General features: G+C 71.7%; 55 protein-coding genes, 1 tRNA gene and 1 pseudogene (2 of these 57 cut by a window edge). 30 read left to right on the top strand and 27 right to left on the bottom strand.

Annotated features, from left to right (window positions below; genetic code table 11):
• Positions 1–61: the end of a YiaA/YiaB family inner membrane protein gene (locus ACGFYH_RS07820; RefSeq protein WP_393802228.1), read on the top strand. It extends 254 nt beyond the left edge of the window; only the last 61 of its 315 coding nucleotides appear in the window; the start codon falls outside the window, past its left edge; the stop codon is at positions 59–61.
• A 61-nt stretch (positions 62–122) separates the two neighbouring features.
• Positions 123–764 carry a TetR/AcrR family transcriptional regulator gene (locus ACGFYH_RS07815; protein ID WP_393802227.1) on the top strand — a complete coding sequence of 214 codons (642 nt, stop codon included), beginning with the start codon at positions 123–125 and terminating at the stop codon, positions 762–764.
• Here ACGFYH_RS07815 and ACGFYH_RS07810 read toward each other — a convergent pair.
• The gene (locus ACGFYH_RS07810; protein WP_393802226.1) at positions 761–1,222 is read right to left on the bottom strand and encodes a MaoC family dehydratase; all 462 of its coding nucleotides are present in this window, start codon (positions 1,220–1,222) and stop codon (positions 761–763) included. The two genes, ACGFYH_RS07815 and ACGFYH_RS07810, sit on opposite strands and share 4 nt — an antisense overlap.
• Before the next feature lie 135 nt (positions 1,223–1,357).
• On the opposite strand from ACGFYH_RS07810, the gene soxR reads away from it, so the two are divergent.
• Positions 1,358–1,879, top strand: coding sequence for a redox-sensitive transcriptional activator SoxR (gene soxR / locus ACGFYH_RS07805; RefSeq protein ID WP_393802225.1), 522 nt, complete (start codon positions 1,358–1,360; stop codon positions 1,877–1,879).
• Between the two features lie 253 nt (positions 1,880–2,132).
• Here soxR and ACGFYH_RS07800 read toward each other — a convergent pair whose 3' ends face one another.
• Both ACGFYH_RS07800 and ACGFYH_RS07795 read right to left on the bottom strand, forming a co-directional pair.
• Positions 2,133–2,870, bottom strand: coding sequence for a 3-keto-5-aminohexanoate cleavage protein (locus ACGFYH_RS07800; RefSeq protein ID WP_393802224.1), 738 nt, complete (start codon positions 2,868–2,870; stop codon positions 2,133–2,135).
• Positions 2,871–2,967: 97 nt separating this feature from the next.
• A complete protein-coding gene (locus tag ACGFYH_RS07795) occupies positions 2,968–3,570 on the bottom strand; it encodes a hypothetical protein (protein ID WP_393802223.1) in 603 nt (200 codons plus the stop codon).
• 221 nt (positions 3,571–3,791) lie between these two features.
• On the opposite strand from ACGFYH_RS07795, the gene ACGFYH_RS07790 reads away from it, so the two are divergent.
• On the top strand, positions 3,792–6,599 hold the full coding sequence (locus tag ACGFYH_RS07790) for a penicillin acylase family protein (protein ID WP_393802222.1): 2,808 nt from the start codon (positions 3,792–3,794) through the stop codon (positions 6,597–6,599).
• A gap of 16 nt (positions 6,600–6,615) precedes the next feature.
• On the opposite strand, the gene ACGFYH_RS07785 is transcribed toward ACGFYH_RS07790, so the two are convergent.
• Complete coding sequence (locus ACGFYH_RS07785) at positions 6,616–7,872, bottom strand: exo-beta-N-acetylmuramidase NamZ domain-containing protein (RefSeq protein ID WP_393802221.1); 1,257 nt, start codon at positions 7,870–7,872, stop codon at positions 6,616–6,618.
• 175 nt (positions 7,873–8,047) lie between these two features.
• Here ACGFYH_RS07785 and ACGFYH_RS07780 point away from each other — a divergent pair, with 175 nt between their 5' ends.
• The 3 genes from ACGFYH_RS07780 to ACGFYH_RS07770 are packed head-to-tail and all read left to right on the top strand — an operon-like array spanning position 8,048 to position 11,112.
• Positions 8,048–8,818, top strand: a complete 771-nt coding sequence (locus tag ACGFYH_RS07780) for an SDR family oxidoreductase (RefSeq protein WP_393802220.1) — start codon at positions 8,048–8,050, stop codon at positions 8,816–8,818.
• The gene (locus tag ACGFYH_RS07775) at positions 8,815–10,485 is read left to right on the top strand and encodes a class I adenylate-forming enzyme family protein (protein ID WP_393802219.1); all 1,671 of its coding nucleotides are present in this window, start codon (positions 8,815–8,817) and stop codon (positions 10,483–10,485) included. Before ACGFYH_RS07780 ends, ACGFYH_RS07775 begins: the two co-directional genes overlap by 4 nt.
• A gap of 33 nt (positions 10,486–10,518) precedes the next feature.
• Positions 10,519–11,112: a TetR/AcrR family transcriptional regulator gene (locus ACGFYH_RS07770; protein WP_393802218.1), complete on the top strand. Its 594-nt coding sequence runs from the start codon at positions 10,519–10,521 to the stop codon at positions 11,110–11,112.
• Between the two features lie 43 nt (positions 11,113–11,155).
• Here the strand turns inward: ACGFYH_RS07770 and ACGFYH_RS07765 are convergent, their stop codons facing one another.
• The 6 genes from ACGFYH_RS07765 to ACGFYH_RS07740 form a co-directional block, all read right to left on the bottom strand.
• Positions 11,156–12,370 carry an acyl-CoA dehydrogenase family protein gene (locus ACGFYH_RS07765; RefSeq protein WP_393802217.1) on the bottom strand — a complete coding sequence of 405 codons (1,215 nt, stop codon included), beginning with the start codon at positions 12,368–12,370 and terminating at the stop codon, positions 11,156–11,158.
• A gap of 5 nt (positions 12,371–12,375) precedes the next feature.
• Positions 12,376–13,401 (bottom strand): phosphotransferase family protein, encoded by a 1,026-nt coding sequence (locus ACGFYH_RS07760; protein WP_393802216.1) that lies wholly within the window; start codon positions 13,399–13,401, stop codon positions 12,376–12,378.
• Between the two features lie 132 nt (positions 13,402–13,533).
• Complete coding sequence (locus ACGFYH_RS07755) at positions 13,534–13,863, bottom strand: DUF202 domain-containing protein (protein WP_393802215.1); 330 nt, start codon at positions 13,861–13,863, stop codon at positions 13,534–13,536.
• A gap of 3 nt (positions 13,864–13,866) precedes the next feature.
• Positions 13,867–14,259, bottom strand: a complete 393-nt coding sequence (locus ACGFYH_RS07750) for a YidH family protein (protein WP_393802214.1) — start codon at positions 14,257–14,259, stop codon at positions 13,867–13,869.
• 126 nt (positions 14,260–14,385) lie between these two features.
• Positions 14,386–14,919, bottom strand: a complete 534-nt coding sequence (locus ACGFYH_RS07745) for an NUDIX hydrolase (RefSeq protein WP_393802213.1) — start codon at positions 14,917–14,919, stop codon at positions 14,386–14,388.
• A gap of 48 nt (positions 14,920–14,967) precedes the next feature.
• Complete coding sequence (locus ACGFYH_RS07740) at positions 14,968–15,861, bottom strand: DMT family transporter (RefSeq protein WP_393802314.1); 894 nt, start codon at positions 15,859–15,861, stop codon at positions 14,968–14,970.
• A 280-nt stretch (positions 15,862–16,141) separates the two neighbouring features.
• Between ACGFYH_RS07740 and ACGFYH_RS07735 the strand changes: the two genes are divergently transcribed.
• Both ACGFYH_RS07735 and ACGFYH_RS07730 read left to right on the top strand, forming a co-directional pair.
• Entirely contained in the window at positions 16,142–17,086 is a 945-nt protein-coding gene (locus tag ACGFYH_RS07735) for a hypothetical protein (RefSeq protein WP_393802212.1), read from the top strand.
• A 52-nt stretch (positions 17,087–17,138) separates the two neighbouring features.
• On the top strand, positions 17,139–18,677 hold the full coding sequence (locus ACGFYH_RS07730) for an APC family permease (protein ID WP_393802211.1): 1,539 nt from the start codon (positions 17,139–17,141) through the stop codon (positions 18,675–18,677).
• 301 nt (positions 18,678–18,978) lie between these two features.
• On the opposite strand, the gene ACGFYH_RS07725 is transcribed toward ACGFYH_RS07730, so the two are convergent.
• The 4 genes from ACGFYH_RS07725 to ACGFYH_RS07710 all read right to left on the bottom strand — a co-directional run bounded on the left by ACGFYH_RS07725 (position 18,979) and on the right by ACGFYH_RS07710 (position 22,847).
• Positions 18,979–20,019, bottom strand: a complete 1,041-nt coding sequence (locus tag ACGFYH_RS07725; RefSeq protein ID WP_393802313.1) for an L-idonate 5-dehydrogenase — start codon at positions 20,017–20,019, stop codon at positions 18,979–18,981.
• A gap of 17 nt (positions 20,020–20,036) precedes the next feature.
• Entirely contained in the window at positions 20,037–20,798 is a 762-nt protein-coding gene (locus tag ACGFYH_RS07720) for an SDR family oxidoreductase (protein WP_393802210.1), read from the bottom strand.
• A 34-nt stretch (positions 20,799–20,832) separates the two neighbouring features.
• Positions 20,833–22,230 carry a GntP family permease gene (locus tag ACGFYH_RS07715; protein ID WP_393802209.1) on the bottom strand — a complete coding sequence of 466 codons (1,398 nt, stop codon included), beginning with the start codon at positions 22,228–22,230 and terminating at the stop codon, positions 20,833–20,835.
• 89 nt (positions 22,231–22,319) lie between these two features.
• Complete coding sequence (locus tag ACGFYH_RS07710) at positions 22,320–22,847, bottom strand: gluconokinase (protein WP_393802208.1); 528 nt, start codon at positions 22,845–22,847, stop codon at positions 22,320–22,322.
• A 137-nt stretch (positions 22,848–22,984) separates the two neighbouring features.
• Between ACGFYH_RS07710 and ACGFYH_RS07705 the strand changes: the two genes are divergently transcribed.
• The gene (locus tag ACGFYH_RS07705; RefSeq protein WP_393802207.1) at positions 22,985–23,686 is read left to right on the top strand and encodes a FadR/GntR family transcriptional regulator; all 702 of its coding nucleotides are present in this window, start codon (positions 22,985–22,987) and stop codon (positions 23,684–23,686) included.
• Between the two features lie 42 nt (positions 23,687–23,728).
• Here ACGFYH_RS07705 and ACGFYH_RS07700 read toward each other — a convergent pair whose 3' ends face one another.
• The gene (locus tag ACGFYH_RS07700; protein WP_393802206.1) at positions 23,729–24,103 is read right to left on the bottom strand and encodes a YchJ family protein; all 375 of its coding nucleotides are present in this window, start codon (positions 24,101–24,103) and stop codon (positions 23,729–23,731) included.
• A 477-nt stretch (positions 24,104–24,580) separates the two neighbouring features.
• On the opposite strand from ACGFYH_RS07700, the gene ACGFYH_RS07695 reads away from it, so the two are divergent.
• The 8 genes from ACGFYH_RS07695 (at position 24,581) to ACGFYH_RS07660 (ending at position 29,693) form a co-directional block, all read left to right on the top strand.
• Positions 24,581–24,790 carry a hypothetical protein gene (locus ACGFYH_RS07695; RefSeq protein WP_393802205.1) on the top strand — a complete coding sequence of 70 codons (210 nt, stop codon included), beginning with the start codon at positions 24,581–24,583 and terminating at the stop codon, positions 24,788–24,790.
• The gene (locus ACGFYH_RS07690; RefSeq protein WP_393802204.1) at positions 24,774–25,286 is read left to right on the top strand and encodes a DUF6879 family protein; all 513 of its coding nucleotides are present in this window, start codon (positions 24,774–24,776) and stop codon (positions 25,284–25,286) included. The genes ACGFYH_RS07695 and ACGFYH_RS07690 overlap by 17 nt, the downstream gene beginning before the upstream one ends.
• Complete coding sequence (locus ACGFYH_RS07685; protein WP_393802203.1) at positions 25,283–26,116, top strand: helix-turn-helix domain-containing protein; 834 nt, start codon at positions 25,283–25,285, stop codon at positions 26,114–26,116. The genes ACGFYH_RS07690 and ACGFYH_RS07685 overlap by 4 nt, the downstream gene beginning before the upstream one ends.
• Before the next feature lie 301 nt (positions 26,117–26,417).
• Positions 26,418–26,540 carry a hypothetical protein gene (locus ACGFYH_RS07680; RefSeq protein ID WP_393802202.1) on the top strand — a complete coding sequence of 41 codons (123 nt, stop codon included), beginning with the start codon at positions 26,418–26,420 and terminating at the stop codon, positions 26,538–26,540.
• 76 nt (positions 26,541–26,616) lie between these two features.
• Positions 26,617–26,754 (top strand): hypothetical protein, encoded by a 138-nt coding sequence (locus tag ACGFYH_RS07675; protein WP_393802201.1) that lies wholly within the window; start codon positions 26,617–26,619, stop codon positions 26,752–26,754.
• A 14-nt stretch (positions 26,755–26,768) separates the two neighbouring features.
• Positions 26,769–27,956, top strand: coding sequence for a cupin domain-containing protein (locus ACGFYH_RS07670; protein WP_393802200.1), 1,188 nt, complete (start codon positions 26,769–26,771; stop codon positions 27,954–27,956).
• Positions 27,953–28,858 carry an aldo/keto reductase gene (locus ACGFYH_RS07665; RefSeq protein WP_393802199.1) on the top strand — a complete coding sequence of 302 codons (906 nt, stop codon included), beginning with the start codon at positions 27,953–27,955 and terminating at the stop codon, positions 28,856–28,858. Before ACGFYH_RS07670 ends, ACGFYH_RS07665 begins: the two co-directional genes overlap by 4 nt.
• Complete coding sequence (locus ACGFYH_RS07660) at positions 28,839–29,693, top strand: hypothetical protein (protein WP_393802198.1); 855 nt, start codon at positions 28,839–28,841, stop codon at positions 29,691–29,693. Before ACGFYH_RS07665 ends, ACGFYH_RS07660 begins: the two co-directional genes overlap by 20 nt.
• Before the next feature lie 23 nt (positions 29,694–29,716).
• Here ACGFYH_RS07660 and ACGFYH_RS07655 read toward each other — a convergent pair whose 3' ends face one another.
• Positions 29,717–30,139, bottom strand: a complete 423-nt coding sequence (locus ACGFYH_RS07655; RefSeq protein ID WP_393802312.1) for a recombinase family protein — start codon at positions 30,137–30,139, stop codon at positions 29,717–29,719.
• 101 nt (positions 30,140–30,240) lie between these two features.
• Between ACGFYH_RS07655 and ACGFYH_RS07650 the strand changes: the two genes are divergently transcribed.
• The gene (locus ACGFYH_RS07650) at positions 30,241–31,293 is read left to right on the top strand and encodes a hypothetical protein (protein ID WP_393802197.1); all 1,053 of its coding nucleotides are present in this window, start codon (positions 30,241–30,243) and stop codon (positions 31,291–31,293) included.
• Positions 31,294–31,381: 88 nt separating this feature from the next.
• Here the strand turns inward: ACGFYH_RS07650 and ACGFYH_RS07645 are convergent.
• Positions 31,382–31,469, bottom strand: a tRNA-Leu gene (locus tag ACGFYH_RS07645).
• A 185-nt stretch (positions 31,470–31,654) separates the two neighbouring features.
• On the opposite strand from ACGFYH_RS07645, the gene ACGFYH_RS07640 reads away from it, so the two are divergent.
• The 3 genes from ACGFYH_RS07640 to ACGFYH_RS07630 all read left to right on the top strand — a co-directional run bounded on the left by ACGFYH_RS07640 (position 31,655) and on the right by ACGFYH_RS07630 (position 34,382).
• Positions 31,655–32,980 (top strand): M20/M25/M40 family metallo-hydrolase, encoded by a 1,326-nt coding sequence (locus ACGFYH_RS07640; RefSeq protein ID WP_393802196.1) that lies wholly within the window; start codon positions 31,655–31,657, stop codon positions 32,978–32,980.
• A gap of 167 nt (positions 32,981–33,147) precedes the next feature.
• Positions 33,148–33,381 carry a chaplin ChpH gene (gene chpH / locus ACGFYH_RS07635; RefSeq protein WP_393802195.1) on the top strand — a complete coding sequence of 78 codons (234 nt, stop codon included), beginning with the start codon at positions 33,148–33,150 and terminating at the stop codon, positions 33,379–33,381.
• Between the two features lie 170 nt (positions 33,382–33,551).
• On the top strand, positions 33,552–34,382 hold the full coding sequence (locus ACGFYH_RS07630; protein WP_393802194.1) for a chaplin family protein: 831 nt from the start codon (positions 33,552–33,554) through the stop codon (positions 34,380–34,382).
• A gap of 89 nt (positions 34,383–34,471) precedes the next feature.
• On the opposite strand, the gene ACGFYH_RS07625 is transcribed toward ACGFYH_RS07630, so the two are convergent.
• On the bottom strand, positions 34,472–34,660 hold the full coding sequence (locus ACGFYH_RS07625; RefSeq protein WP_007388288.1) for a DUF5703 family protein: 189 nt from the start codon (positions 34,658–34,660) through the stop codon (positions 34,472–34,474).
• 47 nt (positions 34,661–34,707) lie between these two features.
• Here ACGFYH_RS07625 and ACGFYH_RS07620 point away from each other — a divergent pair, with 47 nt between their 5' ends.
• On the top strand, positions 34,708–35,454 hold the full coding sequence (locus ACGFYH_RS07620; protein ID WP_393802193.1) for a hypothetical protein: 747 nt from the start codon (positions 34,708–34,710) through the stop codon (positions 35,452–35,454).
• Between the two features lie 270 nt (positions 35,455–35,724).
• On the opposite strand, the gene ACGFYH_RS07615 is transcribed toward ACGFYH_RS07620, so the two are convergent.
• Together ACGFYH_RS07615 and ACGFYH_RS07610 are read right to left on the bottom strand one after the other, a co-directional pair.
• Entirely contained in the window at positions 35,725–38,076 is a 2,352-nt protein-coding gene (locus ACGFYH_RS07615) for a helix-hairpin-helix domain-containing protein (protein WP_393802192.1), read from the bottom strand.
• Positions 38,073–39,059: an aldo/keto reductase gene (locus ACGFYH_RS07610; protein WP_393802191.1), complete on the bottom strand. Its 987-nt coding sequence runs from the start codon at positions 39,057–39,059 to the stop codon at positions 38,073–38,075. The genes ACGFYH_RS07615 and ACGFYH_RS07610 overlap by 4 nt, the downstream gene beginning before the upstream one ends.
• A 113-nt stretch (positions 39,060–39,172) precedes the next feature.
• Here ACGFYH_RS07610 and ACGFYH_RS07605 point away from each other — a divergent pair, with 113 nt between their 5' ends.
• Positions 39,173–40,228 carry an LLM class F420-dependent oxidoreductase gene (locus ACGFYH_RS07605; protein WP_393802190.1) on the top strand — a complete coding sequence of 352 codons (1,056 nt, stop codon included), beginning with the start codon at positions 39,173–39,175 and terminating at the stop codon, positions 40,226–40,228.
• 227 nt (positions 40,229–40,455) lie between these two features.
• Positions 40,456–41,244 (top strand): ferritin-like domain-containing protein, encoded by a 789-nt coding sequence (locus tag ACGFYH_RS07600; protein WP_393802189.1) that lies wholly within the window; start codon positions 40,456–40,458, stop codon positions 41,242–41,244.
• A gap of 24 nt (positions 41,245–41,268) precedes the next feature.
• Here ACGFYH_RS07600 and corA read toward each other — a convergent pair whose 3' ends face one another.
• A complete protein-coding gene (gene corA, locus ACGFYH_RS07595; RefSeq protein ID WP_393802311.1) occupies positions 41,269–42,264 on the bottom strand; it encodes a magnesium/cobalt transporter CorA in 996 nt (331 codons plus the stop codon).
• A gap of 61 nt (positions 42,265–42,325) precedes the next feature.
• Between corA and ACGFYH_RS07590 the strand changes: the two genes are divergently transcribed.
• The 4 genes from ACGFYH_RS07590 to mshC all read left to right on the top strand — a co-directional run bounded on the left by ACGFYH_RS07590 (position 42,326) and on the right by mshC (position 45,879).
• On the top strand, positions 42,326–43,012 hold the full coding sequence (locus ACGFYH_RS07590; protein WP_393802188.1) for a histidine phosphatase family protein: 687 nt from the start codon (positions 42,326–42,328) through the stop codon (positions 43,010–43,012).
• Between the two features lie 79 nt (positions 43,013–43,091).
• On the top strand, positions 43,092–43,682 hold the full coding sequence (locus ACGFYH_RS07585) for a DUF3090 domain-containing protein (protein WP_393802187.1): 591 nt from the start codon (positions 43,092–43,094) through the stop codon (positions 43,680–43,682).
• The gene (locus tag ACGFYH_RS07580; RefSeq protein WP_393802186.1) at positions 43,646–44,476 is read left to right on the top strand and encodes an SCO1664 family protein; all 831 of its coding nucleotides are present in this window, start codon (positions 43,646–43,648) and stop codon (positions 44,474–44,476) included. Before ACGFYH_RS07585 ends, ACGFYH_RS07580 begins: the two co-directional genes overlap by 37 nt.
• 173 nt (positions 44,477–44,649) lie before the next feature.
• Positions 44,650–45,879 (top strand): cysteine--1-D-myo-inosityl 2-amino-2-deoxy-alpha-D-glucopyranoside ligase, encoded by a 1,230-nt coding sequence (mshC, locus tag ACGFYH_RS07575; RefSeq protein ID WP_393802185.1) that lies wholly within the window; start codon positions 44,650–44,652, stop codon positions 45,877–45,879.
• A gap of 234 nt (positions 45,880–46,113) precedes the next feature.
• On the opposite strand, the gene parJ is transcribed toward mshC, so the two are convergent.
• From parJ to ACGFYH_RS07545, 6 genes and pseudogenes are all read right to left on the bottom strand, one after another.
• Positions 46,114–47,106: a filament polymerization regulator ParJ gene (gene parJ / locus ACGFYH_RS07570; protein ID WP_393802184.1), complete on the bottom strand. Its 993-nt coding sequence runs from the start codon at positions 47,104–47,106 to the stop codon at positions 46,114–46,116.
• 173 nt (positions 47,107–47,279) lie between these two features.
• Positions 47,280–47,705: pseudogene (locus ACGFYH_RS07565) on the bottom strand (FadR/GntR family transcriptional regulator); the annotation flags it as partial.
• A gap of 196 nt (positions 47,706–47,901) precedes the next feature.
• Complete coding sequence (locus ACGFYH_RS07560; protein ID WP_393802183.1) at positions 47,902–49,518, bottom strand: FAD-dependent oxidoreductase; 1,617 nt, start codon at positions 49,516–49,518, stop codon at positions 47,902–47,904.
• Between the two features lie 8 nt (positions 49,519–49,526).
• A complete protein-coding gene (glpK, locus tag ACGFYH_RS07555; protein ID WP_393802182.1) occupies positions 49,527–51,065 on the bottom strand; it encodes a glycerol kinase GlpK in 1,539 nt (512 codons plus the stop codon).
• A gap of 84 nt (positions 51,066–51,149) precedes the next feature.
• Positions 51,150–51,944 (bottom strand): MIP/aquaporin family protein, encoded by a 795-nt coding sequence (locus ACGFYH_RS07550; protein WP_393802181.1) that lies wholly within the window; start codon positions 51,942–51,944, stop codon positions 51,150–51,152.
• Positions 51,945–52,254: 310 nt separating this feature from the next.
• Positions 52,255–53,019, bottom strand: coding sequence for an IclR family transcriptional regulator (locus ACGFYH_RS07545; protein ID WP_393802180.1), 765 nt, complete (start codon positions 53,017–53,019; stop codon positions 52,255–52,257).
• A gap of 364 nt (positions 53,020–53,383) precedes the next feature.
• Here ACGFYH_RS07545 and metH point away from each other — a divergent pair, with 364 nt between their 5' ends.
• A protein-coding gene (gene metH, locus ACGFYH_RS07540; protein WP_393802179.1) for a methionine synthase crosses the window boundary here: on the top strand, positions 53,384–55,997 show its 5' portion. The gene runs 899 nt beyond the window's last position; the window shows 2,614 of its 3,513 coding nt (coding positions 1–2,614); the start codon lies at positions 53,384–53,386; the stop codon falls past the right edge of the window.

The raw sequence follows: 55,997 nt of genomic DNA, 5'->3' as shown, positions 1-55,997 counted from the left end.
CCTCGTCGAGCACGACCCGTTCCAGAAGCCGGGCGGTGCTCCCGCGGGGCAGCGCCACTAAGCGCCCGCTCACCTTCGGCGGGTATGGTGGTGCTCCTGTCACCGAGAGGGGCGAACAAGCGATGAGTACGGCGGCCGAGACGACGGGCGGCGACATCGAGCCGTGGGAAGAGGTCACGCCTGACGCGGCCCGGCGGCTCCTGGTCGCCGCCGTGGAGGCGTTCGCCGAGCGCGGGTACCACGCGACCACGACCCGCGACATCGCCGGGCGGGCCGGCATGAGCCCGGCCGCGCTCTACATCCACTACAAGACCAAGGAAGAACTGCTCCACCGCATCAGCCGCATCGGCCACGACCGGGCGCTCGCCATCCTGCGGACGGCGGCCCGGGGCGAGGGCGGCGCCGCGGAGCGGCTCGCCGACGCGGTGGGCTCCTTCGTACGGTGGCACGCCGGGCGGCGTACCACCGCGCGCGTGGTCCAGTACGAACTGGACGCGCTCGGACCGGACGCCCGCGCCGAGATCGTCGCACTGCGCCGGCAGTGCGACGCGGAGGTGCGCGGCATCATCGAGGACGGCGTCGCCGCGGGCGAGTTCGAGGTGTCGGACCTCCAGGGCACCACGCTCGCCGTGCTCTCGCTCTGCATCGACGTGGCCCGCTGGTTCAACGTGAACGGCCCCCGGACGCCCGACGAGGTCGGCGTGCTCTACGCCGACCTCGTGCTGAGGATGGTGGGTGCCCAGGGCCGGTCCGGCACCGCCTAGACGTAGTAGCGCGAGACGGACTCGGCGACGCACACCGGCTTGTCGCCGCCCTCGCGCTCCACGGTGAAGGCGACGCTCACCTGGATCCCTCCCTTGACGTCCTCGACGCCCGTGATCGCCGCCGTGGCGCGCAGCCGTGAGCCGACCGGGACGGGGGAGGGGAAACGGACCTTGTTGGTGCCGTAGTTGACGCCCATCTTCACGCCCTCGACCCGGATCAGCTGCGGTCCGAAGAGCGGGAGCAGCGACAGGGTGAGATAGCCGTGCGCGATCGTGGTGCCGAACGGCCCCGCGGCCGCCTTCTCCGGGTCCACGTGGATCCACTGGTGGTCCCCGGTCGCCTCGGCGAACAGGTCGATCCGCTTCTGGTCGACCTCCAGCCAGTCGGTGTACCCCAGCTGCTCGCCCACCGCCGCCTTCACCTCGTCGGCGGACGCGAAGATCCTCGGCTCTGCCATGTCCCGGCCTCCCAAGTCGAACTAGTCCCAGTGAGTCAACGAATCCGAGCCAGTCTAAGCGACTGCTTAGCATGGTGGCCCGTGAGGCCCATGTCAACGCACCGGGCGACTGACCGGGTCGGTAGGGTTCGAGGGGTGCCCCACCTTCCCGAGACGATTCGAGAGCTCACGGTCGGCCAGCTCGCCGCACGCAGCGGCGCCGCCGTCTCCGCCCTGCACTTCTACGAGTCCAAGGGCCTGATCAGCAGTCGCCGCACCTCGGGCAACCAACGCCGGTTCAGCCGCGACGCGCTGCGCCGGGTCGCCTTCGTGCGCGCGGCGCAGCGGGTCGGCATCCCGCTGGCCACGATCCGCGAGGCGCTCACCGAGCTGCCGGAGGGACGTACACCGACCCGGGACGACTGGGCCCGGCTCTCCGAGTCCTGGCGCTCCGAACTGGACGAGCGCATCACACAGCTCAACCGGCTGCGCGACCACCTCACCGACTGCATCGGCTGCGGCTGCCTGTCCCTGGACACCTGCGTCCTCTCCAACCCCGACGACGCCTTCGGCGAACGCCGCGTCGGCTCGCGGCTGCTCGTGGAGCGCCGCACCCCCGCGACCCGCGGCACACACGCCGACCGTGCCCGTGGCCGGGGAGGGGAGTGCCGCGACTGACGGCGTGTGCTCCGGCCCGGCCGTGTCCGCCGTGCTCCGTAGGGTCAGGGCACGCGCGCCGACCGTGCCCGCGACCGGGGAACGGAGTGCCGCGACTGACGGCGTGTGCTCCGGCCCGGCCGTGTCCGCCGTGCTCCGCAGGGCCGTCCCCGTCCTGCCGCCGCCGGGCCCGTCCCGTCACGCCGAGGCATGCCCTGCTCCCTCGACCGGCGCTGACCCGGCCCCCGGGCAACACCTCTCGCGCCCCGCCGGGTCACGCTCCCTTTCGTCGCGCCGAGGTCCACTCCCTCAGCCCCGCGTCGATCAGTTCGGCGTTGGAGGCGGCCCGGTGGCCGTCCGGCAGGACCAGGGTGTCTTCCAGGCCGATGCGGGTCGCCAGGCCCAGTCGGCCGGCCAGGCGGAGGACCGGCCAGGCGCCGCCGTCCTCGCCGTGGAGCAGGACGGAGCGGCCGTGGGCCCTGCCGAGGGCGGCCAGCAGGGCACGCGCCGAGCCGGGAGCGGTCGCGGGGTCGGTGTCCGTGATCTCGGCCAGAACCCGCAGCACCTGTGGCCCGAGTGGTGAGCGCAGGAACCGGGCCGCCCCGTCCGTGCCGGACCAGATGCCGGCCTCGACCCCCACCCCGCGCTCCATCAGCGCGGCGGCGGTCTCCTCGGCGCCGGGCTCGTGCCAGTTGACCGACGCGTGGTCGGGCAGCACCGTCCAGCTCCGTATCCGCGCCACCCGGGCCGCCGGATCGGGTTCGGCCCACGCGCCCGTCGTGACACCGACCGGCACCGACGCCGGGACGTGCCCCCCGATCGCCTCCAGCGTCGCCGCCAGTACGCGCGGGGACAACGTGTCCCGTCCGCACGGTGTCTTCGGGTGGACGTGGACGTCCGTGGCCCCGGCGGCGACCGCTTCGGCCACCGAGTCGGCGACGGCCCCCGGCGACAGCGGCACGACCGCGCCGTCGGCGCTCCCCCGCGCCCCGTTCACACACAGCCGCACCATTCCCCCATGGTGCCGGGCGGCACTGACAACGCCCGCCGGCACTCGGCACCGTACCGGCCACCGGGGTGCGGCATCCCCAGCGCACCCCCGCGGCCGGCTACGCCGACATCAGCAGCCGGCCCCGCCAGGCGTCCGCCCGCGCGCCGGGAGTCAGGACGGGCCGCGGCACGAGGATTCCGCAGTCCGCGCAGACGGGGCCCGTCGAGGGTTCGTGGTCCAGGCCGTACCTCCACACGAGGCGCTCCCCGTCGCAGACCGGGCACACGGACCCCGGTTCACGCTCCAGCGCCGAGATCAGCCGGCGCAGCACCTCCGCCAGCGGCCCGTCGGGATGGACCCGGGGATCGTCGCACCAGGCGACCCCGAAACCGCCCCAGGTCAGCCGGTGCCAGTCGTCCACGCTGCCCGGCCGGCGCAGCCCGTCGTGCTTCTCCTTCCTGCGTCGCTCGGCGAACTCGACCTCGTAGGCCAGCCACACCGAACGCGCCTCCTCCAGCTCCTCCAGTGCGGCCACGAGCCGCGCCGGGTCGGGGGAGCGGTCCTCGGGACCGAACCCGGCCCGGGAGCAGAGATGGTCCCAGGTCGCCCTGTGCCCATAAGGGGCAAAACGCTCAAGGCACTTGCGCAGTGAATAGCGCCGCAGCGCCAGGTCGCACCGTGGATCGCGGACCTGTCTCGCCAGACTTCGGAAACCGGCCATCGCCCTGCACCTCCGTCACACCTGCACCTGTACTTCGGTCACTTCGGCGTCGTCGAACGGACGTCGCCGAATAGACGTATCGACAACCGATTCGGCTCCATCCGATCTCCGATGCCCCCCGTAAGCCGATCCACCCGCTCCAAAAAGTGACGCACGTTCATCTTCCATGTCGGGGATACCGGCGGTAACGTCCGGCCACACCCTCGTCGGGAGGAGCTGCCATGCCACGGCGCACCCCACGCAACGCCCTCGACAGACTGAGAACTCCCCGCGGCTTCCACGGGTTCCTGAAGGGCGCATCCGTATGCGCCCTCATTGCCGGAGTTTTGTCACCGCTTTCCCCGGCGATGGCCGCCGGGACCGAGACGGCCGAGGTCACGGCCGTCGCCGCGGCGGCCAACGACCACTGCGGCGGGCAGTGTTCCGACATCCTGCCGCCCGGCCAGAACGGCAACGCCACCCTCGCCCAGATCCTCCTCAACCAGGCCTTCGGCACCCAGCCCGCGCACGCCGAGGACCAGCTCGGCCCCTACGCCGGCCTCGCCACCGGCTACTCCGGCCTCACCAACGACAAGATCAACAGCTTCTTCAACGACGCCTCCTTCGGCGTTCCCGACGGCCAGGCCGCCTCCACCGTCCGCCCCGCCGGCCGCGACGACGTGACCATCGTCCGCGACAAGAAGCGCGGCGTGCCGCACATCACCGGCACCACCCGCTACGGCACCGAGTTCGGCGCCGGTTACGCCGCGGCCCAGGACCGGCTGTGGCTGATGGACCTCTTCCGGCACGTCGGACGCGGCCAGTTGACCCCCTTCGCCGGCGGCGCCCCCGCCAACCAGGGCCTGGAGCAGCAGTTCTGGCGCAGCGCCCCGTACACAGAGGACGAGCTCGAGGCGCAGATCGAGAGCGCCGCCGCCAAGTCCGGTGCGCGCGGCGAGCTGGCCCTGGCCGACGTGGACGCCTACGTCGCCGGTGTCAACGCCTACATCGACGCCTCCGACAAGGGCCGCTACTTCCCCGGCGAGTACGTCCTGACCGGCCACAAGGACGCCATCACCAACGCCGGCACCATCGAGCACTTCAAGCGCACCGACCTGATCGCACTGGCCTCCGTCATCGGCTCCCTCTTCGGCGCCGGAGGCGGCGGCGAGGTCACCAACGCCCTCTCCCTGCTGGCCGCCCAGGAGAAGTACGGCGTCGCCGAGGGCACCGAGGTCTGGGAGTCCTTCCGGCAGCGCAACGACCCGGAGGCCGTCCTCACCCAGCGGGACGGCAGCTTCCCGTACCTGCCCACCCCGGACGACCCGCAGGGACGCGCCCTGCCCGACGCCGGCTCGGTCGAGGCGGAGCCGCTGGTGTACGACCGCACCGGCAGCGCCGGCGCCGCGAGCGCGACCGGTGCCTCCACCACCGCGGCGGACACCGCCGTCACCTCGGCCCGGCGCGGCATGTCCAACGCCCTCGTCGTCGGCGGCGAGCACACCGCCAGCGGCCACCCGGTCGCCGTCTTCGGACCGCAGACCGGCTACTTCGCACCCCAGCTGCTCATGCTCCAGGAGATCCAGGGCCCCGGCATCAGCGCCCGCGGCGCCTCCTTCGCGGGCCTGAGCATGTACGTCGAACTCGGCCGCGGCCAGGACTACGCCTGGAGCGCCACCACCTCCGGCCAGGACATCATCGACACCTACGCGGTCGAGCTGTGCCAGGACGACCACCACTACCTCTACCGCGGCACCTGCACGCCGATGGAGAAGGTCGAGCGGCACAACGCCTGGAAGCCGACCGTCGCCGACTCCACCGCGGCCGGCTCCTACACGATGCGCGTCTGGCGCACCAAGTACGGACCCGTCGAGTCCCGCGCCACGGTCGGCGGCAAGAAGGTCGCCTACACCACCCTGCGCTCCTCCTACCTCCACGAGGCCGACTCGATCATCGGCTTCCAGATGCTGAACGACCCGGACTACCTGAACAGCCCGGAGCGCTTCCAGGGCGCCGTCCAGCACATCAACTACACCTTCAACTGGTTCTACGCCGACTCCGAGCACACCGCGTACTACAACAGCGGCGACAACCCGGTGCGTGCGGGCGGCGCAGACGCCGAGTTCCCGGTCTGGGCCCGGCAGCCGTACGAGTGGCAGGGCTGGGACCCGGCACACAACACCGCCCGCTACACCGCGGCGTCCGCCCACCCGCAGTCGGCCGACCAGGGCTACTACGTCTCCTGGAACAACAAGCAGGCCAAGGACTACCCGGCCGCGTCCTGGGGCAACGGCTCGGTGCACCGCGGCAACCTCCTCGACGACCGGGTGAAGAAGCTGGTCGCCGACGGCGGCGTCACCCGCACCGCGCTGGTCAAGGCCATGGCCGAGGCGGGCCTCGCCGACCTGCGGGCCGAGGACGTCGTGCCCGACCTGCTGAGGGTGATCGAGTCCAGGCCGGTGACCGACCCCGCCGCCAGGACGGCCGTGGACGGGCTCAAGGCGTGGCTGTCCGCGGGCGGCCTGCGCACGGAGACGTCGGCCGGGTCGAAGAAGTACGCCCACGCCGACGCGATCCGCACCCTGGACGCCTGGTGGCCGCTGCTGGTGAGGGCCGAGTTCGAACCCGGCCTCGGTAGCGACCTGTACACCGCCTTCACCCGCAACCTGCCCGTCGACGAGTCCCCGTCCGCCGCTCACGGCCCGACCGGCGCACACGCCGGCAGCGCCTTCCAGTACGGCTGGTGGAGCTACGTCGACAAGGACATCCGGGCGGTGCTCGGCGAGCCCGTCAAGGGCCCCCTCGCGCGCGCCTACTGCGGCGACGGCGACCTCGCCGCCTGCCGGGACGCCCTGGTGTCCACCCTGAAGGAGGCGGCGGGCCGCACGGCCGCCCAGGTCTATCCCGGCGACGACAGCTGCTCGGCCGGGGACCAGTGGTGCGCCGACTCGGTGATCCACCGTACCCTCGGCGGCATCAAGCACGGCGGCATCAGCTGGCAGAACCGGCCGACCTACCAGCAGGTCGTGGAGTTCACCTCCCACCGGTGACCGGCCGGCGCCCGGGTCAGCGGTAGAGCAGGTACTGGCGGCGCGTCCTTCGGAACGCCGCCAGTTCCCTCTCCCAGCCGGCCGCCACCTCGTCGGTGTCCGCGCCCGCGTCGATCATCGTGCGCACCTGGGTGGAGCCGGTGAGCTTGTCGATCCAGTTGTCCGACCGCCAGGCGAAACCGTCCCAGGTCCGTTTCGCGGTCACCAGGAGGGCGATCGCGGTGCGCACCGGGTCGAAGGCGGCCCGGTCGTGGACGTGCAACTGCACACCGCCGACGGTCTTCCCCTGGAACTTGGAGAAGACGGGCGCGAAGTACGCCTCCCTGAAGCGCACGCCCGGCAGACCGAGTCCGTTCGCGGCGGCGGCCCAGCTCCCGTCGATCCCGTCCGCGCCCAGCAGTTCGAAGGGGCGGGTGGTGCCGCGCCCCTCGGAGAGGCTCGTGCCCTCGAAGAGGCAGGTGCCCGCGTACACCAGGGCGGTCTCCGGTGTCGGCATGTTCGGGCTCGGCGGCACCCAGGGCAGCCCCGAGACGTCGTAGAACTCCGACCGCTTCCAGCCCGTCATGGTCACCGTCTCCAGCGGCACCGGCGACGGCAGGAACTCGCCGTTGAAGAGCAGCGCCAGCTCGGCGACCGTCATGCCGTGCGCCTGGGCGATCGGCTGCCGGCCGACGAACGTCGCGAACTCCTTGTGCAGGACCGGGCCCAGAGCCGCCCGCCCGGTCGCCGGGTTCGGCCGGTCGAGGACCATGAACCGCTTCCCCGCGAGCCCGGCCGCCTCCATGCAGTCGAACAGCGTCCAGATGTACGTGTAGAAGCGCGCGCCCACGTCCTGGATGTCGAAGACGACGGTGTCCACAGCGGACGCGGTGAAGACGTCCGCGAGCGGCTGTCCGCTCTTCAGATAGGTGTCGTAGACCGGCAGTCCGGTCGCCGGGTCGTCGTAGCGGCCCTCGGAGCCGCCTGCCTGCGCGGTCCCGCGGAAGCCGTGCTCGGGGCCGAAGACGGCGGTCAAATTCACGCGGTCGTCGGCGTGCATGACGTCGACGATGTGGCGTACGTCCCGGGTGACGCCGGTCGGATTGGTGACGATGCCGACCTTCTGGCCGTCGAGCGGGGCGTAGCCGCCGTCGGCGAGGCGCTCGAAGCCGGTGCGCAGCCGGCGGCCGCCGTGCCCCCTGGGCGCCGCCTGTGCCGTGCCCGCGGTGGCGGCGGTGGCGCCGGCCGCCACCGCGGCCGTCGTGGCGAGCAGGTTCCGTCTGGACAGCGTCATGCGGTGACCTCCGTGATCGCGGCGGGTGTCATGCGCACGCACGCTAACCCGTGCCCGGGGCCGCGCGGAACGGAGCAGACCGCGGTTCACCTCTTCCGCCGCACATACCGACTGGTTAGTCTGGCGCTGCGGCGGAGTCGCCGCGTGGGTGTCGCAGCCGTGTCGAAGGAGACCGATGGTGGAAGCCGTGCAGGATGCGGGAGTCGTCGTCACCGGGGCGGGAGGCGGCATCGGCGCCGCGCTGGCCCGCCGCTTCGCCGCCGAGGGCGCCCGGGTCGTCGTCAACGACCTGGACGCGGGCCGGGCGAAGGCCGTCGCCGACGAGATCGGCGGCATCGCCGTCCCCGGCGACGCCTCCGTGATCGTCACCGAGGCCCGCGAGGCGCTGGGCGGCACGGTCGACGTGTACTGCGCCAACGCGGGCGTCGGTTCCGGAGGTTCGGAGGCCGCGCCGGAGGCCGTCTGGGCGCTCGCCTGGGACGTCAACGTCATGGCCCACGTCCGGGCGGCCCACGAACTGCTCCCCGACTGGCTGGAGCGCGGCAGCGGCCGCTTCGTCTCCACCGTCTCGGCCGCCGGACTGCTCACCATGATCGGTGCCGCGCCCTACAGCGTCACCAAGCACGGCGCCTACGCCTTCGCCGAGTGGCTGTCCCTGACCTACCGCCACCGCGGGGTCAAGGTGCACGCCATCTGTCCGCAGGGCGTGCGCACCGACATGCTCACCGCGAGCGGCAGCGCGGGTGAACTGGTGCTCCAGCCCACCGCGATCGAACCGGAGGACGTGGCGGACGCCCTCTTCAAGGGCATCGAGGAGGACCGCTTCCTGGTCCTGCCGCACCCCGAGGTGGCCGAGTACTACCAGGCACGGGCCGCCGAACCCGACCGCTGGCTGCACGGCATGAACCGGCTCCAGCGGCAGTGGGAGGAGGCGGCGGCCCGGTGACCGGCTCCCGATACGCGGCCAAGCCCTGGCTCGCCCTGCTGACCGACGCGCAGAAGGCCCCGCTCGACCCCGACGCCTCCCTCGTGCACGCCCTGCGCCGGGCGGCCGCCGAGGCTCCCGACCGCGTCTTCCTCGCGTACTTCGACGGCCTCCTCACCTACCGAGAGGTGGACGAGCTGAGCGACTCCGTCGCCGGGCATCTCGCCGCACGCGGTCTGGAGCGCGGCGACCGGGTGGCGGTCCTGCTGCAGAACTCCCCGCACTTCGTGCTCGCGGTGCTCGGCGCCTGGAAGGCGGGCGCGGTCGTCGTGCCCGTCAACCCGATGTACAAGTCGGGGGAGGTCGGCCACGTGCTGCGGGACGGCGAGGTGGCCGCGCTGATCTGCTCCGACCGGGCCTGGGAGTCCTACCTGCGCGAGACGGCGGCCCGCTCGCCGGTGCGGATCGTGCTCACGGGGTGCGAGCTGGACTTCCAGACCCGTGGGGACGCGCGCGTGCTGGCCTTCGAGCGGCTGCCGGACGCCACCGACGCCGACGACCTCGCCCAGGCGGCCCGCGCCGGTCACACGGCCCCCTCCGGGCGTGCTCCGAAGCCCGGGGACACCGCGCTCATCAGCTACACCTCGGGCACCAGCGGCACGCCCAAGGGCGCCACCAACACGCACCGCAACATCATGTACAACGCCGAGCGGCAGCGCACCGGGCTCGGTCTGCCCGACGCGCCGGTCTACTTCGCGCTGGCCCCGCTGTTCCACATCACCGGCATGGTCTGTGAGCTGGGCGCCTGCCTGAACAGCGTGGGCACGCTCGTCCTGGCGTACCGCTTCGAGGCGGGTGTCGTCCTGGACGCGTTCGCCGAGCACCGGCCGCACTACACGGTCGGCCCGTCCACCGCCTTCATGGCGCTCGCCGCCCACCCCGCCGTCACCCGAGAGCACTTCGCGTCCTTCGCGAACATCTCCTCGGGCGGCGCCCCGCTGCCGCCCGCCCTGGTGGAGAAGTTCCGCGCGGGCTTCGGCCCGTACATCCGCAACGGCTACGGACTCACCGAGTGCACCGCCCCGTGCGCCTCCGTCCCGCCGCACCTGGAGGCCCCGGTGGACCGGGTCTCCGGGACCCTGGCGGTCGGCGTCCCCGGCCCCGAGAGCGTCGTACGGATCGTCGACGAGCAGGGCGCCGAGGTGCCCTTCGGTGAGCAGGGCGAGATCGTGGTCGGCGGCCCGCAGGTCGTCCCCGGCTACTGGCGCCTCCCGGAGGCCACCGCCGAGACCTTCCCCGGCGGCGAGCTGCGCACCGGCGACATCGGCTTCATGGACGCCCAGGGGTGGCTCTACGTCGTCGACCGCAAGAAGGACATGATCAACGCCTCCGGCTTCAAGGTCTGGCCGCGCGAGGTCGAGGACGTGCTCTACACCCACCCGGCGGTGCGCGAGGCCGCCGTCGTCGGCGTGCCCGACGGGTACCGCGGGGAGACCGTCAAGGCGTACATCAGCCTCCGGCCGGGCGCCGAGACGGACCCGGACGCACTCGCCGCGTACTGCGAGGAGAGACTGGCCGCCTACAAGTACCCGCGCCAGGTGGAGATCCTGCCCGACTTGCCGAAGACGGCGAGTGGGAAGATCCTCCGTCGGGAACTGCGTTCCCGTACGCACCAGGACGGACAGTGAACGGACAGTGAAACGGAAAGGCAGGTGACGGCAGTGCCCAGGACCACGGACGGGGACGGCACTCCGGTGCCGCAGCGGCTCCTGGCCGCCGCCACCCGGCTCTTCGCCGAGCAGGGCTACGACCGCACCTCGGTACAGGAGATCGTCGAGGCGGCAGGGGTCACCAAGGGGGCGCTCTACCACTACTTCGGCTCCAAGGACGACCTCCTGCACGAGGTGTACGCGCGCGTGCTGCGCCTCCAGCAGGAACGCCTGGACGCCTTCGCGGACGCCGACGCGCCGGTCGAGCGGCGGGTGCGGGACGCGGCGGCCGACGTCGTCGTCACGACCATCGACAACCTCGACGACGCGTCGATCTTCTTCCGCTCCATGCACCAGCTCAGCCCGGAGAAGAACAAGCAGGTGCGCGCGGAGCGGCGCCGCTACCACGAGCGCTTCCGCGCGCTCATCGAGGAGGGCCAGCGGACCGGCGTCTTCACCAAGGAGACCCCGGCCGACCTGGTGGTGGACTACCACTTCGGCTCCATCCACCACCTGTCCACCTGGTACCGCCCCGACGGCCCGCTCAGCCCGCAGGAGGTCGCCGACCACCTGGCCGACCTGCTGCTGCGGGCGCTGCGCCCGTGAGGTGACGGCCCTCGGGGCCCCGCAGGCCCCGGGACCGCCCCGCTCAGAGGTACTTCTTGATCTCCCGGCGTGCCAGCGAGCGCTGGTGGACCTCGTCGGGACCGTCGGCGATCATCAGCGTCCGGGCGCCGGCGTACAGCTCGGCCAGCGGGAAGTCCTGGCTCACGCCGCCCGCGCCGTGCAGCTGGATCGCCCGGTCGATGATGTCGACCACCGCGCGGGGCGTGGCGATCTTGATGGCCTGGATCTCGGTGTGCGCACCCCGGTTGCCGACGGTGTCCATCAGCCAGGCGGTCTTCAGCACCAGCAGCCGCAGCTGCTCGACGGTGACCCGGGCGTCCGCGATCCAGTTGTGGACCACGCCCTGCTGGGCCAGCGCCTTGCCGAAGGCGTCGCGCGACACCGCGCGGCGGCACATCAGCTCGATCGCCCGCTCGGCCATGCCGATCAGCCGCATGCAGTGGTGGATCCGGCCGGGACCGAGCCGGGCCTGGGCGATGGCGAAGCCGCCGCCCTCCTCGCCGATCAGATTCGAGACCGGCACGCGCGCGTGGTCGAAGGTCACCTCGGCGTGGCCGCCGTGGTAATGGTCCTCGTAGCCGAAGACCTGCATGGCCCGGTCGACCGTGACGCCCGGTGTGTCGCGCGGGACCAGCACCATCGACTGCTGGCGGCGGATGTCCTCGCCGTCGGGGTCCGTCTTGCCCATCACGATGAAGATCCTGCAGTCCGGGTTCATCGCCCCCGAGATGTACCACTTGCGGCCCGTGACGACGTAGTCGTCGCCGTCGCGCTCGATGCGCGTGGTGATGTTCGTGGCGTCCGAGGAGGCCACGTCCGGCTCGGTCATCGCGAACGCCGAGCGGATCTCCCCGGCGAGCAGCGGCCTGAGCCACTGCTTCTGCTGACTCTCGTCGGCGAACTGGGCCAGCACCTCCATGTTGCCGGTGTCCGGCGCGGCGCAGTTCGTCGCCGTCGGCGCCAGCTGCGGGCTGCGTCCGGTGATCTCGGCGAGCGGGGCGTACTGGAGGTTGGTGAGGCCGGCACCGTGCTCGGCGTCGGGGAGGAAGAGGTTCCACAGACCCTGGCGGCGGGCCTCGGCCTTGAGGTCCTCGACCACCTGAGGGGTGTCCCACGGGGAGGCCAGGCGGGCGCGCTGCTCGTGGGCGACCTGCTCGGCGGGGTGCACGTACTCGTCCATGAAGGCGAGCAGCTTGGCGCGGAGTTCCTCGGTGCGTGCGTCGTACGCGAAGTCCATGGGGGTCAGCCCTCCTGAAGGGTGGTCAGGCCGTGCTCGATGAAGACGGGGACGAGGTCGCCGATGCGGTCGAAGCCGCGGCCGACCGTCCGGCCCAGCGTGTAGCGGTAGTGGATGCCCTCCAGGATCACGGCCAGCTTGAACCAGGCGAACGCCGTGTACCAGGCGACGGCCGACACGTCCCGCCCCGAGCGCGCGGCGTACCGCTCGATCAGCTCGGCGGGCGCGGGGTGGCCCGGCGCCTGGGCCGTGGTGGAGACGGGGGAGTCGGGCATGCCGAGCGGGCTGCTGTACATCACCAGCAGGCCGAGGTCGGTGAGCGGGTCGCCGAGCGTGGACATCTCCCAGTCGAGGATCGCCCGGATCTCGTCCCGCCCGCCGCCGATCAGGACGTTGTCGAGACGGTAGTCGCCGTGTACGACGGTCGCCGCGGGGGAGCGGGGCAGCTCACGGCCGAGGGTGGCGTGCAGTTCGTCGATGCCGGCCAGGTCGCGGTTGCGTGAGGCGTCGAGCTGCTTGGCCCAGCGGCGGAGCTGGCGGTCCAGGAAGCCCTCGGGGCGGCCGAAGTCCGCGAGGCCCACCTCGGCGGGGTCCACCGCGTGCAGCCCGACGAGCGTGTCGACGAGGTTCAGCACGGCCGCGCGGGTGCGCTCGGGCCCGAGGGGGGCGAGCTGGTCGGCGGTGCGGTACGGAGTGCCGTCCACGAACTCCATGACGTAGAAGGGCGCCCCCAGCACCTCCTCGTCCTCGCACAGGAGCACGGGGCGCGGCACGGGCACGTCCGTCGGGTGCAGGGCGCTGATGACGCGGTGCTCGCGCCTCATGTCGTGGGCGGTGGCCAGGACGTGACCGAGCGGGGGGCGCCGCACGACCCAGCGCGCGGCACCGTCGGAGACCGCGTAGGTGAGGTTCGACCGTCCGCCCTCGATCAGTCGGCCGGACAGCGGGCCGGTCACCAGGCCGGGCCGCTCGCGATCGAGCAGACCGCGCAACCGGTCGAGATCGAGTCCGGGCGGGTGGTCGGGGCTCATCGGCTCTCCCTGGGGCAGGTGAACAGTACCCGACTCATGATGCCGACCGGTCGGTATGCCGTCCAGTGGGCGGGCGGAACGTGATCGGCGTTACGGGCGGTTCCGTGGGGGCGTTCCTCGTCCTCCGAACGGTCAGAGGACGAGGAACGCCCCGCAGACGGCGAGGACGACCGTGCACAGGGCCGCCGCGGCAGCGCGCGGTGGGGTGAGGGCGCGCGGCCGGTTCGCCGAGGCGAGGGTGTGGATGCGGCCGTGGGCGATACGGAGGAGGGCCAGCCAGAGTGCACAGCACAGGGCGGCGGCGAGCACCGAGACGGCCGTCGCACCGTCGTGCAGCGCGGTCTTCGCGGAGAGTACGGCGACGACGGCGCCGGACAGGGTGGTACGGCGCCAGGCGAGCCGGGTGCGCTCGGGCTGGAGCCCGGGGTCGCGGTCCGGGAGTGCCGCGTCGGCGCCGCTCACGGCTCAGCCCTCCCAGCCGGCGAGGACCAGGACGACCATGACGACCGCGACCACGGCGACGACCAGGCCGAGCAGCGCCGGGAAGCGGGAGACGGGAAGGTCCTCGCCGCGGCGCATGGCGCGCTCACACCGCACCCAGTGGTTCACGGCGCGCAGCGCGCACAGCACACCGGCGGCGAGCAGCGCGAGCGCGAGGCCCACGCGCCAGCCCCAGCGCAGGTCGGGCAGGAACTGATCCACCGCGAACCCGCCACCGATCAGGGCGAGGGCGGTGCGCAGCCAGGCCAGAAAGGTGCGCTCGTTCGCCAGCGAGAACCGGTAGTCGGGGGTGCCCCCTTCCCGCCGCACCTCCCCGGGCACGAACCACAGCCGAACGTTCCGCACGAATTCGCTCACTCAAGGACCCTATCCGCCGCCCCGTCGCGGCCGCGGGCAGCCGTGCCTTCCCCAGTGCCCGAACGGCCCGGGAAGCACCCGCGGCCCCGGGCCGCGTACCCCGCCCCGCACCACACCTCCGCGGGGTCACCGCACCGCCGCAGGCCCACCGGGCTCCCGCCGGGCGCGCAGCCGCGCATACGCCGCCACCCCGTCCGGCACGAACTCCCACTCGCCGAGCCGCCCCTCCAGCTCCGCCTCCGTGAGAAACGCGTGCCACGCCACCTCCTCCACCTGCGGAGCGACCGGCCCCGCGCACCGCACCTCGTACACCGCCGACCACCACGTCCGCCCGGCGCCGTCGTCGTACAGGAACGTGAACAGGAACTCCGGGCGCGGCAGCCCGGTCACCCCCAGTTCCTCCTCCGCCTCCCGCAGCGCCGCGTCGTCGTAGGACTCGCCGGCGCCCACCACCCCGCCGACGAACATGTCGTACAGGGCGGGAAACACCAGCTTCGTCGCCGTGCGGCGGTGCACGAAGACGCGCCCCCGGGGGTCCTCGGCCCACACGAACACACAGCGGTGGCGCAGCCCCCGGGCGTATACGTCGCCCCGCCGGGCCTGGCCGACGACACGGTCGTTCTCGTCGACGACGTCGAGGATCTCGTCAGCAGAGCTCATGCCCCCATCCAAGCAGCGCCCCGGTCCAGGACGCCGCCCCGGGGCCGGTCAGCGCCGCTGCAGGGCCCGCTCGCGCCCGCTCTCGCCGGTGCCGTGCGGCATCGCCGGGTGCAGGCCGAGCAGGACGATGCCCGCCACGATCGCCGCGAGGCCGCCCGCCTCCCAGGCGAGGGCGCCGGCGTCGGTGTGCAGCCGGTCGCCGAGGAACCCGACCCCGCAGGCGATGCCCGCGAGCGGCTGGGCCGCCGTCAGGGCGGGCAGCGACCTGCGCAGGGGCGCCGTCTCGAAGGCGCTCTGGACCAGGACCAGTCCGGTGATGCCGAGCACCACCACGGCGTACGGCTGCCAGCTCGTCAGCAGTTCCGCGAGGCCGCCCGCGGAGAAGCGCCGGCCGCTGACCCGGGTCAAGGAGTCCTGCACCCCGTACAGCAGACCCGCGGCCGCGGCCAGCAGTGTCGGACCCCAGGTCAGCCGCAGGCGGCCGGCGCACAGCGTCAGCAGGAGGGCCAGGCCCAGCATCACGCCGACGATCAGCCAGTGCCGGACCGGGTCGGTCACCACGCTGCCGCCGCGCGGCTCGCCCGCCAGGACGAACGCCGTCACCCCGCCCGCGAGCAGCGCGAGGCCGGCCCAGCCCTGGCGGCCCAGCGGTTGCCGGGTCCGGACGCGGGAGAGGGCGAGGGCGAAGAGGAGGTTCGTCGCCAGCAGGGGCTCGACGAGGGTCAGTTCGCCGCCGCCCAGCGCGATCGCGCCCAGGACCAGGCCGGCCACCATCAGCCCCATGCCGGCCAGCCAGCGTGGCACCCGCACGAGGTCGAGCAGGAGGCGGGGCGAGAGGAAGTCGCCCAGCGGGGCGCGCTCGGCCGCGCTCTGCTGGAGGACGAAACCGAAGCCCAGACAGCACGCGGCGCACACGGCGAGAACCAGAACCAGAACCGACACGCTGCGCACCTCGATCGGCAGTCGGGTCACGGGGGTGTCGGGACGACTCTAGTGCGGGCGGGTTCCGGGCGCCGGGCGAGTGGCGCATTCGGGGTGGAAGAGGCGGTGACGGCGGACACAAGTGCCCTTTTGGTCACGGGAGTTGACGCGTGTAACAGAGTGATCCCCCTTGACGTCAAGCCTTGGCTGCCGGTTTGCTGTGCGTGATCAGCTCATGGCAATCCGGTCATGGCAGTCCGGCTACGACGACCTACCGCGTCGCGTGAGGATGTTTCCCGCGGTGTCCCCACCCCCGCCTTCCCTCGGCCGCGGCCGCAAACGCACGGCCCAGACCTTCGACGAGGCCCTCGACGACGCCGAACTCGTCGGGGTCCGCACCGCGTTGGCCCAGGGACGCTGGCAGTCCGTCCGCTCCCTGCTGGTCCACACGGGTGACGACTGGGACCGCCGGGGGCACCGGGTGGCCGTACTCGCCAAGGAGCCCCACTGCGCCCCCTGGGCCCGCGAGTGGCTGCTCGCCGAACCCGGCTCCGCCGACGCGTCGGTCCTGCTCGCCCTCGCTCTGGTCCACCGCGCCCTGCGGGACAAGGAGAAGCCCGCCGGGGCCCGGGAGGCGTGCCGCGCCGCCGCCGCCCTCGTGCCGGACGATCCCACGCCCTGGCTCGGGCTCCTCGTGCTGGAGCGCTCCCTGGGCACCGACGAGGACGTCGTCCAGGTCTTCGACGAGGTGCGCGTGCGGTACGCCGACCACCACCATGCCCATCACCTGATGGTGGCCCGGCTCGCCGAGCGCGGCGGCGGCCCCGACCCGCTGCACGAGGTGTACGACTTCGCGAACTGGGCCGCCGAGCAGGCCCCCGCGGACTCCCCGCTGGCCATCCTCCCGGTCGTCGCGCACGCCGAGCGCTACCGGGTGCTGGCCACCGCCGGACACGAGTCCACCGACCCGCGCGCCTCCGGGCACTGGGCCGGCCGGCGCGCCCGGCTGGTGATGAAGGCGGCCTTCGACTGGTGGCTGGAGTGGGAGCAGGACGGCCACCCGCGCCGGCTGATCGACCTCAACTTCCTCGCCCACGCCAAGTCCTGCGAGGGCCGCGGCGCCGAGGCCGCCGCCCTGTTCCACCGCATCGGCGAGCACGCCACGCCCGCCCCGTGGTCGTACCCGGACCGCGACCCGTCCTCCGCCTTCCGTGCCGCCCGCGCCGGTGCGCTCGGCACGGCCTGACCGCCCCGTCGACCCGACGCACACCACCCACACGAGAGAAGGACGTCCTGCGATGACCACGGGCAGTACGAGCACGAGCACATCCGCGAGCGGTGACGCCATCAGCACGTTCAAGGGCGAGGAGCGAGCGCTGCGCGCCGACCGGCTGGGCACGGGCGGCCTGCTCCTGTCCGTGCTCGCCGCCACCGCCCCGCTGATGGTGGTCGCGGGTGTCATGCCCACCACCTTCGCCGTCATGGGCATCGTCGGTCAGCCGCTGCTCTTCGTGGTGCTCGGAGTGGTGCTGATCCTCTTCAGCGTCGGATACGCCGAGATGAGCCGGCACGTCCACAACGCGGGCGCCTTCTACGCGTACATCTCCCGCGGTCTCGGCGGCACCGCGGGCGCGGGCGCCGCCCTGGTCGCGCTGGTCGCCTACAACGCCCTCCAGGTCGGCATCTACGGCATCTTCGGCTTCGAGGTGTCCGGGCTGCTGGCCACCTACGCCGGCCTCGACGTCGCCTGGTGGATACCGGCCCTGCTGGCCGTGCTCGCGGTCGGCACGCTGGGCTGGCTGAAGATCGACGTCAACGCGCGCGTACTGGGCGTACTGCTGCTCATCGAGGTCGCGCTCGTGGTGGTGTTCGACATCGCCGCCGTCGCCGACCCGGGGGCGGAGGGCCTCTCGCTGCACGCCTTCAACCCGGACACCCTCACCGGCGCCGGGGTCGGCACCGCGCTCTGCTTCTGCGTCGCCGCCTTCCTCGGCTTCGAGCAGGCGCCGGTGTACGCCGAGGAGACCAGCAGGCCGCACGTGCTCGTACCGCGTGTCATGTTCCTGGCGGTGGGTGGGGTCGCCGTCTTCTTCGCGCTCAGCAGCTGGGCCCTGACCGTGGCCACCGGGCCCGGCCGGATCGTCGGCACCGCGCGGGAGCAGAGCGCGGGGCTGCTGTTCTTCCTGACCGGGTCACGGCTCGGCGACACCTTCACCGACGTGCTGCACGTGCTGTTCGTCACCGGCATGTTCGCCGCCCTGCTCAGCTTCCACAACGTCGTCGCCCGGTACGCCTTCGCCATGGGCCGCGAGGGCCTGCTGCCCGCCGCCTTCGGACGCACGAGCGGCACCAGCGGCGCGCCCGGCACCGGCTCACTGCTCCAGAGCGCCGTCTCCGCGGTCGTCGTCATCGGCTTCGCGGTCGCCGACGACAAGCCGGCCGGCGACCCGACCCAGCCCGTGCTGCACCTGTTCACCTGGGGCGGCAACATAGGTGCCCTCGGCGTGATCCTGCTGATGGCGGCGGCCTCGTTCTCCGTGGTGGCCTTCTTCGTCCGGCGCGGGGCTGCGGCCGCCCAGGGCGTACGCCTGGCCACCTCCGTCGTCGCGGGTGTCGCCCTGCTGGTCATCGCCGGGTACACGGTCAAGGACTTCGACGTCCTGGTCGGCGCCGGGCCCGACTCCGCCCTGAGCTGGGTGCTGCCCGGCATCATCGGCCTCGCCGCGGTCGGCGGCGTGGTGCAGGGCCTGATCCTGCGCTCCCGCGCCCCCGAGAGGCACGCCCGCATCGGCCAGGGCAACGAGGCGTTCCAGCTGGACAAGGCGGCGTCCTCCTGACGCCGGCGGGGGAGTGCGCGGGGAGGGTGGGGAACCTGGCGGGTCCGGATTCCGGTGGGGTCTGGGACCTGGCGGGTCCGGATTCCGGCGTGGTCTGGAACCTGGTGGGGTCTGGAATCCGGCGGGTTCGGATTCCGGCGGGGTCTGGGACCTGGCGGGTCCGGAAACCTGGCGGGTCCGGAAACCTGGCGGGTCCAAAACCTGAAGGGCCCAGGGGCTGACGTGAACCTGAAGGGCCCGGGGGCTGACGTGAACCTGAAGGGCCCGGGGGCTGACGTGGCCGCAGCCCGAGGCGTCCGGCTCAGGCGGCCGGGTCGGCGTCGAAGTCCAGCAGCACCTTGCAGGACCGGCTGCGGTCCGCGGCCAGTGCGAACGCCGACTCGGCGTCGCCCACCGGCACCACCGCGCTGACCAGCGCGTCGAACGCGGGCTCGGCCGCGAGCAGCCGCAGCGCCGCGTCGAACTCGCCGTCGAAGCGGAACGCCCCGCGCAGCTCGATCTCCCGGCTCACCACCAGGTTCCCCGCGAAGGAGCTCCGTCCCGGCGGCAGCATGCCGAGCTGCACGACCACGCCGCCGCGCCGGACCAGCCGCAGACAGGTGTCGAGACCCGCGGCCACTCCGGAGGCCTCGAACGCCGTGTCCACTTCCACCGGCCGGCCGGAGTCGTCCGGGTCGTCGGCCCGTACGAGGGTGTCGGCACCGGCCGCCCGCGCGTACTCCAGAGCCGCGGGCAGCAGGTCCGTCACCGTCACGTGCGCCGCACCCGCCGCCTTCACCGCCGCGACCACCAGAGCGCCGATCGGCCCGGCTCCGGTGACCAGCAGGTGCCGGCCGGCCGGATCCCCTGCCCGGCACACGGCATGCAGGGCGACGGACAGGGGCTCGGCGAGGGCGGCTCGGCGCGGATCGAGGCCGGCCGGGAGGGGGCGCAACTGCTCGGCGGGCACGACGATCCGCGCCGCGAAACCGCCCTGGACGTGGGGGAAGCGGGCCGCGCTGCCCAGGTACCGGGTGTCCCGGCAGACGTTGCGCCGCCCGTCCACGCACTCGGGGCACCTCCCGCACGGGGTCGCCGGGTGCACGGCGACGGACGTGCCGGCGGCCGGGCCCGGTGTGTCCGGGGAGCCGTACGCCACGACCGTCCCGACCACCTCGTGACCGAGCAGCATCGGCTCCTTCAGGCGGAAGTCGCCGACACCCCCGTGCCGCCAGTAGTGCAGGTCCGAACCGCACACCCCGCCATAACGGACGGCGACCAGCGCCTGGCCGGGACCCGGGCTGGGGACGGGCACGTCCTCGACCCGCAGGTCACCCGCACCGTGGATCACACAACCCGGCACGGAAGCCACCTCGGCACTCACAGCACGCTCGTCATGCCGCCGTCGACGTACAGGATCTGCCCGCCGACGAAGTCCGCCGCGGGCGAGGCGAGGAACAGCAGCCCACCCACGAGGTCCTCCGTCCGGCCCCAGCGCCCGGCCGGAGTCCGCCCGCGCACCCAGGCGCTGAACTCCCCGTCCTCGACGAGCGGCCGGGTCAGCTCGGTCTCGATGTAGCCGGGACCGAGACCGTTGACCTGGACGCCGTACGGGCCCCAGTCGGCGCACATGCCCTTGGTGAGCATCTTCAGCGCGCCCTTGGTGGCCGCGTAGGGCGCGATGCCCGGGCGGACCACCTCGCTCTGCAGCGAGCAGATGTTGACGATCTTCCCGTGGCCGCGTTCCGTCATCCGGCGCGCGGCCTCCCGGCCCACCAGGAAGGCGCTGGTGAGATTGGTGTCCAGGATGCGGTGCCAGTCGCCGTCGGTGAACTCCAGCAGGGGTGCCCGCAGTTGCATACCGGCGTTGTTGACCAGGATGTCGAGCGGGCCCACCCGCTCCTCGACCTCCGCGATTCCGGCGGCCACGGACGGACCGTCGGTCACGTCGAACGCGGCCGTGCGGACCTCACCGGGAAGGCCGGCGGCGGCCTTGGCGAGACGGTCGCCGTCGCGTCCGTTGAGGACCACCCGGCAGCCGGCCTCCGTGAGGCCCCGGGCCAGCGCCAGCCCGATGCCCCGGCTGGAGCCGGTCACCAGGGCCGTACGCCCGCCGATGTCGAAGAGGGGGTGAGCCGTCATCGTCGTACTCCTCGCGAACCGGTCGGCCGTGCGGCTATATGACCAGGGACAACAGCAGGACCAGGCCACCGGCGACCACCGAGATGATCGTCTCCATGACGGACCAGGTCTTGATGGTCTGGCCGACGTCCAGGCCGAAGTACTCCTTCACCAGCCAGAAACCGGCGTCGTTGACGTGGCTGAAGAACAGCGAGCCGGCGCCGATGGCCAGAACCAGCAGGGCGGTGTGCGCGGTCGACATGTCGGCCGCGAGCGGCGCCACCAGACCGGCCGCCGAGACGGTCGCCACCGTCGCCGAACCGGTCGCCAGCCGGATCACCACCGCGATCAGCCAGGCGAGCAGCAGCGCCGGGATCGACCAGTCCTCGGAGATCTCCAGGATCATCCGGCCCACACCGGAGTCGATCAGCGTCTGCTTGAAGCCGCCGCCCGCGCCGACGATCAGAAGGATGCCGGCGATGGGCGCGAGGCCCTTCTCCACCAGGCCCGTCAGCCGGTTCTTGCCGAACCCGGCGGGCCGCAGCAGCGTGAAGATACCGACGATCACGGAGACCAGCAGGGCGATCAGCGGGTTGCCGATGACGTCGAAGGTCCGCTGCACCGCGTTCTCCGGGTCGTCGACGACGATGTCGACGAGGGCCTTGAGCAGCATCAGCACGACCGGGAGCAGGATCGTGGCCAGGGTGGCACCGAAGCCGGGGCGCTTCTCCAGCTCCTCGGAAGCGCGCTGCGGGGTCATGCGGTCGGGGGCCGGGACGTCCACCCAGCGGGCCGCGTACTTCGAGAACACGGGCCCGGCGATGATCACCGTCGGGACGGCGATCAGCACGCCCAGCGCGAGGGTCACCCCGAGGTTGGCGTCCACCGCGTCGATGGCGACCAGCGGACCGGGGTGCGGCGGGACCAGACCGTGCATCACGGACAGACCGGCCAGGGCCGGGATGCCGATCCGCATCAGGGAGTAGTTGCCGCGCTTGGCGACCATCAGGACGACCGGGATCAGCAGCACGATGCCGACCTCGAAGAACAGCGGCAGTCCGATGACCGAGGCGATCAGCACCATCGTCCACGGCATCGTACGCGGGCTCGCCTTGGCGAGGAGGGTGTCCACGATCTGGTCGGCGCCACCGGAGTCGGCGAGCATCTTGCCGAGGATCGCGCCGAGGGCGATCAGCACGCCGACGCCCGCGACGGTGGAGCCGAGCCCGGCGGTGAAGCTGGTGATGACCTTGTCCAGCGGCGCACCGGCGAACGCGCCGAGCGCCAGTGACCCGATGGTCAGCGACAGGAAGGCATGCAGCTTGAACCTGGTGATGAGCAGGACGATGACGGCGATACCCAGGAGCACGGCGATGCCCAGCTGGGCGTGGCCCGCCGAGGTGATCGGCTCGACGGGGTCCGCTGCCAGTATCTCGACGCTGAGTCTGGTCACGGTGGTTCCCTTGCGGTGATGGGGATTCGGGGGAGTCCGGGGCTGTGCGCGCGGGAGGCGGCACGACCCCGGGGGAAAGGGTGCGGGTGTTACTGGACCGGCTCGGGAAGATCCTTCAGGGCGGTCGCCGCCCGTTCGGCGATCTGCTCGGGGGTGCCGGTGACGTCCACCGCGACTCCCGCCTCGTCCGGCTGGAGCGGCTGGAGCGTGGCGAACTGGGAGTCGAGCAGGGCCGTCGGCATGAAGTGGCCCTGCCGGTGCGACATCCGCTCCTCGATCAGCTCACGGCTGCCCGTGAGATGCACGAAGACGACACCGGGAGCGGTGGCCCGCAGCCGGTCGCGGTACGACCGCTTCAGCGCCGAACTGCTCACCACCCCGCCCAGCCCGGCCCGCCCGTGCGCCCAGCCGCCGATGGCGTCCAGCCAGGGCCGGCGGTCCTCGTCGGTGAGCGGGGTGCCGGCCGTCATCTTGGCGATGTTGGCCGGCGGGTGGAAGTCGTCGCCCTCGGCGTAGGGAACGCCGAGCCGGGCCGCGAGCAGGGGGCCGATGGTGGTCTTTCCGGTGCCCGCCACGCCCATGACCACGACGACATGGGGGGTGTGCAGTTGCTGCATCGCACTCTCGCTGTCTGCTGTCTTCGCCGACACGTGATGTCGACGTAACTGAAACCTATTAGGTAGGACTACTTCAAGAGTCTGTGACATATAAGTCTGACTTTTTGTTTCGGTGACACCCCCCGTACGCTGAGTGCATGAGCACACCGGGTCGGGGGCTGCACGGCCGCGTACTCGACACCCTCGGCCCCGCCATCACAGCGGGCGCATACCCCGCGGGCAGCGTTTTGCGCACGGACGAGCTGGCACAGCGTTTCGAGGTGTCGCGCTCCGTGATGCGGGAGGCGGTCCGGGTGCTGGAATCGATGCACCTCGTCGAGTCGCGCCGCCGCGTGGGCGTCACCGTCCTGCCCGAGTGCGAGTGGAACGTCTACGACCCCCAGGTCATCCGCTGGCGCCTGGCCGGCTCCGAACGCCCCCGGCAGCTGCGTTCGCTGACCGTGCTGAGGTCGGCGGTCGAACCGGTGGCGGCGGGCCTGGCGGCCCGACGGGCCACGCCTGAGCAGTGCGCCGAGCTGACCGAGTGCGCGCTCGGCATGGTCGCCAACTCACGCGGTCACCGGCTCGAGGAGTACCTCTTCCACGACGTGGCCTTCCACCGCGTCATCCTGGCCGCCTCCGGCAACGAGATGTTCGCCAGGCTCGGCGGCGTCGTCGCCGAGGTGCTGGCCGGCCGCACGCACCACGACGTGATGTTCGAGGACCCGGACCCGGCCGCCGTCACCCTGCACGTCCGGGTCGCCGAGGCGGTCCGCGCGCGTGACGCCGAGCGCGCGGAGGAGCTGACCCGGGAGATCACGGTGGGGGCGCTGCAGGAGCTGGACATCCTGGCGCCGTAGGGGACGGCACGGGGCCCGCGCCGAAGCGGGGCCCAGCGGGGTCTACGCGAGGAACTCCCCGTCGACGTACACCCACGCCCCGTCGACCCGCTCGAACCGGCTCCGCTCGTGCAGCGAGCCGCCGTGGTAGGACGCCCGGAAGGTCACGGTGCCGGTGACGTGGAAGGCGGAGCCGTCGGCCGTGTCCAGGATCTCGAGGCCGGTCCACCGCATACCCGGGTCCAGGTCCAGGTGCTCGGGGCGCGTCCTCGGGTGCCAGGTCCGCAGCAGGTAGCCCGCGTTCCGCCGCACGAAGGCGCTGTAGCGCGAGCGCATCAGGGTCTCGGCGGTCGGAGCGGCGGCGGTCCCGGCGTGGAAACGGCCGCAGCACCGCTCGTACGGATCGGGCCGCCCGCACGGGCAGGAGGGCGTGGTCATGAGGCCATTGTGCCCGTTCACCGGACCGGTCCCAGAACCCGGAAAAGCAGAAGACCCCTGCTCGGCAGGGGTCTCGACTGGTGTCCGAGGGGGGACTTGAACTCTCCTCTCGGGCACCAGCCACCAACCGCTCTGACCTGGGCAAACGTCCGTCGACAGGCTTGATTTCGGCGGGCGTTTCTCCTGTTCTTTCCTGCTGTTTCGAGCCCTCTCGGGCCCCTGTTGGTCATGCGTTGGTCACGTGACCAACCCTGCTCCGAGGCTTCCGTCCCTGGTCAGGCTTCCCGGACGGCGCCACGGGGCTACGCCCAGTTGCACAGGCGCGTACGTGACCACGTACCGGGGGTGGGCCGGGGCGGTCGGGACCTGTTTATGCAAGGACACGCATAGTCACGTTCGCGCATAGACGCGTAGCGCCATCCCCTCTACTGTCGTTGGACAGGCGGCCCAAACGGGGCCAGAGCAAGGGGGTTTGGCATGTCCGAACGTTCGGCACTCACCCGGCTCACGGGCAACGGCAACGGCGAGTGCGGAGAGAAGGACTGCCCGAACGTGTACCGCACGGCGACCGGATCGTTCGTGGTGCAGGGCGACGTGTCCGAAGCCTTCCCCCTGCCCGCTGGTGAAGGGCTCGTGGAAATCCCCGAGGCGGTTCTCAGGGAGGCATTTCGTGCACTTGGATGGTGACGCGTGGAATGACTGCTTCGATTCCATGGAGCGTGAGGCGTGGCGGCTGGAAACGCTGCCCGTCTACACCATGCCCCAGGAAGCGGAGAAGTTGAAGCGCTTCCTCGCCGGGGAGAAATCCCCCGACGATCACGCGTCGGCCTGGATGGACGAGGTCCGGCAATGGACCTCGGAAGGGAAGAGCGTCGGCAGGGTGCACGTCGTGACCCGCCCGCTCTCGGACTATCTCCGGTTCGAGTTCGAGTATTACTACCGGCATCACGTGAAGGTGGGCGAGAATATCCGCATCCTCGACCTCACCGACCGGCGGAACCCGGGACTTCCGGATCAGGATTTCTGGATGTTCGATGAGTCCAAGGTGGTCCTGCTGAACTACCGGGCGGACGGGACGCAGATAAACCGGGAACTGTACGAAGGCGATCCGGAGTCGTACCGGCAGTGGAAGCGGATTGCCGTTGCCGAGTCGGTCCCATTCCTGGAGTACGTGAGCGGGTGACGTTCGACCCTGAGCTGATGGGGCAGCCCAAACAGGAACTGGCAGCCCTGCTGAAAGAACTACGCAAGCGAGCCGGCCTCACAGGGGACCGGCTCGCTCGGCGTTGCAACATGTCCCAATCGAAGATCAGTCGGATCGAGAATGGGAAAGCCCAACCGAGCCTGCTGGACCTGGAAAGAATCCTCCGGGCCGTCGTGGCTCCGCCCGAGGTCATCGAGGAGGTCATCGCCCTCGCGCGGCTGGCCAACACCGAATGGCAAGACCTGCGCTCGCTGCGCCGTAGGGGCCTGGAGAAGAAGCAGACAGAACTTGCGGCTCTTGAATTCTCATCCACGGAGTTCCGCTTCTTCCTGCTCTCGATGATTACAGGATTGCTGTCCACCCCTGAGTATATCCGGGCCAGCCTTGCCCATTCCCCGGCCGATGTCACTAAGACGATCGCGAGGAAGCTGGAGCGGCAGGATGTTCTTTACGACACGAAGAAGCGGTTTACCTTCATCTTGACTGAGCAGGCTGTGAGGTGGCCGCTCCTGCCCTCGGCTGCGATGGCGATGCAGATTGACCGGCTGGCCTCACTGACTCACCTTACGAACGTGAAGCTCGGCGTCATCCCAATCGCGGGATACAAGCCCATGGTTCCGATGGACACCTTCACCGTCTATGACGACACGCTGGCCACTGTGGAGAACACGACCGGTGTCGTGGTCCTGAGAGATCCAAGAGACATCGAAATGCATCTCGCACTGTTCTCCACGTTGGAGGGCTATGCATTGTTCGGGGATGAAGCCCGAGCCTTGCTGGCGGAGTGGTCTGCCGCTTGCCGTTCATGATCTTTAGTCCATGACGGGAAAGATGTACACAGCCGCCGATTTCTGGGTCAATGATTTCCCCCATGGCGGCGACCGAGCGAGACGAAACGAGAAACCGCGACGGCGGACGCATGACCCTGCGGGTGTCATACGACGGCGGCCGGACGTACGGTCCGGTTCGTGAGGTGCAGGTGGACCCGCGCAACGCAGTGATCTTGGGTTCACCCACCAAGTACCCGCCGTGCGGGTGCCCTCGGTGCACGGGCCGCGGTTCGCCGTCTGTGAGTGGTCTCCGCTCTGTCGAGGTGGAGCCGAAGACGGCGTGAGGCGTGGCTTGGCACGCCGGGTGCTGCGCCACTTCGGCCGGTACGCGGGGCCGCTGTACCTGGCCATGATCCTCGGCGGCCTGGCCCTGGTTCTCGTCGGAACCCTGGCGATCCGGTAACTGCCGCGCTCGTCGCTGTCCCCTTTTGCTTCCCGCCGGATTCCCGGTGGGAGTTCCCGAGAAGAGAGGTAGTCCGATGGTGGAAGAGAACACCGGTTCGATGGCCCCCGAGGGGGGTGGCCTGCTCGTCGCGAAGCGGAAGATCGTGGCCGCGCGGACCCGAGCCGAGCAGGAGTCGGACGTCAGCAGTGGCCGTTCCGACGGCAACGACTGACGGGAGCGCCCACGTTGCTTGAAGCAGCCTCGTGGGCGGGGCGTCTGGGCGGGGACAAGTTCCTCGCCCAGACGTACCACCGCTCCTACGCACACTTCCCCGGCGCCGCCGACACGGCGGGTCTGTTCTCCTGGGATGACCTGAACCGGATCATCGCGACGCAGCGGCTGGAGCCGCCCCGGCTGCGCCTGTCGGTCGACGGCGAGATGGTCCCGCTGCACCGCTACGCGATCCCGACCACGAACCGCCGAGCGGTCACCTGGTCCCGCATCCAGCCGTCCGACTTCCACGCCCAGCTCAGGGACGGGGCGTCGCTGGTCCTCGACGCGGTGGAGAAGATCCACCCCGCCGTGGGGGCGGCTGCTGAGGGGCTGGAACGCTTCCTCGGGACTTCCGTACAGGCCAACGTGTACGCCTCGTGGACAGAGCGGGAGGGCTTCGGCCGGCACTGGGACGACCACGACGTGGTGGTGGTCCAGCTGCACGGCTCGAAGCGGTGGCGCCTGTGGGGGATGACCCGTGAGGCGCCCACCTTCCGGGACGTGGAGTCGCCGGAGGAGCCGGAGGGCGACCCGGTGGCGGACCTCGTTCTGTCCCCGGGTGACGTGCTCTACCTGCCGCGCGGCTGGTGGCACTCGGTCACCGCTGACCAGGGGACGGAATCCCTGCACCTGACGTTCGGCATGGTTCCGCACACGGGCGCTGACCTGATGCTGTGGGTCGTCGATCAGCTTCGGGCGTCCCTCGCGCTGCGCAGGGACATTCCGCGCTTCGGCTTACTGGCGGAACAGTCGGACTTCATCGACGCCGTGCGTCGTGAGGTGGCCGACATGATGGCGGACCCGCGCCTCGTGGAGCGGTGGGCGGAGTCGATCGACACGACCGACCTGGGCCACGCAATTCCGTCCCTGCCGTACGTCGACGGACTCCCTGCACGGGGTGAGATCACGGTCAAGCTCGCCGCTCCGAGGGGCCGCCTGACGCCGAACCGCGCACAGGGCACGGTAACCTTCTCGGCGGTCGGTACCGCGTGGGACTTCGCCGAGTCCGCCGCGCCCGCGCTGGGCACGCTGCTGACCAATCAGCCGACCACGCTAGGCGAGATGGCCGACTCCGCCGGGCTGGAGGTCAAGGAGGTGGCCGAGTTGGTCTCCGTCCTCATCGACGGCCATGCCGTCGCAGTCGTGGGGACGGTGCTGTGACCGCCGCGCTCTGCCTGGGGACATACCGCGTGCGTGCCGTCAGTCAGGCGGCACGCACCGCCCTGGCTGCCGGTAGCCCGTGGGTGGACACGGCGCCCAACTACGGCCATGGTCGAGCGCATGAGGAGTTGCGCCCGGTGCTCGGGGAGTACCCGACCGTTCGGGTAGCCACGAAGACGGGGTTCTTCACGGAGGAACAAGGCCGCACCGCACTGGCTGAGGCCGTGCTCGCCGGGGAAGGGGCGGCCGGTAGGCACAGCCTTGAACGGGGCTTCGTCCGTTGGCAGACGGAGCGTTCGTTGGCCGCGCTCGGCCACGTGGACCTGGTGTTCGTACACAACCCGGAGCACCACGGCCAGGGCCTTGACCGTGCGGCTCTGCATGGGCGTGTGCGGGAAGCATTCACGGCGCTGGAGGAGTTCGCTCACGCGGGCAGGATCGGCGGGTACGGCGTGGCCACTTGGTCGGGCCTGACCTCCGGAGCGTTCAGCGTGCCCGAGTTGCTCGCGCTCGCCCGGCAGGGGGCTGGTTCCGCCGAGCATCACTTCACGGGGTTGCAGATGCCCGTCATCCTGATCATGGATGCCCCGATCACGCAGGCCCTGAACGGCGGCGGACAGCTGGTGCAGGCGAAGGACGCGGGGCTGATCACCTTCGGCTCTGCGCCCCTGCACGGGGGCGAACTCCTCGATGCCATGACACCCGAACTGGTGAACCTCATCCGTCCCGGCCTGTCGGCCGCAGCCGCTGCCCTGCTGGCCGCTGGCTCGTGCCCTGGCCTCGATGTCGTCCTGACTTCCGCGAGCACCCGCGAGCACTGGGACGATGTGGCCAAGGCTCTAGCTGCGCCGCTGACGGCCCAGGAACTCAGGAGGGTGACGGATGAACTCGCCGGTGAATGAGGAGGTACAGGCCCTGATGGAGGCCGCCCACGACCGGGCGGCCAAGGCGCTGGGGCTCACATGTACGGGGCCGCTGGCGTGGGGCTTCCTTGGTGTCACCCTCGGACGCCGAGTGGGGGACCGGTGGCTACGGGTGAGCCGGACGGCGAAGAGGAACGCGGGCAGGAAGCGGGGGGAGGGCATCGTCGGCGCCTCTGAGGTGGTGCCTGAAGGTGTCCCCCGCCCCCGCCTGCACGGGGTGCACGACTGGACTGACGGCGAGTGGGCTTTTGGGGCGGAAGTCCTGGACTACCTCACGCAACCTGTGGTGTCCCCGGACCGAGCCGACATCGACCATGACCCCGGGTTGCCTGACGAGTGGTGGGCGGACCTTCACCAAGCCCTTGTCCTGCTCGCTGAAGCGGAGGGCGCGAAGACGACCGTCCGGGACGGGTGGATCGAACGGGCCTTCCCCCAGTTCCTTGGCGTCCCGGCACCCGCCAAGGTGGAGCGGGTGACTGGTCACGGTGATCTGCACTGGGGCAACCTCACCACCGCGCCCCTGTGCCTGCTGGACTGGGAGCGGTGGGGCCTGGTGCCCTTCGGCTACGACGCGGGGCTCCTGCACGCCAACAGCCTGCTTGTGCCCGACGTTGCCGCCCGCATCCGCAAGGAGTTCGCGGCGGTCCTCGACACCCCGGCCGGCCGAATCGGGGAACTCGCGGCCCTGGCGGAGATGCTGCAAGCCGTAGCCCGTGGCTGGTACCCCGACCTTGCACCCCGCCTCGTTGCCCGCGCGGAAGCTCTCACCGGTGTTCGCCCACCCGTCCCGGTGCACTGCGAGGTGAGCGCCTGACTGCATGCCCCTGTGTGCCCGTCTCAGGCGCTCTCACCGATGTGCCGGTACAAGGTGGCTCGGGAGATTCCCAGGGCCTTAGCGATGACTGAGACGCTCTCGCCCTTGGCGTGCCGGGCACGGGCTACGGCTAGCTTGTCGTCGTCCACGACGGAGGGGCGCCCACCGTGGTTGCCCTTGCGGGCCGCAGCGTCCAGCCCCTCCAACGTCTTCTCCCGGATTCCTTCCCGCTCCACCTCGGCGGCTACCGCCAGGACGGCGAACACGATGGCGCCTGCCCCGTTCGGGTCGTACTCGCCCTGCAAGGGGCCGGAGAGGAGTTCCAGTTGGATGCCGTCCGCTTGCAGGGTGGACGACAACGTCATGAGCTCTGCCGCGTTACGGGCAAGGCGCTTCATCTCCACCACCGTGAGGATTACCGGTTGGTTCGGGGCGGCTGTCTTGATGTCCCGTGCCAGAGCTAGCTAGCCGGGTGGCAAAGCGCGGCAACGGGCTCGGTGGGACAACGGTGGTGATCCCGCGCACGGGCCGACCGAACATCTGGGGCGTGCGTACGCCCCTGCACTTCGACCCGGCGACGGGCGAGAAGGGGCGCTATTGGATAGGCCGGGAGTACAAGACCAAGACGGAGGCGGAACGGGCGCTGCGCAAGTGGCACACCGAGCACGAGGCAGGCGCCCTGACGCCCCGCTCCGACATGACCATGGGTCAGCTCATGGACGGGTGGCTCGCCAAGCATCGGGGCGAGGACACCACGAGGGAGGGGTACGCGCCGAAGATCCGGCTGCACATCAAGCCGCACATAGGCAGGGTGAAGGTGGTGGAGGTGACGGACGAGCGGCTGGACGAGCTGTACCGGCTCTTGGAGAGCACGCCCATCGAGGCGAACGGGAACAAGCCGCTCGGCCCCAAGAGCGTCCGCCACATCCACAACATCATCTCGGCGGCGCTGGACTCGGTGACCGGACCGAGGAAGCTCCTCACGGTCAACCCGGCCCACACTGCCAACCCGCCGACCGAGCGGCAGATCAAGGCGGCACAGCCGGACTTCCCCACCCTCAACGACCACGAGACGACGCACTTCCTCAAAGAGATATGGAAGCCGTGCGGCAACCGGGCGTGCGACGACGGACTGACCCACCACTGCCTTCGGGACGCCCCGCTGTGGACTGCCTACGCGGCCACCTCGTGCCGCCGCAGCGAAGTGCTGGGGTGGAAGTGGTCGCTCATCCACTGGGACGAGTGCGCCATCGAACTGGGCTGGGTCGTGGTCGAGGAAGGCAACACGTACCGGCTGCGGAAGCTCAAGCTGTACCGGGGCGAGGCAGGCGGACCGCAGGACCCCGAGAAGGTGTCGGCCCGCTGGCGGACGGCACGCAACCGTCTGCACCTGCCGGAGCACTTCCGGCTGCACGACTGGCGGGCCTCGAAGATCACGAACGATCTGGACGCCCACGAGAACCCGGTGGAGGTCTCGGCCAACGACCGGCACCACTCGCCGGGCTACACCATGGCACGGTACGGCAGGCGACGCGCTGAGGGAGCGAAGAAGCTGGCAGCTTCGAGCGCCAGCCCCATCGGCCTGTCATCCCTGGTCTGACCAGGAAGTTCGCTCGGCTGTTGGTCACGTGGTTGGTCACGCCACAGCCGGAGAAACAGAAAAACCCCAGATCAACTGGGGTCTCTGCTGGTGTCCGAGGGGGGACTTGAACCCCCACGCCCGATAAAGGGCACTAGCACCTCAAGCTAGCGCGTCTGCCATTCCGCCACCCGGACAAGGTGTCTGTCGTGCGCGGGGTTGCCCGCGGCGACGACATAAACACTACCAGGCTTTGCGGGGTGGCCGATCACCCCCTCCTTGGGCGCGGACGGCCGGAGGGGGAGGATGAGGGGGACCCACCAGCAGTGACGCCGGCAGTGACGGCGGCACTGACATCGGCAGTGACAGCGGGAGGAACCACGTGAGCGACTCGGGCACGGCCAGGAGCGTCACCGGCGAGGACGAGGTCGTCGACCTCTGCCGCGAGCTGATCCGGATCGACACCAGCAACTACGGCGACCACTCGGGGCCGGGCGAGCGCAAGGCCGCCGAGTACGTCGCGGAGAAGCTCGCCGAGGTGGGACTCGAACCGAAGATCTTCGAGTCCCACCCCGGACGCGCCTCCACGGTGGCCCGGATCGAGGGCGAGGACCCGTCCCGGCCCGCGCTGCTCATCCACGGCCACACCGACGTCGTCCCGGCCAACGCGGACGACTGGACCCACCACCCCTTCTCCGGGGAGGTCGCCGACGGGTGCGTGTGGGGGCGCGGCGCCGTCGACATGAAGGACATGGACGCGATGACCCTCGCGGTCGTCCGCGACCGGCTGCGCAGCGGGCGCAAGCCCCCGCGGGACGTCGTGCTGGCGTTCCTCGCCGACGAGGAGGCCGGCGGCACGTACGGCGCCCGGCACCTGGTCGACAACCACCGCGACCTCTTCGACGGCGTCACCGAGGCGATCAGCGAGGTGGGCGGCTTCTCCTTCACCGTGAGCGAGCAGCGCCGCCTGTACCTGATCCAGACGGCCGAGAAGGGCATGCACTGGATGAAGCTGAGCGTGGCCGGCACCGCGGGGCACGGGTCGATGATCCACCGCGACAACGCCATCACCGAGCTCTCGGAGGCCGTCGCGCGCCTCGGCCGGCACGAGTTCCCCGTCCGCGTCACCAAGACGACCCGGGCCTTCCTCGACGAACTGGGCGACGCGCTCGGCACCGAGCTGGACCCGGAGAACATGGAGGGGACGCTCGCCAAGCTCGGCGGCATCGCCAAACTCATCGGCGCCACCCTGAGCAACACCGCCAACCCGACCCAGCTGGGCGCGGGTTACAAGGTCAACGTCATCCCCGGCGAGGCCACCGCCCACGTCGACGGGCGCTTCCTGCCCGGCTACGAGGAGGAGTTCCTCGCCGACCTCGACCGGATCCTCGGACCGAAGGTCCGGCGCGAGGACGTGCACGCCGACAAGGCGGTCGAGACCACCTTCGACGGTGCGCTGGTCGACGCGATGCAGTCCGCGCTGGTGGCCGAGGACCCGGCCGCGAAGGCCATCCCCTACATGCTCTCCGGCGGCACGGACGCCAAGTCCTTCGACGACCTCGGCATCCGGGGCTTCGGCTTCGCGCCGCTCAAGCTGCCGCCGGAGCTGGACTTCGCGGGCATGTTCCACGGCGTCGACGAGCGGGTGCCGGTGGAGGGCCTGCAGTTCGGCGTACGCGTGCTCGACCGCTTCATCGACGCGTCCTGATTCGCCCGGAGAAACGAGACTTCCGCACACGACGGTATTCGACCGCGTGTGCGGGAGGCGACCGGGAAGAGTGAATGCGCTCATAAGCTCGTAGCCTCATTACTCCCTCCTCGTTACAGGTAATGCGATCGGCACTTTGGGATCGCGTTTGCCAACTAGGAGGAACAATGCTCAAGAAGGTCGTCGCCGCTGCGGCTGCCACCGGTGGTCTGGTTCTCGCGGGCGCGGGCATGGCCGTCGCCGACGCCGGTGCGCAGGGTGCCGCCGTGCACTCGCCCGGCGTCCTTTCCGGCAACGTCGTTCAGGTTCCCGTGCACGTGCCGGTGAACGTCTGCGGCAACACGATCTCCGTGATCGGTCTGCTGAACCCCGCCTTCGGCAACGTCTGCATCAACAAGTGACGTTGTGCCTCGCCCCGTGAGGAACTGAGTCCGCCGGCCCCGGAGTGCACGCCATGCGCTCCGGGGCCGACGGCCTTTCGAGGGACCTCCGAGGCGGGGGAACGACGGCAACGCCGGGATGCCCGGCATTCTCGGCACCACGGGACCAGGACAAGGCAGGGATTCAGGAAATGCGACAGGTCACCCGCAAGGGCCTGATGACGATGGCGGCGGCCACCGGCGTGATCGCCGCCGTGGGCGGTACGGCTCACGCGGACTCGGGTGCGTACGGCTCGAGTTCGGATTCGCCCGGCGTACTGTCCGGCAACACGGTGCAGGCCCCGGTGCACGTGCCGGTGAACGTCTGCGGCAACACGGTGGACGTGGTCGGCGTCCTCAACCCGGCGATGGGCAACGCGTGCGCCAACCAGGGCGGCGGTGCCTCCGGGGGACACGGCGACTCCGGCGGGTACGGCGACTCCGGGAGCCGGGGCGGTTCGCACGGCGGCTCGCACGCCGGCGGTCACGCCACGGACTCGCCGGGCGTCGCCTCAGGCAATCACGTCGAGGTGCCGGTGGACGTGCCGGTGAACGTGTGCGGCAACAGCGTCGACGTCGTCGGTGCCCTCAACCCGGCCACCGGCAACGACTGCGCCAACGGGGGCGGCGGCGGGAACCACTCCACGCCGCCCGGCGACCACGAGACGCCTCCCGGGCACCCGGACGAGCCGGGCAACCCCGGGAACCCGGACGAGCCCGGCAACCCGGATGAGCCCGGGACCCCGGACGAGCCCGGCAACCCCGGCACCCCGGAGAAGCCGTCCGGCCCGGGCGACGAGACGCCGGGCGGCGGCTCCACGGACGGCAACCAGCCGGGCGCCCAGACCGTCACCCAGCCCCGCGGCGACGCGGCGCTCGCCGAGACCGGCAGCCACCTGCCGCTGGGCCTCGCCCTGCCGGTGGGCGCCGGCGCGCTGCTCGCGGGCACGGTGCTCTACCGCAGGGCGCGCGCCTCGGCGTGAGAGCGGCACATCGGCACACGCAGCGGGCTCCGCACCGGCGGGGCCCGCTCCGTATCCGTCACCCGCGCCCCGCTGGGCGTGATCACGGATCACCAGGTGGCGCGCACCTGGCGGATGATCCGCCGCCGCAACCGCACCTTGCGGCTGCCGTCGCGCAGCAGGGTCAGGCGGTACAACTCCCAGTGTCCGTACTCGGCATGGTCCGTGAGCTGACGCGTCGCCTCCTTGCGGGTGACCCCGCGAGGTAGGTACACATCGACAAATTCGTATTCCGGCATCGAATCTATTGTGCGGGCTGGGGCCCGGTACGGATAGCGTCTGCACTATGTCTGATGCTGCGCAGCCCACCGCTGCCGAGGTACGCGCCGCCGCCGAGGCGGTCAAGACCGCGCTCGACCGCCACCTTGCCGCGGTCGAACGCCGATCGGGCGAGGACGACCCGGCCGTCTACGACGCGTTCAACGAGCTGGCCGCGGCCGCGGAGGTGTACGACGAACTGCTCTACGACCGGTACGACGAGGTCACTCCCTTCGAGATCCCCGGCGCCGAGGACACGCTGCCGCCGTACACGGGCCCCGAGGAGCCCGGTGCGCTCAGTGTCCTGATCCGCCGCGACTACGCCGTGGCCGAGCCGCAGCGGCTGATGGCCCAGGCACGGCGGGTAGAGGCGGCGGACGAGGCGGGGCCGGTCGTGGAGGTCTCGGGCACGGTCCACGGGGCTCTCGGCCTTCTGTTCGGCGAGTTCGAGCCCGACGAGATCGCCTCGCGGCACAAGGAGTTCGGCCTGGAAGAGGGCGACTCGACGCTCTGGGTGACGGCCGCGGACGAGACCGCCGAGCCCGGCGAGTGGCTGGAGGCCCCGTTCGAACAGGTCGACCCGCAGCGGGTCGTCTGCCGCTTCGACGTCAGCGCGGTCTTCGACGAAGAGTACGACGACGGCATCGACGACGATGACGACGATGACGACGATGGCGGCGTGGGCGGCCACGGCGGCATGGCGGAGCTGGACGAGGACCTCGACACGGACCTGGACGAGGACGGCGAGCCCACGCGCCAGGAGGCGGATCGCTGAACGGCGCGAGCCACGGCCCGCCGACCCGTCGGCATGGCGGCGACGGTTACGGGGGAGGCCCTGGTGACCGCCGCCGCCCTGTCTGTCAGGGACGGGAGGGCGGACGCCCGGGGTCGGCGGGTGGTCGGTATGTGTGGTGTGAGCGGTAGGGGCGGCCGGGTCGTGCGGGGTGGGGCCGGGGGCCTGGGCACGGCGCGGGGCAAGGCCGCTCCGCTCGCCGTGCCGGCCCGGGACGACCCGGCGGGGTGACTGGTCGGTGGATGCCCGGAGTCAGCCCGTGGCGGCGGGGACCTGTGGCGTGAGGAGTCTCGGCAGCCGGGTCGTGCGCGGCTTGGCCGGAATCTCCGCCACGGCGCGGGGGAGCGCCTGCTCCACGCCGTGGACCACGGACAGGTGCCGGGCGGCCCGGCCGAACGCCGTGTAGACCCAGGGGCGGCTGAGGGCCTGCGCGGCATCGCCGGGCAGGACCACGACCACCGCCGGCCACCGGCCGCCGAGCGCCTGGTGGGCGGTCAGCGCCCACCCGTGCCTCACGCACCCTTCCACCCGGTCCCGGGGCACGCGCACGGTCTCGCCCGCGCACGCCAGGTGCAGCCCGTCGGCGTCGGCCCGCACCACCCGGCCGGGCAGCGTACGGCCCGGCGCGGGGGAGTAGGCGACCCGGTCGCCGGGGTCGAAGCCGCCGAAGCGGCCCGGGCCCGGGTTCAGCCGCTCCTTCAGCGCCGCGTTGAGTGCCCGCGTCCCCGCGGCACCGCCGTGGCCCGGCGTGATCACCTGGGTTTCCTCGGCCGGGACACCGATCGCGCGCGGCACCGAGTCCGCGACGAGCTGGACGGTGCGGTGCACGGCCTCGCCCGCGTCCCGCACCGGCACGATCACGACCTCCTTGCCGGGCGCCTCCACCTGGCCCAGCTCACCGATGCCGATGCCGGAGACCAGCTCGCCGAGCGGGCCCGGGTCCGGGCGCCGCGAGGCGATCTGGGGGCAGACCCGCGCCGCCAGCAGATCCGCGAAGACCCGCCCGGGTCCCACGGACCAGAGCACCGCCGGATCCCCGGCCAGCACCAGCCGGGCCCCGTCCGGCAGCGACTCCGCCAGCAGCGCGCCCGACTCGACGTCGAGCTGCGGCGCGTCGAGCACGACGAGCAGATCGAGGTCCAGCGCACCGTCGGTGTCCCGCCCCGGTCCCTCGGCGCCGGTCAGCAGTCCCGCCACGGTGACGGCGGCGGGGGCGGCCGGTCCCGAGGGGGACGGTGCCTCAAGCAGGGCCGCGAAGCGGTCGCGGCCGAGCGGTCCGGGCGCGGCGGCCCAGACACGCAGCCCCAGGGCGTGCGCCGCGTGCAGCAGGGCGGCGGGCTCGGCCAGGGACGCCTCGCCGCCGGTGTGCAGGACCAGCCCGTGGGCCGCGACGGCGCGGATCAGTTCGGCCGCGGAGCCCTGCGCGGAGGCGGCGGCCTGCTCCCAGTCCGCGGCGGAACCGTCCTGCTTGGGCGCCGAGTTGACCAGCCGGGCCAGTCCGTCGGCGAGGCTCTCCTCGGCGAGCGCGTACCGCTCCAGACCGATCAGTACCCGGACCGGGCGCTCCGCGGTCTCCTCGCCGTCCCCCTCCGTCCCCTCCGCACCGCCCGCCGCTCGCTCCGGGCGGGCGCCGGTCTCCTCCAGGGCGTCCTGGAAGGCCAGTGCCTCCCCCTCGGCGAGCGTGCTCTGTACGGCGGCGTCGGGATCCGGCACGCCCCGCTGGGCCAGCGTGGCCGTGAGCCGCGGCAGCTCCAGCGCCGTGTGCCCGGCCAGGGCCGCCTGCTCCAGGAGCCACACGGTGACGGCACGGCCGCGACGCTCGTCGTCCGGGCCGCACTCCGCGCCGAGCAGCGCGCGGGCGAAACCGTCGGCCTGCTCCGGCCGCACGCCGCCGACCCGGAGCAACTGCCAGGGGTCCGCGCGCAGCGCGTCCTCCGCGCCCTCGCCGAGGAGCGCGGCGGTCTGCGGCGCGAGCGCTTCCGGGGCGCCGCCCTCGGCCAGCACCCGCCGCACCGTCCGCACCGTCTCCGGCGCCGGTCCCGCGGCTCCGGCGGGGGCGGCAACCGTCTCGGCGGGCGCCGGCCGGGGCTGTCGTACCGGCTCCGGGGCGGGACGGCGCGCGGGCTCGGGGGCGCCGAAGACCGTGGCCGCCGGCTTCTCACCGCTCTCCACGGCCCGTACCGCGGCGAGCAGATCGGCCGCCGTGCCACTGAGCTTGGTTCCCGCGTCGATCGGCCCCTGCCTCTCGGCCTTCCGCCGCTCGATCCGCTCCCGCTCGATCCGCTGAGCGGTCAGCTCGGCCTCGACCTCGGACACCTGTGCGGCCGCCTCCTCCCCGTCCCCGGCCGCCTCCTCCCCGTCCCCGGCCGCCTCCTCCCCGTCCCCGGCAGCTCCGCCCGGCTGCCCGCCGACCGCCCCGTCCCCGGCGGGGTCGCCCGTCGCCGCGTCGGAGGTGTCCCCGGCGGCTCCGGGCCCCGTCCCGGGCGGCCGAACCGCGACGTCCGGCGCGGACCCGTCAGCGGTGCCCGGGGCTCCCGGGGTGTCCGGCCCGGTGTCCACGGTGTCCGTGGTGTCCTCGGAGGCGGGCTCGGGCTCCGTGCTCACAGCGTGCTCCAGTCGTGATCGGGATAGCGGTGCAGGGGCGCCGACACGTCGTCGAGCGCCCGGCAGATCTCGTCAGGCAGACTAAGGGTCTCCACTGACAACGCGGCCGTGAGCTGCTGCGCGTTGCGCGGACCGATGATCGGGGCGACCACCCCGGGCCGGTCGCGGACCCAGGCCAGGGCGACCTGCAGCGGGGTCACCGCGAGTCCGTCCGCCGCCGTCGCGACCGCGTCCACGACGTGCCCGGCCGTCTCGTCGAGGTAGGGCTCGACGAACGGGGCCAGTTGATCCGAGGCGCCCCGCGAGTCCGGCGGCGTCGCGTCCTTGCGGTACTTGCCCGTGAGCACCCCGCGGCCCAGCGGGGACGAGGGCAGCAGACCGACACCGAGGTCCAGGGCGGCCGGCAGCACCTCACGCTCGATGCCCCGCTGGAGCAGCGAGTACTCCATCTGGGCGCTCGCCACCCGGTTCCGGACGCCCGGCGCCGCCAGCTGCCAGGTCGCCGCCTTGGCCAGCTGCCAGCCGCAGAAGTTGGAGACCCCCGCGTAGCGCGCCCGGCCGCTGCTCACCGCCACGTCGAGGGCGTGCAGCGTCTCCTCGAGCGGCGTGTGCGGGTCGAAGGCGTGCAGGTGCCACACGTCGACGTGGTCCGTGCCCAGGCGGGCCAGGGAGGCGTCCAGCGCCGAGAGCAGGTGGGCGCGCGAACCGTCGAAGCGGCGGTCGGGATCGGGCACGCTGCCCGCCTTGGTCGAGATCACCAGGTCCCGGCGCGGCACCAGGCCCTCCATGAGACGCCCGAGCAGATACTCCGACTCACCGTCGCCGTAGACGTCCGCGGTGTCGATGAGGGTTCCGCCCGCTTCCCAGAAGGTTTTCAAGAGGTCCGCGGCGTCATGCTCGTCCGTGTCCCGGCCCCAGGTCAGGGTGCCGAGACCGATGCGGGACACGCGCAGGCCGGTGCGGCCGAGATGCCTCTGCTCCATGAACGCCGACATTACTGGCCACGGCTTGCGCTGTGGGGGCCTGTGGACAACCGAATCCGGCGCGCTAAGGTCGGGGCACCAGCCACGTTACTGATCGGTAAGGGGAATCGGCCATGCAGCTCGGGATCAACCTCGGCTACTGGGGTGCCGGAATGGACGCGGACAATCTGGCCGTCGCCCAGGAGGCCGACCGGCTCGGATACGCCGTGTGCTGGGCCGCCGAGGCCTACGGCTCCGACGCGGCCACCGTGCTCACCTGGGTCGCCGCCCAGACCGAGCGCATCGACGTGGGCTCGGCCATCTTCCAGATCCCGGCCCGCCAGCCCGCGATGACGGCGATGACGGCCGCCACCCTGGACTCCCTGTCCAAGGGCCGCTTCCGCCTCGGCCTCGGCGTGTCGGGACCGCAGGTCTCCGAGGGCTGGTACGGCGTCAAGTTCGACAAGCCGCTGGCCCGCACCCGTGAGTACGTCGAGATCGTGCGCAAGGCGATGACCAGGGAACGGCTGTCCTTCGAGGGGCGGCACTGGACGCTTCCGCTGCCCGGCGGCCCCGGTAAGCCCATCAAGCTGACCGTGCACCCGCAGCGCGAGCACATCCCGCTGTACATCGCGGCGATCGGCCCGAAGAACCTGGAGCAGACCGGCGAGATCGCCGACGGCGCCCTGCTCATCTTCCCCTCCGCCGACCACCTGGAGGAGACCGCGGTCAAGCACCTGCGCGCCGGGCGCGAGAAGGCCGGCAGGACCCTCGACGGGTTCGACATCTGCCCGACCCTGCCGCTGGCCCTCGGCGACGACAAGGACGTCCCCGCCCTCGCCGACACCTTCCGCCCCTACACAGCGCTGTACGTCGGCGGCATGGGCAGCCGCAAGCAGAACTTCTACAACCAGCTCGCCCAGCGCATGGGCTACGAGCGGGAGGCCGCCGAGATCCAGGACAAGTACCTGTCCGGCGACAAGCAGGGCGCCGCCGGGGCCGTACCGCACGAGCTGATCGACCGGACGACGCTGCTCGGCTCCGTCGACCGCATCGCGGACCGGATGAAGGCCTACGCCGCGGCCGGTGTCACCACCCTCACCCTCGCCCCCGCGGGCTTCACCCTGGACGAGCGGCTCGCCGCCCTCCGCGCCGGCACCGAGGCCCTGGAGCGCGCCGGACTGGCGTAGCGCCACCGGCGAGTTCTGCGGCCGTGGTGGGGGCTCGGGAGTCTTCCCCGCCACGGCCGTCACGAGGAACAACGCGTCCACGCGCGCGGGGTTACGCCTCCTCCTGTCCTCCGCCGTCCTTCTTTCGGCGCAGTCGTCCGCCGCACATGTTGCCGCGCTCCCCTTTCCGCATTTGACTCGTGCTTCGCGGAGTGTGCGGAGCCACGCAGCGGCAGAGAGGTGCCCCGATGCTTTCGGCCAAAGGCCTTTTCCAGGAGATCCTCGACAACGACGAGTCGTTCCGTCTCTTCTGCTCCGTCGCGGCCAGCGGCGAGTCCCAGGGCGGCTGGGAGAACGCGCGCATCGCCGCGCTGGTGCCGGAGAGCGAACGCGCCCTCGCTCCCAGGATCACCCGGCACGGCGCGGACGAGGAGAAGCACGGCCGGATCTTCAACGCGCTGCTGAAGAAGCGCGGTCTCGAACCCGTCGAGGTACCGCCCGAGACCGACTACACGATGCTCCTGGAGCGGCACGGCATCGGCCTCGCCCACGAGAAGCTCAAGGCCGACCGGCCCCTCACGGTGCCGGACGTCATCACGTACCTCGCGCACAGCAGGGTCACCGAGCAGCGCGCGGCCGAGCAGATGGCGATGCTCCTCAAGTACTTCGGGGACCACCCGGACCTGGGCCGGGCGGTCCGGATGATCTCCGCCGACGAGGACAACCACCTCGCCTACTCCCACGAGGAGCTGCTGCGCTACGCCGCCGCCGGGCACGGTCCGTACATCCGCCGGACGCTGCGTGAGTGCGCGCTCGCCGAGATCCGCGTCCACCGGGACGTCAGCCTCGCCGTGATGGCCCGCGTGGGACGCCTCCTCGGCTGGTCACGCGCCAGGTCGCTGCTGCTCGCGGCGGGCATCCACGCGACGTACGCGGGGGAGCGGCTGGCCGGCTGGCGCCGCATGGTGACGCTGCGGGCGCCCGCACGGCGCGACGCGCTCGGCGGGCCCGCCGCCCCGGCCTCCGAGGTCGCCTGACTCCCCGCTCCCCGGCGCTCGCCCCTACAGCCAGCCCCGGCGTCGGAACTGCCGGTACAGCAGCACCTCCAGGACGGCCATCAGCGCGATCACCGCCGGGTAGCCCCACACCCAGTGCAGCTCCGGCATGTGGTCGAAGTTCATGCCGTAGATCCCCGCGAGCATCGTGGGAACCGCGGCCATGGCCGCCCACGCGGAGATCTTCCGCATGTCGTCGTTCTGCCGGACGCTCGTCTGCGCCAAGTGCGCCGACAAGATGTCCGAGACCAGCCGGTCCAGGCTCTCCACCGACTCGTTCACGCGCGTGAGGTGGTCGTTCACGTCCCGGAAGAACGGCCGCGCCCTGTCGTCCACGAACGGCACTCCGCCGCCGTACGCCTCCGTCCCGGCCAGCCGGGCCAGCGGCGGCGCGAGCGGGCCGGTCGCCCGGCGGAACTCCAGCACCTGCCGCTTGAAGGTGTAGATGCGGGAGGCGGTGTGCCGGGAGCCGCCGCCGTCCGGCGAGAAGACCTCGGCCTCCAGTTCCTCCAGGTCGGTCTGGAGCTCGACCGCCACGTCCAGGTAGTGGTCGACGGCGGCGTCCGCGAGCGCGTACAGCACCGCGGTGGGACCCTTGCCGAGCAGTTCCGGCTCGTGCTCCAGACGCCGCCGTACGGCCTTGAGCGGGGAGCCCTCGCCGTGCCGGACGACGACCGCGAAGGCGTCGCCCAGGAAGATCATGAGTTCGCCGGTGGAGACGGCGTCGCTGTCCGGCTCGTACACCACCGGCTTGAGGACGGCGAAGAGCGAGTCGTCGTACACCTCCAGCTTGGGCCGCTGATGCGCCTTGAGCGCGTCCTCCACCGCCAGCGGGTGCAGCCCGAACTCCTGGCTGACCAGGTCGAACTCGGCCTCCGTCGGCTCGTGCAGCCCGATCCAGACGAAGCCCCCCGCCGTCCGCGCCTCGCCCAGCGCGTCGGAGAGGTCCTCCGGCCCGTCCGCGCGGTGCCCGTCCCGGTAGATGGCGCAGTCGACGATCACCGAACCCATTCTCCCCTCGCTCCGGCGCCCCTGTACCGCGCCGTACGCCTACCCTGGCCGCATGCCCACGCTGATCCTGGTTAGGCACGGACGTTCCACCGCCAACACCGAGGGGCTGCTCGCCGGCTGGACGCCCGGCGTCTCCCTCGACGCACGCGGGGCCGAGCAGGCCGCCGCGCTGCCCGGGCGGATCTCCGGCCTGCCGCTCTCCGAGATCGTCACCAGCCCGTTGCAGCGCTGCCAGGAGACGATCCGGCCGCTGCTCGACGCCCGGCCCGGACTGCGGGCACACACCGACGAACGGATCGGGGAGTGCCACTACGGTGACTGGTCCGGCCGCAAACTCGCCGAACTCAAGGACGAGCCCCTGATGGAGGTCGTGCAGGCCCACCCCTCCGAGGCGGCCTTCCCCGGCGGCGAGTCGATGCGCGCCATGCAGACCCGCGCCGCCGAGGCGGTACGCGAGTGGAACGCGCGCGTGGAGCGCGACCACGGCGCCGACGCCGTCTACCTCATGTGCTCCCACGGCGACATCATCAAGTCCCTCGTCGCCGAGGCACTGGGCCTTCACCTCGACCTCTTCCAGCGGATCTCCGTCGAACCCTGTTCCGTCACCGCGATCCGCTACACCCGGTTGCGTCCGTTCCTCGTCCGCCTCGGCGACACCGGTGACTTCACCTCCCTGGCCCCGCGGGAGGAGCCGTCCGGCGACGAGGCCCCGGTCGGGGGTGGTGCGGGCGCACCGTGATCGTCCGCCGCAGTAGGGTGAACCGGTCGCGGCAGTGCCCCCGATCTTCCGCTTTCCCCGACTCCCATGGAGACAGGACGTGTCCCGTCAGGTGTTCCTCTACGACCAACCGGAACGTTTCGTGGCCGGCACGGTCGGGCTGCCCGGGCGCCGTACGTTCTTCCTCCAGGCCATCGCCGGCTCCCGGGTGACCAGCGTGGCCCTGGAGAAGACCCAGGTCGCCGCCCTCGCCGAGCGCATGGACGAGCTTCTCGACGAAGTCGTACGGCGCAGCGGCGGCAGCACCGTCGTCCCCGCCGTGGCACCCACGGAACCGGCTGACACGGCGCCGCTGAACACCCCCGTCGAGGAGGAGTTCCGGGTCGGCACCATGGCGCTGGCCTGGGACGGCGAGGACCAGCGCATGATCGTCGAGGCGCAGGCCCTCGTGGAGCTGGACGCCGAGTCGGAGGAGGACCTCGCGGAGGCCGAGGAGCGGCTCCTGCAGGACGAGGAGAACGGCCCGCCGATGCTCCGGGTCCGCCTCACCGGCGCGCAGGCCAGGGCCTTCGCCAAGCGCGCCCTCGACGTCGTCAACGCCGGTCGGCCGCCGTGCCCGCTGTGCAGCCTCCCGCTCGACCCGGAAGGACACGTATGTCCGCGCCAGAACGGATACCGCCGCGGAGCGTGACCACCGACGCGGCGGCGGCCGAATTGCTCGCCCTGGGCGAGCTGACCGTGCGCGGACGCATCCGTGACGCGTCCAACGCGGCGCTGTACTGCGCGGTGACGCACGAGGGACGCGAGGCGGCCTGCGTCTACAAGCCGGTCGCCGGGGAGCGGCCCCTGTGGGACTTCCCCGACGGCACCCTCGCCCAGCGCGAGGTCGCCGCCTACGAGGTCTCCGAGGCCACCGGCTGGGGCCTGGTCCCGCCCACCGTCCTGCGCGACGGACCGTACGGCGAGGGCATGGTCCAGCTGTGGATCGAGACGGTGCCGGAGACGGAACTGCTCGCCCTGGTGGACGAGGAGGAACCCGGCCCCGGCTGGAAGGCCGTCGCACTCGCCGAGGTGGGCGAGGGCCGTACGGCGCTGCTCGTGCACGCCGACGACGAACGGCTGCGGCGGCTCGCCGTGCTGGACGCCGTGATCAACAACGCCGACCGGAAGGGCGGCCACCTGCTGCCCGCGGCGGGGGAGCGGCTGTACGGCATCGACCACGGGGTCACCTTCAACGCCGAGAACAAGCTGCGTACCCTGCTGTGGGGCTGGGCGGGCGACCCGTTCACCGGGGAGGCCCTGGCGGTGCTCGACGCCCTCAGGGAGGCCCTCAAGGACGGCGGCACCCTGGCGACCCGGCTCGGCGCGCTCATCACCCCCGCCGAACTCGACGCCACGCGCGCGCGGGTCGACGCCCTGCTGGCCTCCGGGAACCACCCGGAGCCGAGCGGCGAGTGGCCGGCCATCCCCTGGCCGCCGGTCTAGCCGCGCCCAGCCGCGCAGTCGCCCGGCAGCCCAGTCGCCCGGCCGCCCGGCCGCCCAGCCGCCCAGCCGCGCCGACGTTGATCACACCGGCCGGTTTCGCGCAAGAGCGCCTTACCGGTCATCCGGACCGGTCCGGTTCGTGTACGGAACATCCGTCCGGTTAGGCTCATGACATGCATGCCTGGCCCGCTTCCGAGGTCCCCGCCCTGCCTGGTCAGGGCCGCGACCTGAGGATCCACGACACCGCGACCGGCGGCCTCGTCACCCTCGACCCCGGTCCCGTCGCCCGTATCTACGTCTGCGGCATCACCCCGTACGACGCCACCCACATGGGGCACGCGGCGACCTACAACGCGTTCGACCTCGTGCAGCGCGTGTGGCTCGACACCAAGCGGCAGGTGCACTACGTCCAGAACGTCACCGACGTCGACGACCCGCTCCTCGAGCGGGCCGTGCGCGACGGCGTCGACTGGACCGCCCTCGCCGAGAAGGAGACCACCCTCTTCCGCGAGGACATGACGGCGCTGCGGATGCTGCCGCCGCGGCACTACATAGGCGCAGTCGAGGCCATACCCGGCATCGTCCCGCTCGTCGAGCGGCTGCGTGACGCCGGGGCGGCCTACGAGCTCGAGGGCGACATCTACTTCTCCGTCGAGTCGGACCCCCACTTCGGCAGTGTCTCCCACCTCGACGCCGCCGCGATGCGGCTGCTCTCCGCCGAGCGGGGCGGCGACCCCGACCGGCCCGGCAAGAAGAACCCGCTCGACCCGATGCTGTGGATGGCCGCCCGTGAGGGCGAGCCCAGGTGGGACGGCGGCTCGCTCGGCCGCGGGCGCCCCGGCTGGCACATCGAGTGCGTGGCCATCGCCCTCGACCACCTCGGCATGGGATTCGACGTCCAGGGCGGCGGCTCCGACCTCGCCTTCCCGCACCACGAGATGGGCGCCTCGCACGCCCAGGCCCTCACCGGCGAGTTCCCGATGGCCAAGGCGTACGTCCACGCCGGCATGGTCGGTCTCGACGGCGAGAAGATGTCCAAGTCCAAGGGCAACCTGGTCTTCGTGTCGCAGCTGCGCCGCGAGGGTGTCGACCCGGCGGCCATCAGGCTCACGCTGCTCGCCCACCACTACCGTTCGGACTGGGAGTGGACCGACCGGGTGCTCCAGGACGCCCTCGCCCGGCTGGAGCGCTGGCGTGCGGCCGTCTCCCGGCCCGACGGCCCCTCCGCCGAGGCGCTCGTCGAGGAGATCCGCGCGGCCCTCGCGAACGACCTGGGCTCCCCGGCCGCACTCGACGCGGTCGACCGCTGGGCGGCACTCCAGCAGGAGACCGGCGGCACGGACATCGGTGCCCCCGGTGTCGTCTCGCGGGCGGTGGACGCCCTCCTGGGCGTGGCCCTGTAGAACAACACCACCCGTGCCGTCCCGGCCGCGCGCAGTCGTGCCGCCCGGGAGGCCGGGCGGGCGATGGGGGTCTTCCCGCCCGGGCGAAGCCGCAAGAGCGACGCCGGGAGCGGGGAGGCACCCGGACGGTGTCGGCCCGCGTCGCCCGGCCCGCGTCCGCTCACGACCGGCGCCGCGGAACGCGGTGAGGGGCGCTTCCACCGGGGAAGCGCCCCTCACCGCGTCGGGACGGTCTCAGTCCTCCGACGACTCCTCGTCGTCCCCGCTCGGCTTCGGCGGCCGCGGCGGCCGGGTGCGGCCACTCGGGTTGTCCCGCAGGAACGGCGTACCGCTCGGTCCGTCACCGCCGTCAGCCGTGGCGTGTCCGCCCGGCCCGCCCGGTCCGGCCCCGTCCCGGCGCCGCAGATACCGCTCGAACTCGCGGGCGATCGCCTCGCCCGATGCCTCCGGCAGCTCCGCGGTGTCCCGGGCCTCCTCGAGCGACTGCACGTACTCGGCGACCTCGGTGTCCTCGGCTGCCAGCTGGTCCACCCCCACCTGCCAGGCACGCGCGTCCTCGGGAAGCTCGCCCAGCGGGACCCGCACCCCGATCAGGTCCTCCAGCCGGTTCAGCAGGGCCAGCGTGGCCTTCGGGTTCGGCGGCTGCGACACGTAGTGCGGCACGGCCGCCCACAGCGACACGGCCGGCACGCCCGCGTGCGCGCACGCTTCCTGGAGGATGCCGACGATGCCCGTGGGCCCCTCGTACTTGGTCTCCTCCAGGTCCATGCGCCTGGCCAGGTCGGCGTCCGACGTGGTCCCGCTGATCGGGACCGGACGGGTGTGCGGGGTGTCGCCCAGCAGGGCGCCCAGGACGACCACCAGCTCGACGCCCAGCTCATGGGCGAAACCGAGCAGTTCGTTGCAGAACGAGCGCCAGCGCATGGACGGTTCGATGCCGCGCACGAGGACGAGGTCACGCGGTTTGTCGCCGCCGACCCGGACCACCGACAGCCTGGTCGTCGGCCAGGTGACCTTGCGGACGCCGTCCTCCATGAACACCGTGGGACGGTTGACCTGGAAGTCGTAGTAGTCCTCGGCGTCCAGCGCGGCGAACACCTCGCCCTTCCACTCCTTGTCGAGATGCGCGACCGCGGCGGAGGCGGCGTCACCGGCATCGTTCCAGCCCTCGAACGCGGCCACCATGACCGGGTCGACCAGCTCGGGAACCCCCTCGAGCTCGATCACCCAGCGCCTCCTTCCGACGTGCCCTCGCGTACCCCCCAACCTTACGGCGTGCCGAGGGGCCGCCCGCAGCCCCTTGCATGGGGCGGTGAACGGATCACTGCCCCGTCCCCGGCATCCGGACACCCGCGGCCGGTGCCGGATCGGCGGCCGGGTCAGAGGGCGGAACGCAGCCACTGCTCCACCGACGGCCGGGCGCCCAGCGCCGCCAACCGGGCGTTCAGCGCCGCCAACCGGGCGTCCAGCGCGTCCAGCTCCGCCTCGGCGATCCGCGAGGCCGCCATCGCGGTCGCCGCCGACTCCAGGACGCGGCGCACGGCCAGGAACTCCAGTACCGTGTCGTCGCGGCGGAAGTCGACGACGAAGCCGATGGCCTCGGCGAGCAGTTGCGGAGCCAGGCTGGATACGTACGTGCCGTCGCCCTGCCGCACGTCCAGGATCCGGATCAGCGACAGGGCGCGCACGGCCTCGCGCAGGGAGTTGCGGGACAGCCCGAGGCCGGCGGCGAGCCCGCCCTACCTGGGCAGCCGGTCCCCGGGCCGCAGCGCACCGGAGACGATCATGCCCTTGATCTTCTCGATCGCCTCGTCGGTGACCGCCACGCCCGGCCTCCCCGTCCTTCACCCGTGCGCGGGACATCCGATGTCTCACCACATACGAGGCGTCGCCCGCACCGAACGCACACACGGCGGGCGGCGGCTCCGCCGACGCGGAACCGCCGCCCGCCGCCACGCCGCGCCCGCCGCCACGCCGCGCCCGCCGCCACGCCGCGCGGGCCCCGGCCGGGCCTCGCCGGCCCTACTTCTTGTCGAGCACGTCCTGGACCTTCGCGCGGACGTCGTCCGTGGCCAGACCGCGGATCGTCAGCGTCGTACGCCTGCGCAGCACGTCGTCCGCCGTCTCGGCCCACTCCTGGTCCCGCGCCCACACGACCTGCGCCCAGATCTCCGGGGCGTCCGGGTGGACGCGCTGCGCCAGCTCCGGGCTCTCGTTCGCCAGCCGGGCGATGTCGAAGGCGAGTGAGCCGTAGTGCGTGGCCAGGTGCCTCGCGGTGTCCGCCGCCATGCGCGGGCCGGACGCAGAGCCGTCCACCAACAGCCGGTGGGCGACCGCGCGCGGGTTGGCGACGCCGGGCAGCGGCAGCTTCTTCGGCAGCGACCCGATCGGTTCGAAGTCGTCGCCCAGCGGGTGGCCCGGCAGCGCCTCCAGCTTCTTCATGACCGTGCGGCCGATGTGGCGGAAGGTGGTCCACTTGCCGCCGGCGACGGACAGCATGCCGCCCCGGCCCTCGGTGACGACCGTCTCGCGCTTGGCCTTCGCGGTGTCGCCCGGACCGCCGGGCAGCACGCGCAGACCCGCGAAGGAGTACGTGATCAGGTCCCGGTCGAGCTGCTGGTCGCGGATGGAGAACGCGGCCTCGTCGAGTATCTGGGTGGTGTCCCTGTCGTTGACCGCGACGTCCGCCGGGTCGCCCTCGAACTCCTCGTCGGTCGTGCCGAGCAGCAGCATGTCCTCCCAGGGGAGGGCGAAGGTGATCCGGTACTTGTCGATCGGGGTGGCCAGCGCCGCCTTCCAGGGCGCCGTGCGCTTGAGCACCAGGTGCGCGCCCTTGGACAGGCGGATGGACGGGGCCGCGGCCGGGTCCTCCATCCGGCGCAGGTGGTCCACCCAGGGACCGGTGGCGTTGAGCACCAGGCGGGCGTCCACCCCGAACTCGTCGCCGGTCAGGCGGTCCTTCAGCTCGGCGCCGGTCACCCGGCCCCCGGTGAAGCGCAGGCCGGTGACCTCGGCGTGGTTGAGGACCACCGCGCCGGACTCGACCGCCGCGCGGACCGTCATCAGCGCCATGCGGGCGTCGTTCATCTGGTCGTCGCCGTACACGGCCACGGCCTTGAGGTTGTCGGTGCGCAGCTCCGGCACGTCCTGCGCGGCCTTGGCCGGGGAGAGCAGGTGGCCGACGCCGTCGCCGAAGGCGGACAGCGCCGAGTACGCGAAGACACCGGCCCCGAGCTTCGCCGCGCCGTGCGGCCCGCCCTTGTACACGGGGAGGTAGAAGGTGAGGGGGTTCGCCAGGTGGGGTGCCACCTGGCGGGAGACCGCACGGCGCTCGAAGTGGTTCTCCGCCACCAGCTTCACCGCGCCGGTCTGCAGATAGCGCAGACCGCCGTGGAGCAGCTTGGAGGAGGCGGAGGAGGTGGCACCGGCGAAGTCGCCGGCGTCGACCACGGCCACCCTGAGACCGGACTGCGCGGCGTGCCAGGCGGTGGAGATGCCCAGGATGCCGCCGCCGATCACGAGAAGGTCGTACGACGCCTTGGAGAGCTGCTCCCGGGTCTCGGCCCGGCTCGGGTTGGAGCCGGAGGCCGGGTGCGTACCCAGGGCAGGCACGGACTGCAGGGTGGACTGAGTGGTCATGGTGGTTCTTACTCCTCGTCCTCGAGCCAGCCCATGGTCCGCTCGACGGCCTTGAGCCAGCTCTTGTACTCACGGTCGCGGATCTCCGCGTCCATGCGGGGGGTCCACTCGGCGGCCCGCCGCCAGTTGGCGCGCAGGTCGTCGGTGCTGTTCCAGAAGCCGACGGCGAGACCGGCGGCGTAGGCGGCGCCGAGGCAGGTGGTCTCGGCGACCATCGGGCGCACCACGGGGGCGTCCACGAAGTCGGCGAGGGTCTGCATCAGCAGGTTGTTGGAGGTCATGCCGCCGTCGACCTTGAGGGCGGTCAGCTCCACCCCGGAGTCCTTCGTCATGGCGTCCGCGATCTCCCGCGTCTGCCAGGCGGTGGCCTCCAGGACGGCGCGCGCGAGGTGCGCCTTGGTGACGTACCGGGTGAGACCGGCGATCACACCGCGGGCGTCGGCGCGCCAGTACGGGGCGAACAGCCCGGAGAAGGCCGGCACGAAGTAGGCGCCGCCGTTGTCCTCCACCGACAGGGCGAGGGTCTCGATCTCGGCCGCGGTCGAGATCAGGCCCATCTGGTCGCGCATCCACTGCACCAGCGAGCCGGTGACGGCGATCGAGCCCTCCAGGGCGTAGACCGTGTCCTGGTCGCCGATCTTGTAACCGACCGTGGTCAGCAGGCCCGAGTACGAGTTGATCAGCTTGTCACCGGTGTTCATCACCATGAAGGTGCCGGTGCCGTACGTCGACTTGGTCTCGCCCTCGGAGAAGCACGTCTGGCCGAACAGCGCCGCCTGCTGGTCGCCGAGCGCGGAGGCGACCGGGATGCCGCCGAGCAGCTCGCCCAGCCGTCCGCCCGTGATCTCGCCGTAGACCTCGGCGGACGAGCGGATCTCGGGAAGCATCTGCGTCGGCACGCCGATGGACTCGGCGATCTTCTCGTCCCACTGCATGGTGTGCAGGTTCATCAACATGGTGCGGGAGGCGTTGGTGACGTCGGTGACGTGCTTGCCGCCGTTCACCCCGCCCGTCAGGTTCCAGATGACCCAGGTGTCCATGGTACCGAAAAGCAGGTCGCCCGCCTCGGCGCGCTCGCGCAGACCGTCGACGTTGTCAAGCAGCCAGCGGGCCTTGGGACCGGCGAAGTAGGAGGCGAGGGGGAGGCCGGTCTCCCGGCGGAAGCGGTCCTGGCCGACGTTGCGGCCCAGCTCGCGGCACAGGGCGTCGGTGCGGGTGTCCTGCCAGACGATGGCGTTGTGGACGGGCTCACCGGTGTTCCTGTCCCAGACGAGGGTGGTCTCGCGCTGGTTGGTGATGCCGATGGCCTTGATGTCGTCGCGGGTGATGCCGGCCTTCTCGACCGCCCCGGCGACGACCTCCTGGACGTTGGTCCAGATCTCGGTGGCGTCGTGCTCGACCCAGCCCGGCTTGGGGAAGATCTGCTCGTGCTCCTTCTGGTCGACGGAGACGATGCGCCCGTCGCGGTCGAAGACGATGCAGCGCGAGGAGGTGGTGCCCTGGTCGATGGCGGCGATGAAGGGGCCTGCGGTGTGAGCGTCGGTCACAGTGTGCTCCTGGTTTCCGTGGTGTGGTGGCCGGTGCGTACGGCGCGTGCTCTGCGGCTCGATGACGGTCGGGCGGAGGCCCGCTCAGGCGAACGCGACGTTGTAGACACCTGCGGCGATCGCGCCGCCGATCAGCGGGCCGGCGATCGGCACCCACGCGTAGGACCAGTCGGAGCCGCCCTTGTTGGGCAGCGGCAACAGGGCGTGGACGATGCGCGGGCCGAGGTCACGGGCCGGGTTGATCGCGTAGCCGGTCGGACCGCCGAGGGACAGACCGATCGAGACGACCACCAGAGCGGTGATCAGGCCGCCCAGGATGCCGAGGCCGTTGCCCGCGTCGTTCAAACCCTGGGTGAGGACGGCGAGAACCAGGACGAAAGTGCCGATGATCTCGGTGGAGAGGTTCTGCACCGCGTTCCGGACCTCCGGGCCGGTGGAGAAGATGCCCAGCACGGGGCCGGCGCCCTTCTCCTGGGCCTCGACGGCCTTGGCCGTGGTGTCCTGCGCGCCCGGCCCGCCGACGATCTCGTGGTCGGTGAGGTGGGCGAGGAACTGGCCGTAGTAGGCGACCCAGATCAGGGCCGCGCCGATCATGGCGCCGAGCATCTGTCCGGCGAAGTAAGTGGGGACGTTGCTCCACTCACCGTCCTTGACGGCGATGCCGACGGTCACGGCCGGGTTCAGGTGGGCACCGGAGAGCGGACCCGCGATGTACACGGCCGTCATGACGGCGAAGCCCCACCCGAAGGCGATGGCGAGCCAGCCGGCGTTGCGGGCCTTGGAGGCCTTGAGCGTCACGGCGGCACACACACCGCCGCCGAGCAGGATGAGTATGGCGGTACCGATGGTCTCGCCGATGAAGATGTCGGAGCTGGACACCCGCGACTCCTTTGTCCTTCGTCCAGGGAAAGCCGAACCCCCGGGTCCCTCCGGGTGTTCCGGCGCCCTCGGTGTGAGAGCGATGGCGGTCCTTGGCACTGTCACACTCTAACGCGTATTGCCGGTAGGTGTTCGACAATGCCGACCGATGGACGCGAGTCTCGTTCGGTGTCACGCGTGCGTCAAGAGCTCTGTTATCGAAAGCACGATCGTTATTGATCGTCATGGGTTATAGGTCTCCGGCACGCCCGGCCCCGGAAACACCGGAGGCCGGAACACCCGCGGTGCTCCGGCCCTGCCTGCCCGTGCCCTAGAACCGCCCGGCGCCCAGGTCCCTCGACACCGCGCGGGCGCAGTCCCGCACCGCCGCCACCAGCTCGGGCCGCAGCTCGCCCTCCCGGCACAGCCGTTCCACGGCCCCGGTGATGCCGACCGCTCCGACCGGCATGCGTCTGCGGTCGTGGATGGGGGCGGCGATGGAGGCGACCCCCTCCCACGTCTCCTCGACGTCGGCCGCGTAACCACGTGCGCGCGTGATGTCCAGAAGGTGCTCGAACCGGTCCGGCTCGCAGACGGTCCGGTCCGTGTACGCCTTGCGGTCGGCCTCCAGTGCCTCGCTGTGCGCGACCGGGTCGTACGCCGACAGCACCTTGCCCAGCGCCGTGGAGTGCAGCGGCTGCATGGCCCCGATCTCCAGGACCTGCCGGCTGTCGTCCGGCCGGAAGACGTGGTGCACGATCAGGACGCCCTGCTGGTGCAGGACCCCGAGGTGGACGCTCTCGCCGCTGGAACGGGCCAGGTCGTCCGTCCACACCAGGGCGCGGGCCCGCAGCTCGTGCACGTCGAGGTAGGTCGTGCCCAGGCGCAGCAGCTCGGCGCCGAGCTGGTAGCGCCCGGAGGCGTCGTCCTGCTCGACGAAGCCCTCCTGCTGGAGGGTGCGCAGGATGCCGTGCGCGGTGCCTTTGGCCAGACCCAGTGACGAGGCGATGTCCGACAGGCCGAGCCGCCGCTCGCCGCCCCCGAGCAGGCGCAGCATCGCGGCCGCCCGCTCGAGCGACTGGATGTTCCGTGCCATCGACGTACTGCCTCCGTCCCCTTCGACTGCCGACCTCGGCGCCACTGACGTCGTTCGGCAATGCCGAACACTACCGGTCGATGCCGACCTCCCGCCAATGGTTGGCGGGCAACTGTTGCACTTCGGCCATGTCCGGTCACCACGGCCGCTACCCCCCACAGGCGCGCGGCGCCGCCGTGCGGGAGGGGAGGCTGATCCGTTCGGCGGGTATTCACCCGCCATACTCGTCCGTCTCGTGGACGCCCCGGCCATCGGCCCCCGCTCCCGGCTACCCTGACGGCGTGCGTTCTCCCCGGGGCGTCCACGGCGGACGGCACCGGGCAGACGCAAAGCCGACAGCCGTCGCATCCTAGGGAGCCCTTTCATGGCCTCGTCGCCATTCACCCCGCCCGCCGACACCCGCACCCGTGTGTCCGCCCTCCGAGAGGCCCTCGCCACCCGTGTGGTGGTCGCCGACGGCGCGATGGGCACCATGCTCCAGGCACAGAACCCCTCGATGGACGACTTCCAGCAACTGGAGGGGTGCAACGAGGTCCTGAACCTGACCCGGCCCGACATCGTCCGCTCGGTCCACGAGGAGTACTTCGCGGCCGGCGTCGACTGCGTCGAGACCAACACCTTCGGCGCCAACCACTCCGCACTCGGCGAGTACGACATCCCCGAGCGTGTCCACGAGCTGTCCGAGGCCGGCGCGCGCGTCGCCCGCGAGGTCGCCGACGAGTTCGGCGCCCGGGACGGACGGCAGCGCTGGGTCCTCGGCTCCATGGGCCCCGGCACCAAGCTCCCCACGCTCGGCCACGCCCCCTACACCGTCCTGCGCGACGCCTACCAGCGCAACGCCGAGGGCCTGATCGCCGGCGGCGCCGACGCGCTGCTGGTGGAGACCACCCAGGACCTGCTCCAGACCAAGGCCTCCGTGCTCGGCGCCCGGCGCGCCCTGGACGCCCTCGGCCTCGACGCACCGGTCATCGTGTCCGTCACCGTGGAGACCACCGGCACCATGCTGCTCGGCTCGGAGATCGGCGCCGCGCTCACCGCGCTGGAGCCGCTCGGTATCGACATGATCGGCTTGAACTGCGCCACCGGCCCGGCCGAGATGAGCGAACACCTGCGCTACCTCGCCCGGCACTCCCGCGTCCCGCTGTCCTGCATGCCCAACGCCGGTCTGCCCGTCCTCGGCAGGGACGGCGCCCACTACCCGCTGACCGCGCCCGAGCTGGCCGACGCCCAGGAGACCTTCGTCCGCGAGTACGGCCTGTCCCTGATCGGCGGCTGCTGCGGCACCACCCCCGAGCACCTGCGCCAGGTCGTCGAGCGGGTCCGGGGCACCGCCCCCACCGAGCGCCACCCGCGGCCCGAGCCCGGCGCGGCCTCGCTGTACCAGACCGTGCCCTTCCGGCAGGACACCGCCTACCTGGCCATCGGCGAGCGCACCAACGCCAACGGTTCGAAGAAGTTCCGCGAAGCCATGCTGGACGGCCGCTGGGACGACTGCGTCGAGATGGCCCGCGACCAGATCCGCGAGGGCGCGCACATGCTCGACCTGTGTGTGGACTACGTCGGCCGGGACGGCGTCGCCGACATGGAGGAGCTTGCGGGGCGCTTCGCCACCGCCTCGACGCTGCCGATCGTCCTCGACTCCACCGAGGTCGACGTCCTCCGCGCCGGGCTGGAGAAGCTCGGCGGCCGCGCGGTGATCAACTCGGTGAACTACGAGGACGGCGCCGGACCCGAGTCCCGGTTCGCGAAGGTCACCACCCTGGCGCGGGAGCACGGCGCCGCGCTGATCGCGCTGACCATCGACGAGGTGGGCCAGGCCCGCACCGCCGAGAAGAAGGTCGAGATCGCCGAGCGGCTCATCGACGACCTCACCGGCAACTGGGGCGTCCACGAGTCGGACATCCTCGTCGACTGCCTGACCTTCACCATCTGCACCGGCCAGGAGGAGTCCCGCAAGGACGGCCTGGCCACCATCGAGGGCATCCGGGAGCTCAAGAAGCGGCACCCGGAGGTACAGACCACCCTCGGCCTGTCCAACATCTCCTTCGGCCTCAACCCGGCCGCCCGCATCCTGCTCAACTCCGTCTTCCTCGACGAGTGCGTCAAGGCGGGCCTGGACTCGGCGATCGTGCACGCGAGCAAGATCCTGCCGATCGCCCGCTTCGACGAGGAGCAGGTCACCACCGCCCTCGACCTGATCTACGACCGCCGCCGCGAGGGCTACGACCCCCTGCAGAAGCTGATGGCCCTCTTCGAGGGCGCCACGGCCAAGTCGCTGCGGGCGTCCAAGGCCGAGGAACTGGCCGCCCTCCCGCTGGCGGAGCGGCTCAAGCGCCGCATCATCGACGGCGAGAAGAACGGCCTCGAGCGGGACCTGGACGAGGCCCTCCAGGAGCGTCCTGCCCTCGACATCGTCAACGAGACGCTGCTCGACGGCATGAAGGTCGTCGGCGAACTGTTCGGCTCCGGCCAGATGCAGCTGCCGTTCGTGCTCCAGTCCGCCGAGGTCATGAAGACCGCGGTGGCTCACCTGGAACCGCACATGGAGAAGACCGACGACGACGGCAAGGGCACCATCGTGCTGGCCACCGTCCGCGGCGACGTCCACGACATCGGCAAGAACCTCGTCGACATCATCCTGTCCAACAACGGCTACACCGTCGTCAACCTCGGCATCAAGCAGCCGGTCTCCGCGATCCTCGAGGCGGCCGACGAGCACAGGGCCGACGTCATCGGCATGTCCGGGCTCCTGGTCAAGTCCACGGTGATCATGAAGGAGAACCTGGAGGAGCTCAACCAGCGAGGACTGGCCGCCGACTACCCCGTCATCCTCGGCGGCGCGGCCCTCACCAGGGCCTACGTCGAGCAGGACCTGCACGAGGTCTACGACGGCGAGGTCCGCTACGCCCGCGACGCCTTCGAGGGGCTCAGGCTCATGGACGCCCTGATCGGCATCAAGCGGGGCGTGCCCGGCGCCA

Origin of the sequence: Streptomyces sp. NPDC048392 (assembly GCF_043200575.1) — a bacterium.
Classification (GTDB): domain Bacteria; phylum Actinomycetota; class Actinomycetes; order Streptomycetales; family Streptomycetaceae; genus Streptomyces.
The sequence above is the reverse complement of the archived record's forward strand: the minus strand, read 5'-3'. Positions and strand labels throughout refer to the sequence as shown.

Bases quoted from the DNA above. Each gene is read 5' to 3' on its own strand.
- ACGFYH_RS07700 (WP_393802206.1), bottom strand. From the start codon at position 24,103: ATGACCACGCCCTCCTGCCCGTGCGGGCGGCCCGATCCGTACGAGCGG.
- ACGFYH_RS07625 (WP_007388288.1), bottom strand. From the start codon at position 34,660: ATGCCGGAATACGAATTTGTCGATGTGTACCTACCTCGCGGGGTCACC.
- ACGFYH_RS07545 (WP_393802180.1), bottom strand. From the start codon at position 53,019: ATGGCACGGAACATCCAGTCGCTCGAGCGGGCGGCCGCGATGCTGCGC.
- ACGFYH_RS07810 (WP_393802226.1), bottom strand. From the start codon at position 1,222: ATGGCAGAGCCGAGGATCTTCGCGTCCGCCGACGAGGTGAAGGCGGCG.
- ACGFYH_RS07790 (WP_393802222.1), top strand. From the start codon at position 3,792: ATGCCACGGCGCACCCCACGCAACGCCCTCGACAGACTGAGAACTCCC.
- ACGFYH_RS07730 (WP_393802211.1), top strand. From the start codon at position 17,139: ATGACCACGGGCAGTACGAGCACGAGCACATCCGCGAGCGGTGACGCC.
- ACGFYH_RS07610 (WP_393802191.1), bottom strand. From the start codon at position 39,059: ATGGAGCAGAGGCATCTCGGCCGCACCGGCCTGCGCGTGTCCCGCATC.
- ACGFYH_RS07720 (WP_393802210.1), bottom strand. From the start codon at position 20,798: ATGACGGCTCACCCCCTCTTCGACATCGGCGGGCGTACGGCCCTGGTG.
- chpH (WP_393802195.1), top strand. From the start codon at position 33,148: ATGCTCAAGAAGGTCGTCGCCGCTGCGGCTGCCACCGGTGGTCTGGTT.
- ACGFYH_RS07800 (WP_393802224.1), bottom strand. From the start codon at position 2,870: ATGGTGCGGCTGTGTGTGAACGGGGCGCGGGGGAGCGCCGACGGCGCG.
- ACGFYH_RS07560 (WP_393802183.1), bottom strand. From the start codon at position 49,518: ATGACCACTCAGTCCACCCTGCAGTCCGTGCCTGCCCTGGGTACGCAC.
- ACGFYH_RS07660 (WP_393802198.1), top strand. From the start codon at position 28,839: ATGAACTCGCCGGTGAATGAGGAGGTACAGGCCCTGATGGAGGCCGCC.
- ACGFYH_RS07785 (WP_393802221.1), bottom strand. From the start codon at position 7,872: ATGACGCTGTCCAGACGGAACCTGCTCGCCACGACGGCCGCGGTGGCG.
- ACGFYH_RS07745 (WP_393802213.1), bottom strand. From the start codon at position 14,919: ATGAGCTCTGCTGACGAGATCCTCGACGTCGTCGACGAGAACGACCGT.
- ACGFYH_RS07765 (WP_393802217.1), bottom strand. From the start codon at position 12,370: ATGGACTTCGCGTACGACGCACGCACCGAGGAACTCCGCGCCAAGCTG.
- ACGFYH_RS07605 (WP_393802190.1), top strand. From the start codon at position 39,173: ATGCAGCTCGGGATCAACCTCGGCTACTGGGGTGCCGGAATGGACGCG.
- ACGFYH_RS07590 (WP_393802188.1), top strand. From the start codon at position 42,326: ATGCCCACGCTGATCCTGGTTAGGCACGGACGTTCCACCGCCAACACC.
- ACGFYH_RS07675 (WP_393802201.1), top strand. From the start codon at position 26,617: ATGGTGGAAGAGAACACCGGTTCGATGGCCCCCGAGGGGGGTGGCCTG.
- mshC (WP_393802185.1), top strand. From the start codon at position 44,650: ATGCATGCCTGGCCCGCTTCCGAGGTCCCCGCCCTGCCTGGTCAGGGC.
- ACGFYH_RS07795 (WP_393802223.1), bottom strand. From the start codon at position 3,570: ATGGCCGGTTTCCGAAGTCTGGCGAGACAGGTCCGCGATCCACGGTGC.
- ACGFYH_RS07815 (WP_393802227.1), top strand. From the start codon at position 123: ATGAGTACGGCGGCCGAGACGACGGGCGGCGACATCGAGCCGTGGGAA.
- ACGFYH_RS07600 (WP_393802189.1), top strand. From the start codon at position 40,456: ATGCTTTCGGCCAAAGGCCTTTTCCAGGAGATCCTCGACAACGACGAG.
- ACGFYH_RS07630 (WP_393802194.1), top strand. From the start codon at position 33,552: ATGCGACAGGTCACCCGCAAGGGCCTGATGACGATGGCGGCGGCCACC.
- ACGFYH_RS07580 (WP_393802186.1), top strand. From the start codon at position 43,646: ATGTCCGCGCCAGAACGGATACCGCCGCGGAGCGTGACCACCGACGCG.
- ACGFYH_RS07710 (WP_393802208.1), bottom strand. From the start codon at position 22,847: ATGCAGCAACTGCACACCCCCCATGTCGTCGTGGTCATGGGCGTGGCG.
- ACGFYH_RS07705 (WP_393802207.1), top strand. From the start codon at position 22,985: ATGAGCACACCGGGTCGGGGGCTGCACGGCCGCGTACTCGACACCCTC.
- ACGFYH_RS07780 (WP_393802220.1), top strand. From the start codon at position 8,048: ATGGTGGAAGCCGTGCAGGATGCGGGAGTCGTCGTCACCGGGGCGGGA.
- ACGFYH_RS07760 (WP_393802216.1), bottom strand. From the start codon at position 13,401: ATGAGCCCCGACCACCCGCCCGGACTCGATCTCGACCGGTTGCGCGGT.
- ACGFYH_RS07620 (WP_393802193.1), top strand. From the start codon at position 34,708: ATGTCTGATGCTGCGCAGCCCACCGCTGCCGAGGTACGCGCCGCCGCC.
- ACGFYH_RS07695 (WP_393802205.1), top strand. From the start codon at position 24,581: ATGTCCGAACGTTCGGCACTCACCCGGCTCACGGGCAACGGCAACGGC.